The sequence below is a fragment of the Candidatus Contendobacter odensis Run_B_J11 genome, assembly GCF_000531125.1.
Lineage (GTDB): Bacteria > Pseudomonadota > Gammaproteobacteria > Competibacterales > Competibacteraceae > Contendibacter > Contendibacter odensensis.
The window spans coordinates 1-57,671 of record NZ_CBTK010000047.1 but is presented as its reverse complement, the minus strand read 5'-3'; the positions used below and the strand labels follow the sequence as shown (position 1 = coordinate 57,671).

Below are 57,671 nucleotides of genomic sequence, written 5' to 3'. Positions count from 1 at the left end.
GGCACGAAAAAGTTGAGGGTTTTAAGGCCGGCGCTGACGATTATCTGAGCAAGCCATTCCATGTCGCTGAACTGATCGCCCGGCTTCACGCCCTGTTACGGCGCGGCGTCGCTCGACCACCGGGTCCGCTGAAAATCGCCGGTCTGGAACTGGACGAAGACACTCAGACCGTGCAGATTTCCGCCACCCGCGAGATTTTTGAACTGACCGGCACCGAGTTTCGCCTGCTGCGCTATTTCATGTTGCACCCTGGCCGGGTACTGTCCAAAAGCCGGCTGGCCGAGCAAGTCTACGATTGTGAGACCGAGCGCGATAGCAACGTGCTGGAGGTCTACATCAACCGGTTGCGCCGCAAGCTGGGGCGCGATCTGATCGCCACCCGGCGCGGCCAAGGCTACATTTTCGGAGCCGATGCCGAGTGAAGTCGCTGCAAGCCCGGCTCTCGGCTGGCCTGATCATCGTATTGGCAGTGCTCACGGTGCTGGCGGTTGCGGTTGGCGGCTACTCGCTGCGGCGGCTGGCCGAGGATTTTGTGGCCGGTCGACTGGAACACGATCTGGAAACGCTGCTGGCCGCGCTGACGCTGAACGCCAACGGTCAACTTGAACTGGCTACTGACCGGATCAGCGCGACGTTCCGCCAGCCCTATTCGGGACACTATTACCAGATCACAACGGCCACCGGCGAAATCTGCTCGCGCTCGCTGTGGGATGCTGAATTGCCACTGCCACCACTCGTTCCTGACCGTTTCACCCGAAGCTTCGTGACCGGCCCGCAGCAGCAACAATTGTTGCTGGTGGGTCGCGCCTTTCGGGTGCAGAACCAACCGGTTGCTATTGGAGTCACCGAGGATTTCAGCCCGGTGGACGCTGGACTGCAACGCCTGTTGCTGCAATTTGTCCTGATCGCCCTAGCGCTGTTCGGCGTGCTGCTGCTGGTGCAGCGGCTGATCGTGCGGCGCGGACTGGCACCGCTGGAGCAGGTTCGTCGCGAACTGCCCCGCTTGGCGCGGGGGGAAATTCCGCAATTGTCGGGCGAGGCCCCCGCCGAGGTGCAGCCGCTGGTGGCTGAACTCAACCGGCTGCTGGAATTGCTGGATCAACGCCAGCGCCGTTCCCGCCATGCGCTGGGCAATCTGGCTCATGCCTTGAAAACACCGCTGACCGTGCTGACTCAGTTAGCCGAACAGTTACCGCCGGCGGGCGATAGCACGCTTTGGTGGCGGGATTTGCGCCAGCAGCTTCAGCACATCCGTGCCCTGACCGAACGTGAACTCAAACGGGCGCGCATCGTCGGCGGGGGCGCTCCGGGTCAGCGGGTGATGCTGGAACGGGAAGTCACTGATCTGGTTGAAACTCTGTATCGCATCCACCGCGACCGTAACCTCATTATCGAAACCCGGATTCCGCCGGATTGCGGATTTCCCGGTGACCGCGACGATGTGCTGGAACTGCTGGGTAATCTGTTGGACAACGCCTGCCAGTGGGCAAAAACACGGGTGCGATTGACCGCTACGGCTAACGCGGAAGGTTGGTGGCTGCGGGTAGAAGACGACGGGCCAGGCTGCTCGCCGGAACAGATGGAGGGGTTGCGCCAGCGTGGGGTGCGGATTGATGAGTCCCGTGCCGGTCACGGTCTGGGACTGGCGATTGCCGGGGACATCGTTGCGCAATACGGCGGTACCCTGCGCTTGGGTCGTTCCGGGACGCTGGGTGGGTTTCTCGCTGAAGTGAGCGTACCGGGGCTTGCCGGCGGTCTGGTCTGATCAATACGCCTCGAAGGTAAATCGCGCTGACCCAATCCCCAGCACATCGCCTGCTTCCAATGCGATTACCTCGTTAGTAGCCAACCCGTGACAACCGACCCGCACCGAACCCGGTCCGGCCAGATTCTGAATCCAGTACATGCCATCGCGGAGCAGCAGCTCGGCCTGTTGCGGCGCTACGCCTGCGGCAGTGATCCGCAAACCGGCTTGCGGATCACTGCCTAAAGACAACCACTTGGGCAGGTAATAATGCACCACCTGCCGTCCTCCGGCTTCATCCTCGCGCTCGAATCGGGCATAGAGCAGGGCACCCGGACTGCCGACCCCGTTCATGACGGCGACCCGTTCCTGCATCCGGAGCAGGTTGAGGTAGCGACTCCTGAGCGGGGCTTGGGTCTCGTCGGTATTGGTGCGCGAATCACGCTGCTGCAACTCGTCAACCAGGTCGAGCAGATAATGCCCAAACTTTTCGCGTGACTCGGCGGGATCCCAGCCCGGCGGGTCGCGCTCACCCCGCTGATCCCAGCTCAGAGTCAGGCGCAGGCGGTACAGGCCGCAAATCTCCAGAGCATCGCCGGACTCAAGGAACTCCCAGCACCCGCGCTCCAATCGCACCCCATTGCGACCCATGTAGGTGTAACCCTGATTGCTCGCCGGCATCAGCGCCAACTGATCACCCAGCGCGCAAATCACGCCATGTAGCCGGGAAATCCGGTTGTACTTGGGGACGAAACCCAGAGCGAAGTCGCCGAAACCCATTCCCGTCACGGCGTTGTAGCGCCCAAGCACCATGAAAGGACGCGAAACCAGTTCGATCCGCGCCGGCGCGTGGGCGGGGTCGGCGGACAACAGCAACGCTCGAGTGAGCGGGGTGCCACGAACGAGGGTTTGCACCGTCGTAGCACGCAGACGTTGGGTGCGCTCGGCATCGACTTCCAGCTCGAGTGGCAGGGTATCGGCCAAACCGCCCACAGTGGTTAAGGCGGCAGACTCGTTCAACAACCAGATTCCGGCAGCGGCATCGTTTTCAGCGCCTTCCGGTTCAGGCCAGAAACAATCGGGGCGGGCGTCGGTCGCCAGCACCTTATCCACCTTGCGCCCGCCTTCGCGCCTCAGCGGCAGATCCAGCCGAATCTCCCGCCGACTGACATAAGCCTGCCATTCCCCGCGATGATCGCGGAGTTCGATCTCCAGCCGCAGCCCGGCCTGGGTGGAACCCGCACTCGCGCCGTGAAATTCCAGATACACCGGATGGGCGTCGCGACCGCCCAGCAACCGCAGCGAGATAGCCTGTCCAGCGTTGGCGAAGCTGAGATCGGGACTGCGCACCTGCAAGCGAATCTCGCGATACTGCCACCAGGTCGGATTGATCAGCAGGGCGCATAACACCCCACTCGATCTCGGTGCGGCGCGGATAGCCACCGCCAGCATGACCACCACCGGCTGCTGGATTTGCGCCAGCCGCGCCAGTCGCCATTCGCACTCGGTCAGCCGCGCCCGACTCGTGCCTTGCAACAACCGCAGATAGCCGTAGTGGAAAAAGCGGAGCGCCGCCCGATCCCGGACATCATGGCGATCCTGTTTGGCAACGGTTTCCTCCAGCAACTGGGCAAATGCACGCAGGGGCGGCGACGCCGGCAACAGGGCTTCCGGGAGCGATTCCGGGATTGGCTCCGGGATGGGCTCAGGGAACTCCGCCAGTGGGGCGAATGCCGGCTCGACCGGCGGTTCCGGGGTCATCACAGTGGCCGGCTCCAGCTCAAAATCCGGGATCGCAACCGCCGGCGATTCACCCACCGATAACTCACTGACCGCCGTTTGATCCGGATCGAAATCGAAGGTGAAATCGAGATCGGGCAAACCCAGTTCAAGATCGTCAAGATCGTCATCGGTCATCGGTGTGGCAGCAGTGGAAACCGGGTGACGGGGAGCTTGAGTTTCGACTATTGGCCGTTCGGAGCGGGCACCGAGAAAACAGTCGCGAGCAACGTCGTCCACCAGCTCCGGCGTGACCCGCTGATTTGATTCCAGGCTGGCAAAGAGCAGGATCGCATCGCACAGCATGGCGATTGCGCGGGGTGCGCCCTGGCTATGGGTGGCAATCCGATCAATCACCGCCGGCGAGAGCAAATCGCCGACTTCAAGTCCGGCAACCGTGAACTGGTGCGAGATAAACAGCCCCGTTTCCAGGGTACTCAGGCGCTCCAGATGACAGCGAACCTCAATGCTGTCCTGGATCAGTTGTAAATCGTACTGGCGCAGTTTGCCTTCGATTTCCGGCAATCCTGCCAGTACGACTTGCAAGCGCTGGCTGGGCAGCGACGGCACCTCTACAAATTCCCACAGGCGACACAACGCATCGGCGCGCAGATGATGGGCATCGTCAATGAGCAAGGCGATGGTCTGGTTACGGCGTGCATACGCCACCAAAGTGTCCAGCAGCCGTTGGCCCTGCTGCTCGGTATTCAGGTGGGTGGCCGGCAATTCCAGCGCGCCGCACAGATAATTGAGCAGGTCGGGAAAGTTGAGATTGGCGTTGTTGAGCAGCACGAAGCGGATATCGTCGGCTTCTGCCATGCAGCGGCGCAGCACGAAGGTTTTTCCGATCCCGGCCTCGCCGGTCAGCAGGATGAACCCGCGCCGTTCCCGAATACCGTCCAGAATGTCGGCACAGGCGACATCGAAATTGGCATTACGGTAAAAATCCTTCGGATCTTTGGATTTGAACGGCTTGCTGTCAAAACCGAAATGGCTGGTATACATGTTTCCCTCCTTGCCACCACGGGCCATGAATCATTGTAAGGGGCTAACGACTATCGCCATAGCGGTTTCACTTCCAGAACTTTCGCTTTTCGTCATTCCCGCGTCAGCGGGAATCCAGTAAGCTGCTGAAAAGGCTGGATACCCGTTTTCACGGGTATGACGACACCCAGTTTATGAGCGAACGTCCTGACTTCTTGTCATTAACGGCAGCGCTCACCGTGCCACCCGGGTTCGATCTGCGCCAGTTCTACCCATTCCGCCAGTTCCGCCTCAAACCCGGCTACCAGTTCCCACGGATCGGCGATCACGCCGCTGTCGGTCATTACCCCCACCGTGATCGATCCGGCGTAGCTCAGAACGCTCACGCCGATACCGATGCCGGAGATCTGCGGCACCCAGGCCAGTACCCGTCCCAGCGGCGCTCCGCTCAGATAGAGCGGCTGCTCTGGCCCCGGCACGTTGGTGATCACCGCCGTCGCCTTGATGCCAAACAGCCACAATGCCCCTCGTTCCAGCCAAGCGGGCAGCCGACCCACCAGATTGATCATGACCCGGTTGGCTACTGCCTCCGGCAAGATCCTGATCCGCTCCATTTGTGCCCGCACTGCCTTCAGGCGTGTTACGGGATTGACCATTCCCAGCGGCAAGCTCGTAAAGATCACTGCGAACTGGTTTCCCAGCCGGATTTCCTCTTCGTAAGCACGCAGATTGACCGGCACCACCAGCCGCACCTTTAGCGTCGGGGTGATCTCGCCCCGCGCCCGCAGATAGCGCCCGAAGGCTCCAGCGATCACGGCCAGCATCACATCATTCACCCGTCCGCCCAGCCGTTGGCGGATCAGGGCGATGTCCTGCAACGGGATCGGCGCCGACCATGCCACCCGCTTATGCCCATTCAAGCGTCCGCGCAGCGCGGTGCGCACCTCCGGCATCATGAACAGTTGCCGTAGCAACGCCGTTCCGAACGCGGCTCCCCAGCGCATTTTCTCGGTCAGGTCACGCAGCGGTGTGAGCGGCTTGGCGGTTTTTGCTGCCAGCCGCGCCTGCTCCTGGCGCTCGGCCTGCGGATCCACGACCTGCGCCACTGCCGCTCGGTCGGTCAGCGCCAGGAACACCCGTAATAGCGCCACCCCGTCCGCGATGCAGTGATGCACCCGGAACACCAGCGCACAACCGGCAGCGTAATTCTCTACCAGAAAACAGCGCCAGAGCGGGCGGGTAAAATCCAGCGGCTCGCCGGCCCAGCGCCCGATCTGTTCCTCCAACAGGCGTTGATCAGCAGGCTCCGGTAACTGCATCGAGTGCAGATGGGCGGTCCAGTCGAGCGGCGCGTCCTCCAGCCAGCGATAGCGGCCTGCGCTCCACGCTACCCGTTGCCGGAATCGCGCCAAGGGCAGTAATCGCAATCGCAGCGTTTCGCGTAACCGTTCCGCATTCAGCGGCTGATCCAGTAGCAGCACAATCGTGACAACCATCGGCTGTCCCGGCCCATCCATTCGTGCCCAGGTCACATCGTTATCAGTCAGCGGTTCCGCCATCCGTCCAGCTTCAACGGGTATTGTTTCAACCAGCTTCCACCGTAGTTCCATAGAGTTCTCTCTTGCGTTGCTCTGCGGTTTCAACCGTCGTATTGCGCTTGAGTTTGGCCCTGCTCGTGCGAGTCAGGATGGTATTCTAAAAGTTCCGCTTTCCATCATTCCCATGCATGTAACCCACCCATCAAAGCGTAGCTTTGGTAGAACCATTGGATAAGGGTAATTTTCAATGACTGTTTATTTCATTGGCGCCGGTCCCGGCGATCCCGAACTGATCACCGTCAAGGGTCAGCGCCTGATCCGCGAATGTCCGTTGGTGCTGTACGCCGGCTCGCTGGTGCCTAAGGAAGTGGTTCTGACCGCCAACCCCACGGCGGAGATTGTCAATACCGCTGATCTGAGTCTGGACGGGATCATGGCTCGGATCCGCGCCGCGCATGAGCAGGGGTTGGATGTGGCGCGGGTGCATACCGGCGATCCAGCATTGTACGGAGCCATTGGTGAACAAATCCGCGAACTGGAAAAACTGGGAATTCCGTACCAGGTGATTCCTGGGGTGACCGCCGCCTTTGCCGGGGCCGCAATGTTACGTCGGGAACTGACTCTGCCGGGTATTAGCCAGACCCTCATTCTCACCCGCCATGCCGGCAAAACTCCGATGCCGGAAGGGGAAAGTCTGCCGGAATTGGCCCAGCACCGGGCGACCATGGCGATTTATCTTAGTGTGGACAAGTTGCAGGAGATCGTGACGGAACTGATTCCGTGCTACGGCGCGGAGTGTCCGGTAGCGGTGCTGCATCGGGTGTCATGGCCGGATCAGGATGGGGTAGTGGGCACTCTGGCCGACATCGCCGCCAAAGTTGAAGCGAAGGGTTTTACCCGTACTGCGCTGATTCTGGTTGGACAGGTGATTCAGCCGGAAGGATTTCCAGCGTCCTATCTCTACAGTGTCGAACATGCGGAGTGGTATCGGCGCCAATCGGAATAGTCTTAGGGTAAGCGTTCAGACCCCCTCCCCCCAACCCCCTCCCGCGCGGGGAGGGGGAGCCAGCAACCTATTGTTCCGCAAGACTCCCTCCCCCCTTGTGGGGGAGGGCTGGGGTGGGGGGGGTGAACGGTTTCTCAGGCAAGGCAATGGACCGCTACGCGCCCGCAATCATCACTCGGTTACGCCCGCTTTCCTTGGCCCGATACAGCGCCGCATCAGCCCGACCCAACAGGGCGGTCGCGTTGGTTTCCCATTGCCCGGCGACCGCGATTCCGATAGAGACGGTGATCGCCGGCAACTCGCTTCCCTGGTAGAGCAGCCGCAGTTGCATGATGGCTTGCCGCAGGCCATCCAGCCGGGTCCTGGCCTGGTCCGCTGTAGCACCGGGCAAGATCAGGGTCAGTTCCTCACCACCGTAGCGACAGGCGAGGTCGCCGGCGCGCAACGAACGCCACAGCAATTCGCCGACGGTTCGCAAGATGGCATCGCCCGCTTCGTGACCGTAGGTGTCGTTGAAACCCTTGAAATGATCCAGATCCAGCATCGCGACGGCCAGGGGTTCGCCGCTGCGCTGGCAGCGACGAAGTTCCCGGGGCAGGGTTTCATCCAGGTAGCGGCGATTGAACAGTCCGGTCAGCACGTCATGGATCGCCTGCTCGCGCAAGGCTTCCTGCAATTTGAGGTTGGACAGCGCCAGTTTGATCGAGCCGCTGACTTTCATCAGCAGGGGGCGCCATTCCTGGAGCGCGTCCCCGGCGAGTGCAGTAGCGGTGCTGACATGCAACAGGCCGAGATTTTCGCCCCGCACGGTCAGCGGTATACACCAGTAGGCGTACTGCGGCGGGGTGGCAAAGTGCTGACAATGCACACGGTGGGCGGGATCGGCTACTTCATACAGCTCCCCGCGCCGCAAGGCCCAACACTGGTGGGTCGGGAAGGTGGTGGGCAGGGCATCGGCATCGCCCCAGGTCGCGACCACTCGCAGCTCCGGCGCGGTGGCCTCACGCATCGCCAAACTACCGGCGCATCCGGCGAATAAGGTGCCTGCGCTGCTTGCAATCACCTCATAGGCTTCGGCGCGGGTTTCACACGAGAGCAGCAGATCGTTCATGCGGTTGAGGACGATCATCTGAGCGTCATGGCGCTTGACATCGGCCAGACTGACGCGCAGCGCTTCTTCTATCTGCTTGCGTTCAGTGATGTCTATGGTGTACCCGGCCAACAGGCTTCTACCGCCCAGAGCAAGCGGGAACTTGAGAGTGGTATAAGTGCGGCCATTCAAATGCTCATTCAATTCCAGGGTCTGACCGCTGGAAACGACGGCCCAATCGTCGGCGGTAATTTTTGCCGCAAATTCAGCAGGAAACAGGTCTTCCATGGTCTTGCCGACCAGTTCTGAACCCGGAATGCCGATCATCTCCTGAAAGTTTTCGCTGGCCTTCAGCACCCGACTTTCGGTGGCAGTTACCACCTTGATGTAGGTGAAAAGAGGCGAGTGCTGCAAAAACAAGGAGAGCAACTCATTGCTTTCCCGCAGTGCCGCTTCCGCCTGTTTGCGCTCGGTGATGTCCACCGCCAGGCTCAACAGCACCCGTTTATCCTGATGGATTCGGCCCAGCGGGGTGGTCTGGAACTCCCAAATCCGTTTCGAGCCGTCTTTGGCGGTGACGATCCACTCGCCATTGTTCATGGTGGCGTCGATCAGAAACAGCCGGTCGATATAGTCCTTCTCGGAACCAGTCCGTGCGCCATAGGCGCGCTCAGTCCAGTCGCCCAGCGTCGGCAGATCGGCGAGGGTGTAACCGGAGTAACGGGTCCAGCCTTTACTGAGTTGCAGGATCCGGTCGTCCTCGTCATGAATCATGATCGGAACCGGAATCTCCTCCATGGCCCGGCGGAACCGCGCTTCGCTGTCTTGCAGCGCGTTGAGCAAGTCATCCCGCTCGGCCACGCTCCGCGCCAGTTGCAGGTTGCTGTAGTTCACGGCTGAAAACAGGTGAGCGAACTGGGTGTAAAACGTCATCGCGGTGTTGACTTTTTCCCGGCTCCAGCGCGGTGCCCGATCCAGCGCCGCCAGGTATTCGGCTTCGTCAAAGCCGTAGTGTTGGGCCTGAGCGCGAAACTGCTCGCGGTTGGGCGGTTCATCGTCAAAGAAGAATTGCCCCAGAAACACATTGCCCAGATGCTGCCCGCCCACCATGATCGGGGTCGCAATATCGTACATCTGATTTTTGCAGCGATAGACCTTGAAGGTTCCCGGGGCCACGCCCCGCGACAGCGCGATGTCGCTTTCGACACAGTTCCGGCAGGTTTGCGGCTGAACCCGGTGAAACTGCACACAGATGTCCTGCCAGCCGGTGCCGACCAGCACCTGGCCCTTCAGATCGATGATTCCGATGCCGATGTGGGTGAGCTTGAAAAATTCATCCATGGTGGCCTGGATCGCCGGAATATCCAGCACATCGGCCAGTTCCAGCACCCCGAGGTCGCCATTGGGAGACAGGATGCTGTCCAGTTTCATCCGAACCCGGGTCTCACTCACCCGCAGTGCTTCCGCCACCTGCTGGCGCTCGCGATCCATGCGGTTCAGCTTGGCTCGCGTGGCGGATAACCACCCTAACACCGTATGTTCCAGCTCCGCTTTGATCGGAATCGCGGGTGATAAATCCCCATCGCCGATTTGGGCGATCTGGGCATAAACCGCGTCCACCGAACCGCCCAGGGTGCCGCGCAACGCGGTGTAAACCCGCCAGAGCATCAACAGCACCGCGATGCCGCATCCGATCAGCAGGAACCGGAAGGCAGTCGCACGGGTTTCAGCGGTATGGACCGCATCAAGCGTGCGCTGATCCATCAACCGATAGAACTCAGCGATGGGCTGCATGATGGTGGCTTTGGCCTGATGATAGCGGTCGCCATACAGCATCAGGCGCGCTTTGGCGCGGTCGGCCTCGGCCTCCGGGCCGGTGGACTGGGCCAGTTGCATCGCTTCGCGTTCGGTGGCCGTCAGTGCGTCGGAACTGGCTTTAGCGTCCGCCAGCTTTTGGAACTCCTGCTCGGTAAATCCGGTCTGCCGCATCAATTCCAGCAGTGCTATCGTCTGCGGGCTGGCGGGACGGGGCGGTTGACCGTCCGCCAGCACCAGATCCCAATAAATACTCTGGTACTCCTGCGGGCGAGGCTGCCTGCCCTCACGAATATCCAGAATGTCCTGATAATACTTTTGGTAGACCGGATTGCCGGTTACGACATAGCTTCGGGCCATTCGGGTCAGGTCATCTGAAGATTGGCGCAATTCATCGGCCAGCAGAAAGGACTGATGCCGTAAATCATGGGCGCGATCAATCTGCTTTTCCGAGTGGACGTAGAGGACAAAGGCGATAGCCAGCGCCACGAACAGCCCTGCCGTCAGCCAAAGATGGTGCGAAAATCGGGAAAGCCTATGCTGGGATGTCAAGGTCACGCTCTCCGTTTGCCATACCGATCCACGCACTGGGTGCGGTCCAAGCCGCGATCCAGGCCGGGAGCTGTTCGGGCGGCATCGGCCGGGCGATGCCATAGCCCTGGGCGAGATCACAGCCCAGCCGGATCAACAGGCTGCCATGGGCGTCAGTTTCCACCCCTTCGGCGATTACCTTGCGGCGGAAGGCCACCGACAGCCCGATCACGCCTTCTACAATCGCCCGTGCCTCGCTATCCACCAGCAGGTCGCGCACGAACGATTGGTCAATTTTCAGCAGATGCACCGCCAGATTTTTAAGGTAGGTCAGCGAGGAGTAACCGGTGCCGAAGTCGTCCAGAGCGAAGCGCACCCCCAGTTGCCGGCAGCTTTCGATCAAGTGGGAAATGATCGCCATATCTTCCAAAGCCACCGTTTCCAGAATTTCGAGTTCGAGTCCGTGCGCGGGCACGTCGGGATGAGCCGCCAGCGCCGCCTGCAACTCCGCGACGAAATCCGACTGCTGCAAGTGGCGGCTGGAGATGTTGATGCTCACCGGCAACCGCAACCCCTGCGCCGCCCAAATGGTCATCTGCCGCAGGGCTTCGTTCATCACCCATTGCCCGACGGCGATGGCGAGATCGCTGGCTTCCACCGCAGGCATGAATCGCGCCGGTGGCAGCAAGCCCTCGTCCGGGTGTTGCCAGCGAATCAGCGCTTCCGCGCCGATGACGGTGCCGTGGCGCATGTCTACCTGGGGTTGGTAATAAAGGCGGAGTTCGCCCGCGACCAGCCCTTGCTCAATCCGGTGCAGGCTGTCGCGGTAGTGGCGGGAGCGGCGGTCGTATTCGGCATCAAACCAGTGATAGCAGTTACCGCCGGCCTGCTTGGCGGCGTACATGGTCTGGTCGCTATGGCGTAGCAGAGTATCGGGGTCGGCGTGGTCATCGGGATACAAGCTCACCCCGAGGCTGGCGGTCAGCGGCAACAATTGGCCGGAGACGGTAAAGGGAACGCGCAGCGCCGTCACCACTCGATCCAGGGCGTGTTCGCATTCCTCCACGTCGGCTAAATCCCCCAGCAGTAGCACAAACTCATCGCCGCCCAGCCGCGCCACCGTATCGCCAGCGCGCACACTGGCTTTGAGGCGCTGGGCGACTTCCATCAGCACCTGATCACCGTGGCTATGGCCCCAGGTGTCGTTGATCGGTTTGAAATCGTCCAGATCGATGTAACACACTGCCAGCCGCTTCTGGTCGCGCTCGGTCTGAGCCATGGCTTGTTGCAAGCGGTCGGTCAGCAATACCCGGTTGGGCAACTGGGTCAGCGCATCGTGGTAGGCCAGATGTTCGATCCGATCTTCGGCCTGCTTGCGCTCAACCGCATCGATCAGCAAATCCGCCAGAACCTGCACTGCGGCTACATCGTCGCTGGTGTAGTCCTCCGGCTTGTTGCCGACGCCGATAATGGCGATTACTTGATCGTTGCGCAGAATCGGCACGGTCAGTTCCCGGATCACTGGAGCATGGCCTTCGGGCAGCCCTTTTTGATGCGGCAGGCTGGCGTAGTCGTTGTGGATGACCGGCTGGCGCTGTCGAATGCAGTCGGTCCAGACTCCGGCTTGGCTGATTGAATAGTGCAGACCCTTGCCCTCGGCCTTGCACATCGTATTCAGGGTATGGCTGGACCAGCTTTGGAGCGTCAGGGTTTCCTGATCCGGATCGACGAAATGGAAAAAGCCAATCTGGCTGCCGGTGAAGCGTTCCATAACGTCCAGCGCGGCTCGCAGAATGTCGTCCAGACTGCCGCTGCGGGCCTTTTCGGACAGGTGCATCCGCACTTTGAGCAGCGCCTCGGAGCGTTGCCGGCGGTGGATGTCGCGGATGAAGCTGAAGATGCGGTCGCCCGCAGGGTAGCGATAGTAGGCGGCATTGATCTCGGCCTGCCAGATTCGACCGCTTTTGGCCCGGTGCTGGGTTTGAAACAGGTCACTGCCTTGCTCGATAATCGTTTTGATGTGGGCGGCGACCTCCGCCGGATTCTCGCTGGCTTCCAGATCGGCCGCAGTCATCGTGCACAGTTCATCACGGCTGTAGCCTGACAGCCGCACATAAGCCTCATTCACTGCCAGCAGATGCCCTTGAGTGTCCAACATCCAGAATCCATCCGGGGAGGTTTCAATCACCGCCCGGTAGTGTTCTTCGCTGCGCCGCAGTGCTTTCTCCGTCTGTTTGCGCTCGGTGATGTCAATGTGGGAACCCAGCATCCGCAAGACTTTGCCTTGGGCGTCCTGGATCAGGGAGGCATGGGTTAGAATCCAGCGGTAGGAGCCATCCTTGTGGCGGAAACGGAGTTCCACGGTGTAGTTCGGCCACGGCTTCTCGATATAGGTCTGTACCGTCCGCAACGCACGATCCAGATCGTCGGGGTGAACCCGGCTTTGCCACTCCATAAAATTGTGGGCGATCTCATGATCCTGATAGCCGATTTGCCGTTTCCACTCTGCGGAGTAGAACACTTCATTGGTGCCCAAATCCCAATCCCATAATCCAACTTTGCCCGCTTCCGTGGCCATTTTCAGCCGTAATGTGCTGTCCTGGAGTTGTTGGTTGACTCCAAGCAATTCCCTGGTTTTTCGGGTCAGGACTTTGCGGAGGGTCTGGTTCCAGGCAAAAATGAGGATGATTAATCCGGCAATCCCATAGAGAGCCGTTTGCAACTGCCTATGGATGTTATGTTCTCGGTTGTGTTCCTGTCTAGCCGGATCAAAGATCAGTTCGTCAATAGCCATTGGTTTGGTAATAATTCCTATCGTTCGCATCAACTCATACATCCGACGCCAGCGATTCGGGTTAGTGTGACCGACATCAAGCAATGGATACAGGGTCAATGTCTTTACACCGTCAATCTGAAACCGGTTCAGCTCATGGAAAGTTCCGTGGGCTATTGTTTCAGTGCGCGGCAGGTCTTGGGAAATTTTATCCGCAATCTCAATCGGATGTTCCAGCGCATAGGCCCATCCTTTCAAGGTCGCTTGAACAAAGCGTTGAACCGCTTTAGGGTCGCGCTCAATCCAGCGGGCGTGAGTAAACAGGGAATCTCCATAAAAATCGATCCCGTAATTAATAGGACGCAGGGTGGTAACCGATATTCCCTGTTGCTGGAATGCATAGGGAGTAGAAATCCGATACCCGGGGATGACATCCACGCGATCTGTGACGAGATGATCGATACCCGGTTCGTGGGGATAGGGGGTGATTTGATTCGGATCGATGCCTTCGGCGCGCAGCATGGCCTGCAATTCGATATCAATCAGATCATTCTTGATTCGGGCCACCCGCAGCTTCAGCAAATCTACTGGAGCTTGAAGATGCGTGCCTTCCTTAGCATAAAATTCGGCGGCACTATTCTGAAAAATGGAGGCCAGTACCACTAACGGGATGCCTTGATCGCGGGCAATCAGAATATCCGCCGCGCCTACCCCGAAGTCGGCATTGCCATTAGCGACTTCCTGGGTCGCGCTGAGGATCGTCCCATCCGGTTTAATCGCCGACCGAATCTCGACCTCAAATCCCGCATCGGCGTAATAGCCCTGCCATTGCGCTGCATAGTAGCCGGCAAATTGAAATTGATGATCCCAGCGCAATTGCAGCGACACTTTTTCTGCGGCCACGGCATTGCCCATCAGGAAGATCGACATCAATAGAATGAGCATAATCCCCATAAAACCACCCGCCATTTTAATGATCACTGGCAGTAAGCAGGAGGTTTGCGTTAGACTGCTGGATGCTTTATACATAGTCAAACTTTCAACTCGGACAAGTACAAACCACTATCGGGAATCTCTGCGCATCCATGAAGAAACTACTGCTTTCCCTATTGATGATGCTGGGCGGTTGCGCGGTAGCGCCGCCCGCCGGGGTGATCCCCATTACCGGTTTTGAACTGGATCGCTATCTGGGCCAGTGGTACGAAATAGCCCGGCTGGATCATTCCTTTGAGCGCGGCTTGAGTCAGGTTAATGCTCATTATAGTCGGCGCGACGACGGCGGCGTGAAGGTATTGAACCGGGGCTACGACGACCGCGCCGGGGTCTGGAAAGAGGCCGAAGGTCGCGCTTATTTCACCGGGGAACCGACGGTGGGGTCGCTAAAAGTGTCGTTTTTCGGCCCATTTTACGGCGGTTATCACCTCATTGCGCTGGATCGGGAACAGTACTCCTACGCCATGATCAGCGGTCCCAGCCGGGATTATCTATGGATTCTGGCCCGAACCCGGCACTTGCCGCCGGCAGTGCTGGAGAACTTAGTGCAGCAGGCGAAAGCGCTGGGCTTTGCCACCGACGCGCTGATTCGGGTAAAGCAGGATGCCGCTTGACGGATAAACCGGGCGCTTTGCCCGACACGTATCTGGAACGGACAACGGGCAGGATGCCCGTTCCACCACCATCAATCCTTTAGCGTCGCCAGGAAGGCGATGACTTTGGCGCGCTCCTGAGTATTCGGCAGGCCGCTAATGGTCTTGGTGGTGCCGGGCAGGAACCGGCTGGGGGCAGTGAGATACTCGTCCAAATCGTGTTCGGTCCACACCCCGCCGGCTTTGGCCAGCGCGAGCGAGTAGCCATAACCTTTGGCCCCCCCTTTAGGTGCCCCCACAATCCCCCACAGACTGGGTGCAACCGGAGTAGAACCGCCTTTTTCCAGACTGTGGCAAACCACGCACTTCCCGGCGGGACTGTCCCAACCCGCCGGCTTGACCGCATAGCGTTCGTTGCCCGGCGTCGGTTGCGCCATCAGGGTAAACCCGTACCATGCCCCCCCTAAAACCAGTACGGTGATAACGATCATTGTCATCGGCTGAATTCTTTTCTCTCGCATGTCGCAATTCCCCACTGTTGTTTTATTCGCAGGACTTTCGCCAAGCCCCTTAAATTCGTCATACCCGCGAAAGCGGGTATCCAATTTTTTCAGTAGCTTACTGGATTCCCGCTTTCGCGGGAATGACAGAAAGCGAAAGTCCTGATTCGTTTGATCAGAATTTGAACTATATTTCAAGTCAATTGTAGTTCCGGTTTCAGAGATTGCTTTTCAAGCTCAGATCAGATCGCACTTGATCGCGATTAACCAAAAGACCGGGATGATTAGCAGCCAATATAAAACCACTAAAGGAGAGCGGACAATGGCAGAACAACGTAAAGGGACACTCGGTGCGAGTTGTTTAAGCTGCCCACTGCGCCAACGCAACGAGTGGAGTGTCTTGAACGAGGCCGAAACCCGATTGCTCGCCCGCAGTCGCAAGAGTCGGGACTATCGGGCCGGTGAATCAGTGTTCACGATGGGCGAGCCGAGTCACGGCCTCTACTGTGTGGTTTCGGGCACGGTCGCGATCCGCAAGAGCGACGCCGAAGGCAACGTGATTCCGATCCGGCTGGCGTATCCCGGCGATACTCTGGGCTATCGGGGTTTGCTGCTGGACGCCAAGCGTCGTTACAGTGCTGAAGCCCTCGGTCCCAGCCGTATCTGCTTCATTGATAAACCGGTGGTCAAGACCTTGCTCGACCGGAATCCGGCGTTGGGACAGCAATTTCTGCATCGGATCGCCAATGACCTGGACGCCGCCCACGATCACTTGATGCGGAACGCAACCCTGTCCAACCGCAGCAAATTTGTTCATCTGCTGCTGGCGCTGATGAATCGTCATGGCTGCACCGCCACCGACGGCAGCCGGTTCATGGAATTACCGCTGTCCCGGCGCGATCTCGCCTCCATGATTGGCACTCGCCACGAAACCCTGTCCCGAATCATCGGTCGGCTGGAAGAAGACGGCCTGGCCCGTTTTTCCGGGCGCACCGTCCATCTGACCCAGCCCCATTCGCTGGTTCAGGAAATCCAGCGCCCGTCGCGACTGGATTAAGCGGGCGGTACCGCCGATGAAAAAAATTCCAAAAGTTGACGATCATCAAACCGGATCGCCCGTGCCCTACTAGATTTCATGAATACTCAGTCCTTCAAGGGGGCGCGTTTATGGAACAGGTCGAAGATCACGCTATCGAGGTAGGCACGGTTCAGGACCTCGACGGTTATCAGGGGGCGCTGGGCGGACTCACCCGCCGCGAATTCCTGAGCTACTGCACCGGCGTTGCCGCCACTTTGGGCCTGTCCTCGATGATGGGCCTGCGCATTGCGGCTGCGGCTACCGCGCCCGCCCGACCGCCAGTCATCTGGTTGTCGGCGCAGGAATGCACTGGCTGCACCGAGTCGCTGCTGCGCGCCTACCATCCGACGCTGGAAACCCTGATCCTCGACATGATTTCCCTCGATTACCACGAGGCGTTGTGCGCGGGAGCCGGTCATCAGGCCGAGGCGTACCGCGCCCAATCGATGAAGGCCAACTGGGGCAAGTACATCCTGGTGGTAGACGGCTCGATTCCGACCAAAGACGGCGGGATCTACTGCATGGTGGCCGGTAGGCCAATTCTGGAAACCGTCCGCGAGGCGGCAGAAGGAGCCGCAGTGATTATCGGTATTGGCTCCTGCGCTTCCTGGGGCGGCATTCCCTCCAGCGATCCCAATCCGACCGGTGCCCAATCAGTTCATGCGGTATTACCCGGCAAGACGGTGGTCAACATTCCCGGTTGCCCGCCCAATCCCTACAACTTCCTGTCCACCGTTCTCTACCTGCTGACCTTCGGCAAGCCCCCGGAGCTGGACTCGAAGAACCGGCCGAGATTCGCCTATGGCCGACTGATCCACGAAAACTGCGAGCGGCGCCCACACTTCGACGCCGGCCGCTTCGCCCTGGAATTCGGCGATTTCGGCCACCGCCAGGGTTTCTGTCTCTACAAAATCGGCTGCAAGGGGCCGGAAACCTACGCCAACTGTCCCGCGATTGGCTTCGGTGATGTCGGTGAGGGTAACTGGCCGGTGGGTATCGGTCATCCCTGCTTTGGCTGCACCGAGGAAGGGGTCGGCTTTACCAAACCACTCCATGCCCTCTCCAGAGTGAAAACCTACGCGCCGCCGACCGCGTTCCCGGCGGTAGACGCAACCAAGGGCGAGGGCGTCACTCCAGCGGCGGTAGCAATTATCGCCGGCGCGGCCGGATTGGCGGTAGGCGCGGGGGCAATGGCTTTGCGCGGCATGGACGGCAAGGATGAGTCGGCGGCGGGTTCCAGCCACGATAGCGAGCGGTAAGAGGCGAATGCCATGAGCATAGATTTGAGCCGCAGAAACTTTTTGCGTGGCGCTGCCGCTGGTGCAGTCACTGCCGTCGCCGCGCCGGTTGCGGAAGCGACCCCGTTTGGTCCGCGTGAACCCAAGCAGTTGCCGCCCAAAGCGGTGGGGATGCTGTACGACTCAACCCTGTGCGTCGGTTGCAAAGCCTGCGTCAGCGCCTGCAAGCAGGCCAACGGGATGCCGGTCGAACAGCCGGCACATCTGGCCGCTTGGGGCGAGGGCACCTGGGACATGGCGGAGGACATTTCCGGTCATACCTTGAACGTGATCCGGGTCTACCAGAACGGCACCATGGAGCAAAAGGATCGCGAAAAGGACGGTTACGCTTTCGTCAAGCGCCATTGTCTGCACTGCGTCGATCCCTCCTGCATCTCGGTCTGTCCGGTGAGTGCAATGCGCAAGGACCCGGAAACCGGCATCGTCAGCCATAACCCGGACGCTTGCATCGGCTGTCGCTACTGCGTTTACGGCTGCCCGTTCAACGTGCCGCAATACCAGTTCGACGAGACCTTCGGCCAGATTGCCAAGTGCCAGTTCTGTAACCACTTGCAAAAGCAAGGCAAGCTGCCGGCCTGTTGCGACGTGTGCCCGACCGGAGCCTCGCTGTTTGGACTGGTGACCGATTTGCAAGCTGAAGCGGAACGGCGGCTGGCGGCCAAGCCGGGGGAGATGTACACCTTTGCCCGTGGCAAGCTGGGCGGCGACCGCCCCAGCCACGAAGCGCCACTGGGCGAATATCAGCCGCACCTCTACGGTGAAAAGGAATCCGGCGGTACTCAGGTGCGCTATTTGACCGGCGTACCGCACGAAAAGCTGGGTTTGCCCGCCTTGCCCGACCACTCGTTCGCCGCAGTGTCGGAGGGGATGCAGCACACCTTATATAAGGGAATGATCGCGCCGCTGGCACTGCTCGGTGGACTGGTGTTTCTGGCCCGACGCGGCGTCAAATCCCACCACGACGAGGATCCATCCTCATGAGCGCCCTTGCCCATCGGCCGCTTGGCGGTCGGATTCTGACCAAACCAGTTTTTATTCTCGGATTCTTCGTATTGCTCGGAGCGTACTTTATTGCGCGCCGGTTCATTTTTGGTCTCGGCGATGTCAGCCACATGAGCAACGGCTATCCGCTGGGGGTTTGGGTAGCGATAGATGTCGTGGTCGGCACCGCGTTCGGCTGTGGTGGTTATGCCATGGCGCTGCTGATCTATATTTTCAACCGCAATACTTATCACCCGCTGATGCGGCCAGCCCTGCTCGGTGGGGTGTTCGGCTACACCCTGGCCGGCCTGGCGGTGATGATTGACCTGGGGCGCTACTGGAACGCCTTCAACCTGCTGATGCCGTGGTATGCCCAGTTGAATTCGGTGATTTTCGAGGTGGCGCTGTGCGTGATGGCCTACACCACCGTGCTGTGGATCGAGTTCTGGCCGGTGTTTCTGGAGCGGATGCCACCCGCCTTCAAACAGCGGTTCAACCTGGAAAAATTTCAGGCTTTTTTGAAGCGCTACATGTTCGTCTTTATCGGTCTCGGCGTGCTACTGCCGACCATGCACCAATCATCGCTGGGTTCGGTGCTGCTGGTGATGGGTTCCAAGCTATCGCCACTGTGGTACACCGCTTGGCTGCCGCTGCTGTTCCTGATCTCGGCGCTGACCATGGGTTACAGCGTGGTGCTGCTGGAGTCTACCTTGGTCAGCCGGGCGTTCCGGTTGCCTTCCGAATCGGCATTGCTGACGCCACTCTCACGAATCGTCGCCGGGCTACTGGCGCTGTTCCTGCTAATCCGGTTCGGCGCGTTGTTGGCGGGCGGACACCTGAATCTGGTTTTCGCCGGGGATCGGTTGAGTAGTCTGTTCCTGATTGAAACCGCGCTGTTCCTCGCACCGCTGTTCATTCTCGCGTCACCTGGCGGCCGTGGCAGCCAGCGCTGGCGCTTTTTAGCCGCAGTTAGCTTGCTGGCGGGCGGTTCGCTGTACCGAATTAACGCTTACCTGATGGCAGTTGATCCCGGTAACGGTTGGGTCTATTTCCCCTCCGCCCCGGAGTTGATGATCACGGTCGGGGTGGTCTGCCTGGAAATCATGTTGTATCTGTTCTTTATCAAAACTCTGCCGATATTGCACGGCAGCGCCAATCAATCCCATGGGAGGCTGTTGTGACCCGAATCACTATTGACCCGATCACTCGCATCGAAGGCCATCTGCGGATTGATTGCGAAGTGGATAATGGCAAGGTGACTAAAGCATGGTCATCGGGGCAGATGTGGCGCGGCATCGAGACCATTCTCAAAGGCCGTGATCCGCGTGATGCCTGGCTGTTCGCCCAGCGCATCTGCGGAGTCTGCACTACGGTTCACGCCATTGTCTCGGTGCGCACGGTCGAAAATGCGCTGGGGTTGGAAGTGCCGCTGAACGCCCAGTACATCCGCAACATGATGATCACGGCGCACGGCATTCACGATCATATCGTGCATTTTTATCAACTGACCGCACTGGACTGGGTGGATATTGTCTCGGCGTTATCGGCCAGTCCCGAAGCCGCCGCCAAGCTGGGGGCCACGCTTTCGCCGGACTATCCGCATAACAGCTTGCCGGAAATCCGCAAGATTCAGGAAAAACTTAAAGCTTTTGTAGGGACCGGGCAATTGGGCGTATTCGCCAGCGGCTACTGGGGTCACCCGGCGATGAAGCTGCCGCCGGAAGTCAATCTGCTGGCCGCGACCCATTATTTACAGGCGTTGGAATATCAGCGCACCGCCAACCGGATTGTCGCCATTCTCGGCGGCAAGACCCCGCATATTCAGAATCTCGCAGTCGGCGGCGTCGCTAATCCGATTAACCCGGACAGCCAGTCCACCCTGACCCTGGAGCGGCTTTACGCGATTAAGACCGAGATCGATAAGCTCGGCGAATTCGTCAATGGCGCGCTGCTGCCTGATGTCGCGGCGGTCGGCGCGTTGTATGCAGACTGGACCGGGCACGGCGCCGGCATCACCGACTATCTGTCGGTGCCGGATTTGCCGCTGGATAGCAAGGGAACCCAATTTGCGCTGCCCGGCGGTTATATCGCCAAGGGCGATCTCTCCAGTTTCAAGCCGATCACCAGTTATCAGGACGGCTATTTCCGTGATGGGGTTAAGGAAAGCGTCAAACACGCCTGGTATGAATATCAGGGCGGCGACGGGGCGCGTCATCCCTACGACGGCCAGACCAACCCGCATCACACCGCGTTTCAGGACGACGGCAAATACTCCTGGGTCAAAGCGCCGACCTTTTACAACCAGCGGGTGCAGGTCGGGCCGCTGGCCAATGTGCTGGCGATGGTCGCCGCCGGTCACGAGCCGACTCAACGCCATTTGAAGCGGGTGTTGGACATTGCCAGCACCGTGGCTGGAACTCCCATTCCAGTCGCGGCGCTGCATTCAACCATCGGGCGGATTGCGGCGCGGGCGGTGCGCTGTGCAGTGCTGCTGGAATCGCTGCAAAATCAGTGGCAATTGTTGGTCAATAACATCGCCAAGGGCGATTTCGACACCTTCAACCGACCGGTTTTTCCCAAGGGCGAGAATCGCGGCTTCGGCTATCACGAAGCGCCACGCGGGGTGCTATCGCACTGGATCGTGATCGAAAACGGCAAGATCAAGAATTATCAGGCGGTGGTGCCGAGTACCTGGAATGCTGGGCCACGCGACGACGCCGATAGCATGGGGCCGTATGAAGCCTCGCTGGTGGATAATCCGGTCGCTAATCCCGAATTGCCGCTGGAGGTGCTGCGCACTGTGCATTCCTTTGATCCCTGTCTGGCTTGCGCGGTTCATCTGGTGGATGCTGACAATCAGCCCATCGTTCGGGTCAAGGCCTTTTGATGCGGGTCTTGGTGCTGGGTCTCGGCAATATTCTGCTCCGCGATGAGGGCGTTGGTGTTCGGGTGATTGAGGCATTGGCCGAGCGTTATGTCATTCCGGCAGAGGTCGAGATCGTGGACGGTGGGACTTCGGGGATGGATTTGCTGGATACCATCGCCGGCTGCGATCATTTGTTGATTTGCGATGCGGTGCGGGCGGATGCGCCACCAGGATCGGTGATCAAACTCTGTGATGCTCAAGTCCCGGCCCTGTTCCGTAACCGCTTCTCGCCCCACCAGCTCGGCGTAGCGGATGTGCTGGCAACGCTCATTCTTACCGACGAAACTCCGGTCTCGATCACCCTGATTGGCGTGGTGCCCAGTGATCTGGAATTGGGTCTTGATCTGTCGCCCGAAGTGGCGATTGCCGCCGAGCGTGCAGTGGAATGTCTGGCAGTAGAATTGCGCCGGCTGGGGTTCATCCTTGAGCCGCGTTCTGCCGTTTTAGCCGCAATGGTTTAGATCATGTGCATCGCGATTCCGGCCCAAGTGATCGAATTGCGCGAGACCAGCGCGGTGGTGGAACGCTACGGCGAGCGCTTGGAGGTCAGCCTGCTGCTGCTGGAGGAAGCGGTGGCACTGGGCGATTACCTGATCATTCAGGCACAGCGCTACGCAGTACGGAAAATTGACCCCGAAGAGGCGCTCGAAAGTTATCGTTTGTTTGATGAAATCATCGGCGCGACCGTGGCTGATGGAACCGCATGACTGAGATCGAATCCCGCATCGCGGAACTGGTAGCCCATTTTCGCCAGATCGGCGTGATACAGATGCAGGATTTACCGATCTACAACGCCGGCCTGGAGGTTGAAGCGGTTGGATTTCAAGCGGTTGGCAACCGTTGGATCGGGGTCTTAATCACGCCGTGGTTTATGAACGCGATCCTGCTGCCATCCGAAAAGACCGCACTGGATGCCAAGCTCATCGGCCAAAAAAGTCAGGAGGCGTTGCCTGCGGCGACTTGTGCCTTTATCAGCGGCGGGGATGAAACGGTCGGCGGTTATAAAAGCCTGTCGCTGTATTCACCGATGGCAGCTTTCACCTCCCAGGATCGCGCTCGCCACGAAGCGCAAGCCCGCCTGACCGCCTTGTTGACCCCGCCTGCTGAACTGCCGAAACCCGTGGCGCAAGAATCTCCACCACAAGAACCCGCGAATCTCAGCCGTCGCGCCTTCTTGCGCGGTCGCAGGAACGCTTGATTGCCGACCATCAACGGTGGTGAAGGCCGGTTACAGATTCGGGTTACGGTAGAAAATGGCGTGATCGTGAATGTCACGCTGACTTCAACCCGTCCGCTGAATGCCTGTTCCGTCCTGGTCGGTCGCCGCCTCGGCGACGCCATTACGCTGTTGCCCCGGCTGTTTAGCTTGTGCAGTACCGCTCAGGCGGTGGCTGGACTCATCGCTGCCGAAACCGCACTCGGTTTCACCCCGGCACCCGCTCAAGTAGCCGCTCGTCGCCTGCTGGTTGCCGCCGAAGCTCTTGATCAGACGGTTTGGCGCATTCTGCTGGATTGGCCGCGCTGCGTTGGCGCTGTCTCCGTCCTGGACCCTTTGAAACAGTTGCGACGGGTTTTGGCATCGCTGCGACCGCTACTGTTTCCCGATCCGGCCTGGAATCGCATCGGCGGCGCAGAGTTGACGCCAAACCACGCTGAACTCGCTGCGGCGCTGGACGCCATCGAAAGTGGTGTTAACGAGGCGGTACTTGGCGACGGGCAGTGGGTGGATCGACGGAGTTTCGATCATTGGCTGCGTACCGCTACGACTCCCGCTGCGGTGACACTGCGCTTCGTGGATGACATCAAACTGTCCAATTTTGGCCGCTGTGCCGTGATGCCGTTGTCTGAATTCGACGCAAACACTATCGGCGAAACCGGTGCTTTAGCCCGACGGTGGCGACATCCGCTGATTACCGCGCTGCGAGCCGATTACGGTAACGGATTGCTTACCCGGTTGACTGCACGGGTGATCGAAAGCAGCGCTCTGATTGCAGAATTGCGCAATCAGGCACTTGCGCTGAGTGCCGATTCTGGAATACCGCTCGCAGAGACGGCCAGCAGGATGGGTATGGGTTTGGGCATAGTGGAATGTGCGCGGGGGAGGCTGATTCATCGGCTGGTGGTAGCGGAGGGCCGAGTGTGTGATTACCACGTCCTGGCGCCCACCGAATGGAATTTTCATCCGCAAGGTTCGTTGGTGTGTGGTTTGACCGGCGCACCGGTTCCAGTGGGAACAACGCTCCATCAAGCTATTGAACTCCTCATCACCGCACTGGATCCCTGCGTCGGCTTTGAACTCGCCATCGAGGCGCGTTGACACCGTATCAGACCAACCGCCTATCTTTCCCCCTGCTCCAAGTTTCAATGCTGCGCCTGTTGGTCCGAGTCAATACCTTCTCCATGCGCTTGTTCCTGTGATCGTTAGCTATCGGGTAAACCCTGATGACAGCACGGCGAACCTTAACAGGACTTTCGCTAAACTCGTAAATTCGTCATACCCGCGAAAGCGGGTATCCAAGTTTTTCAGCGGTTGACTGGATTCCCGCCTACGCGGGAATGACGGAAAGCGAAAGTCCTGCTTAATAAAAAACGCAATAAATTTTGCAGTGCAGCATTTTTTAGGTATACTGAAATAAGCAGGTTATGCAAGAGCGGAAGCGCAGAAAATCAGAGGGTTACAAAAGGAGTCATGGCTTCCGTGAGCAGGGATGAAAAGGATCGTCAAGGGACTATCCAAAGCGCACGTCGCGCCATCAATGACGCATCAAAGGCTGGATCGACCTTGGTTTGGTGTTTCGATCCCGGATGGAAACTGCTCCTCGTCGATCGGTAAGCCCTCCGCAACCGGGTTGTTGCTGACATTTAATGATCCTTGGAGGACGCAAGCACTGTTCGCCCAATAAATGGAGGATGGGTGCTGCGGAAACTGCTATGAAAGAATTTTTCAAGATAGTTGCATGTGCACTGCTGGTGGTGGCGCTATCGCCGGTGATAGGTTTTTGGGTGGTGGCGCTGGTGGGTGCGGCAGTGTTCCTATTGCCGGTGGGCATCGCATTTTCGACGACGTTTCCCAACACATGGAAACATATCGAAGACAACCTGTTCGCAAGAACATCATCCCTGTCGGTGTCTTAGTGCCTTCCTTAACGATTGGTTTTCCAATAAAAAAAGCCCGGAGAACCGGGCTTTTTTATTCGTGGCCGGCCTAACAGCTTCAGCCGTCACGGCTGATGGCAAACGGCGCGAACGCCTGACCCACCGGCATTACTTCGATGCGATTGATGTTGATATGAGCCGGACAGGTCGCCGCCCAATACACAATGTCGGCGATATCTTCTGGCCGCAATGGCTGGGTTCCCTGGTAGGTTTGGTCGGCTTTGTCACGGTCACCCTTGAAGCGCACCAGTGAAAATTCGCTTTCCGCCAGCCCTGGCTCGACATTGGTAACCCGCACCCGCGTTCCCAGCAAATCGGCGCGCAGATTGAGCGAGAATTGCTTCACGAAGGCCTTGGTCGCGCCGTAGACGTTGCCACCGGGATAGGGGTAGCTGCCGGCCACCGAGCCAATGTTGATAATGTGTCCCCGCTGACGAGCGACCATGCCGGGCAGGATCGCCCGAGTGCAGTACAGCAGGCCCTTGATATTGGTATCAATCATCCGCTGCCAATCTTCCATGTCGCAACGCTGGGCCGGTTCCAGACCCAGCGCCAGTCCGGCATTGTTGACCAGCAAATCCACTTCGGCAAACTCAATCGGCAAAGCGGCAATGGCCGCGTTGACCGCAGTCTCGTCGCGCACGTCGAGCGGGAAGGCATGAACCGGCACCGTCGCCGCCAGTTCAGTGCGCAGGGCGTCCAACCGATCCTGACGCCGCCCGCAGAGGATCAGGGTCCAGCCGTGGGCGGCGAAGCGGCGGGCGCAAGCCGCGCCAAATCCAGAGGTAGCACCGGTGATCAAGGCAATTTGGGACATGGTGATTCTCATGGGTTGATGGCGGTGAGGGCGCTTAACCGGCAGTGTCCGCCAGCACGGTGCAGACCACCCGGCGATCCCGGCGCGGGCCGTCGAACTCGCAGAAAAAGATATTCTGCCAGCGGGACAAGCCCAGTTCTCCATCCACAATAGGGATGGTCTCCGATGGTCCCACCAGACCAGCCTTGAGGTGAGCGTCACCATTGCCATCCTGCTGGTCGTGCAACCAGACCCCACGCGGAATCAGCTTGCGCAACAGGTCAATCACATCGGTTTGCACGCTCTCATCCCAGTTTTCCTGAATCATGATCGCTGCGGTCGCGCCTTGGGCGTAGATCGTTGCCAGTCCCTGTTGCACTGCGCTGGTCTTGACGACAGCGGCTACCTGCGCAGTAATGTCGAGCAGTTCTTCCCGGTGCTGGCTGGTCAAATGAAGTATCTCGCGCATCAGTCGTCTCCCTCCTTGACAGCCCTTTCAACCGCGCCTTTCAGCATCACCCCGTCTACCCCGACGATTCGCAGCCGGGTTCCCGCCGGACAATCCTGCTCTACCACCACTTTCCAGGTGCTGTCATCGACCCGGATTTTGCCGTGACCATTGACCGCTGGTGTGTCCAGGGTGAACACCCGCCCGACGTACTGATGGCCGCGCCGGTTGAGCAGTGGATCAGCACTCTGAGTCGGGTGTCGCCGCAACCGCCGCCGCCAGGCGACGATGGAACCCACCGACAGCAGCGCGAACAGCATGATCTGATAGCTCCAGTCCATATTCGGCAATACGGTGAGTACTAACCCGATCAGGAGCGCGGCGACCCCCATCCACAGAAAGAAGAAGCCGGGAGAGATGGCCTCGATAGCCATGAGGACTACTCCCGCCAGCATCCAGTTCCAAGAGGTTGGCTCCAGTAACCATGCGCTCACGAGCGCGCACCGGCTTTGCTTATCGCTTCCTGCGTCAATTCAGCCACCCCGGCCAGGGTGCCTATCAGCCCCGAAGTATCCAGCGGCATCAGCAATACCCGCTGGTTTGGCGCTGCCGCCAGCTTGGTAATCGCCTCAACGTATTTCAGCGCTACAAAATAGTTGACCGCCTGCACACTGCCCTTGCCAATGGCCTCCGACAGCATCAAGGTGGCGCGAGCTTCGGCCTGAGCCAACCGCTCACGGGCTTCGGCATCGCGGGACGCCGATTCTTTACGGCCTTCCGCTTCCAGAATCGCCGCCTGCTTCTGACCTTCAGCGGCCAGAATCGCCGCCTGCCGCTCACCCTCGGCAACCAGAATTGCCGCCCGTTTGTCGCGTTCCGCCTTCATCTGTCGCCCCATGGAATCCACCAAATCCTTGGGCGGGGTGATGTCCTTAATCTCAATCCGGATCACTTTCACCCCCCACGGCGTCGTCGCTTCATCCACGACCATCAGCAGCCGGGTGTTGATCTCGTCGCGCTTGGACAGCAGTTCATCCAGGTCCATCGATCCCATCACGGTGCGCAGATTGGTCATGGTCAGTTGGAGAATGGCCAATTCCAGTTGATTGACCTCGTAGGCCGCCTTAGCCGAGTCCAGCACTTGGTAAAACACTACGCCATCGACCCGAACGATGGCATTGTCCTTGGTGATGATTTCCTGTGAGGGTACGTCCAGCACCGTTTCCATCATATTGATCTTGCGCCCGATGCGATCAATCACCGGGACGATGAAGTTCAGTCCCGGCGTCAGGGTCTGGGTGTAGCGGCCAAAGCGCTCGACCGTGTATTCCATGCCCTGCGACACCGATTTAACTCCCAGAAAAATCAGGATCACGGCGAAAATCGCCAGAGTGACTACGAAAGCGGGAAAACCTTCCAACATGACTCGACTCCTTTATAGGGTTATCCATCCAGAACGACGCCCGATCGGGCGTCCAGCGTGACGGTCAACGGCTGATCGGTCTCGGTCCAGGCCACCACCTGCCAACGCGGCGCGCCGTCTTCATCGCAATACAGCGAAGCAGATTCTAGCGCATGGCGCCCAGCCCCCGCGTGTTGATCCAGTGCGGTCAAGGCAGTGGGTAATACGCGATCCAGATCGTGCAGCCAAGGGCCGAGTCGTAACGGCGCCAGCGGCGAATCTACGGTCAGTTCAGCCCACACGGCTTCATCGCTCGCCTGCTCGAACTGCCGCTCCATGGCGGTCACTGCCAGCGTAGCGGCTTCCAAGTCGAGCATAATATCGAAACCACGCACTCGGCGAATCCGGCGCCGGCTGTGGTCAGCATAGCCAAGAAAGGTATAGCGGAACTCCAGCATCTGCGCCATTCCAGCGGCGTCGCGGTCCAGTTCGACCACCACCGATTCCAGCGCGGCCTGCGGATCGATGTGCTGGGCCAGCAGTCGGACGTGTTCATAGCCAGCGCGTACTGTCCCGATGAGGGTTTGCGCCGGGAGTGACTGGCGGGCGACCAGAATGTCGGGAGCAGCGCCCGTAAAGGCTTCAACATCGAGGTCATGCTCGGCCAGCAGGCGGCGGGCGTAGCGGTCGGCAGCCCGCAAGTGCAGGCTGGCCAGCGGCCAGGCTTGACGCCAAACGCCCGCTATCGCGCCCTCAACACTCAACCGGGCCGCGCCCGTATTCGGGTCTAGCCGCAGCCAACCCTGCACGATCAGCGCCTCAATTTCCCGGGCGTAACTATCAGCCAGCAAAACGGCAGGATCGCAAGCAGCCCGCTCGACCTTAGCCAAGCTTACGGGCCGCGCCAAGGCCGCGATCAGATCACGGTGCAGGACGTACAGCGCGCGGGGTTCCCAGACATCCTTAAGTTGCAAGCGGGCCAGATAATCCGGCGCCGGCAAGCTATAGGGCAGGTTCAGATTGTTGGTGGACAGCACCCGACCGTCACTGAATTCGGTAGCGAATTCGACGTAGTTCTGCGCCGGGCGAGCGTTGGCGACGTACTCGATATGTGCGGCTACGGCGCCGATCCCCTGCTCCGGCTGACCCAACAATCGCAACCATAGCACTGCATTCTGGATCAGGCCGTCGCAACGAAAATCACCGTAGTGAACAAAGCCGTCGGCGGCCAAGGCTTCAGCCGTGCTGGTGAGTTCAATCCAGGCCGCGTCGGGTAGATCGGTTTCCTGAATGGGGACAAAGCGCGGTCGTAGCGGCTGGCGAATTCGCAGCAGAACCAGCGGAACGCCAATCAGCAATTGCAACAGCAAAGCGAGCGGGGCGATCAACCATTTCAGCAGGCGAACCACTAAAACCAGTGTATAGGACGGTAGCAGCACGATCACGCGCAGCAGAGACAGCAATGAGCGGCGCACCGGCGGCCCTCGCGGTATCAGTCGTCCAGCCGACCGAGGCTGAAAAACTGGCCTTGACTCCACACCCCGTAGTCGCGGCCCTGATCGGAAGGACGTTCCTCGCCGAGTTCAGCCAGTTCCAGAAATACTGCCCGGGTGAGCAGGGCGCGCAGCCGACCGCGCACCTGAAGATAGGGAGCCGGTTCGCCGCCGGGGGTCTGGTATTCCACGCTCAGCGGATGATCGGAGCCGGCAGCAATCATGTCGCCGACGTTGGTGGTGAAGCTCAGAATTTGTTCGCGCCCGGTGCCGGTCACGTCGAGCCGTACTGCTCGAAAGGGCGCGTCATCCACGCGGATGCGCCATTTCTCCACTGGGGTGATCAGATAATGATGGCTGTCTTCATCACAGCGCAGAATGGAAGCGAACAGCCGGATCAGTGCCTCGCGCTGGATCAGCGTGCCCTCATGGTACCAGGCACCGTCGCGGGTGATACGCAGATCCATGTCACCGCTGAGCGATGGATTCCAGCGCTCAACCGGTGGCAATGCCGGTGTGGCAGGGAGTGTGGCGGCTAAGGTGGCCGGATCAGGTCGGGAAGGAGGCATGGTTTGGCATCGGGTAGTCGAAGGCATCCATATTATAGGAATGCGGAACGACTGCGATAAAGAACCTGCCTTGGGGTGCCAATGTCGAGAGGGTCACTGCGTCGATGGGAAAAAGTGCCGCCCGGACGGGTTGGCGCGGGCGGTGTTGCGCGTCAACCTTCGGTCGTGGTGCGCCGCAGATCCTGATAGATTCGGATGACTCGATCAGGGAAAGATGAGCGCGATCCCAGACTGCCGTTATAGCTGAGAAGTGCCCGCCGCAGGTTGCCGGAATGGGTATCCAGGTACTTCACCAGAATCAGGGAGCCGGTGTGGATATTCTTGGCCGGATCAAACAGGGCATGAGCGCCGCCGATGTTCTGCATTTTTTTGGGGTGGGCACCGGGCATCACCTGCATCAGACCGCGAGCGCCTTCCCGGCTGACGGCGCGCTCCTTGAAGGTAGATTCGACGGCGATAATGGCGAGGATCAGCTCCGGGTCAACTTGGTAAGTCCTGCCGTTGAGGATGGCTTCAGCGACAATCCGCCGCGCCTTGGCGTCAGATATCTGATATTTGCGTTGGATGTGCCTGGAAAGACGGGTGATTTGCCGCTGGTCGGTGGATTGCGCCGCAGCGGAATGAGTGGTGGAGTCGGCCGTTATGGCCAAGGTGGCCTGAACTGCTTCTTCGTCGCCAGCGGCCTTCAGCGATTGCGCCAGCACCGACGCCGGCATCAACATGACCGCACACAGCAGACTCGACTTCAGGGTCAGAGCAAGCCTTCCTTTGACACATTCGGTAAATTCCATGAGACCTCCATCTTTGATCAGTACGCACTGATAGTGCTTGATGGACTCATCCTGAATCGGCGAGGGACTTTTCCTGGTCCGGATCGGATCACTCCAATCCCCTACGAGTCCGACCTAAGCAACTCCGGATACAGGCCTGCCAGCCTGGCTACCGGTGCCGCCTGACGTTCCCAGGGCAGTGTTTACAACATGACTGGCCTATGGCAGGAACTTATTGCAATACAGCATTGCGGCGCTATGAAAGCACGGAGGAAATTTGTTTTGCAAGTCTTTATTTGTGAAATAAATATTTTTTCATTTTGGATAAAATGGTTTTTAATCAGTGATTATTTATAAATTTTATGTTTATAAACATATAGTTAAGTTAAATTTTGTTTTTTGGATAAAAAATAAAATTGTTGTTTATTAACAATAGGTTAAAAAATTTTTCACGATGAGGCAAATCAGGGCGATTTTCGACGAGTCAAGGGTCTGCAAGAAAATACGGGGGATTTTTGCAAACCAAGGAGAGAAATTTTAATAAATATGATATTTTTCAATAAGTTAAATTGGTATTTTTCTTGCTTGTCTTGTATAATTAATTTATTTAATAACTCGTTGAAAATATTTGCTTTTTTATAAAAGCATCGGCATGACCAATCCGAGGTCAGCAATAACCCAGCACCCGAACCGGTAGCGGGGTGGCACCGGGGGTGAATTTCCGGTGGCTGCGATAGAAAATCCGAGCGGATTCGGGGCTAGGGTTTCCGGCATGAGGCGGGACTTGGTATGGTGAACAACCGACCACGATGAGGAATGAAACGATGGGCAACCGACTTTCCAAAATTTACACCCGCACCGGTGACGAAGGTACGACTGGGCTGGGCAACGGCGAACGGGTTAGCAAGGATTGTTTGCGGATTGAAGCGATTGGTGCGGTGGATGAGTTGAACTGTACGATTGGCCGGGTGCTGGTGCATGACTTGCGTATGGAAATTCGTGACTGTTTACAAGAAGTGCAGCACAAGCTGTTTGATCTGGGTGGAGAACTGAGCATCCCTGGTTACCAGGCAGTCAAGGAGCAGGATGTGACCCGACTGGAAGCCTTGCTGAATGAGTTCAACGTGCAATTACCGCCGCTCAAGGAGTTTATTCTGCCGGGCGGCGGGCGGGCGGCGGCTGATTGCCACATGGCGCGGGCGACTTGCCGCCGCGCCGAGCGACGAGTGGTGTCACTGGCGCGGGAGGAAGAGGTCGGTGAATCGGTGCGGGTTTATCTGAACCGGCTGTCAGACCTGCTCTTCGTACTGTGCCGGATTCTGGCCCGCGATGATGGCGGGGTCGAGGTGCTATGGCGTAATCCAAACCGCACCGAACAGCCGACGGGTTGAGCTTAGGGCTGAGTAACACTTACTCACTGCCGCCGCTTACTTTTCCAGTACATACCGTCCTGGCGCCGTATCCAGCGGTGGATATTGGCTGTTTCCGAGCGGCGGCGGCGGTCCCAGCGGGCCGCAGCGTTCGTTCAGCCAGCGAACCCAATCCTCCCACCACGATCCCTGCGCTTTAGCAGTGGCTTCCTGCCACGCGGCGGCGTCCTGTGATCCGCTGGCATCACCCACCCAGTAGCGCCGTTTGGGGGGCGTGACCGGTGGATTGATGATGCCGAGGATGTGCCCGGAGGTGGCCAGCACATAACGCGCTGGCCCACCGATCAGCCCACACAGCCGGAAGGTCTGTTTCCAGGGCGCGATGTGATCCTGTTCCGCCCCGACGGCGTATAGCGGTTGCTGAATGGCCCCCAAATCCAGCCGGCGCCCGCCAATCTCCAGGCTACCCTGCACCAACCGGTTATTCAGATACAGTTCTCGCAGATAAAACTCGTGCATCGCTGCCGGCATCCGCGTGGTGTCGCAATTCCAGAACAGCACGTCGCTGGGCGGCAATTCTTCGCCGTACAGGTAGCTATGCATCACGTAATGCCAAATCAGGTTATTGGGTCGCAGCATCCGAAACGCGCTGGCCATGTCGGCGCCATCCAGATAGCCCACTTTGTTCATCCGCTTGCGCAGGAACTCGAAGCTGTTTTCGCTCAGGAACACGCCAATTTCGCCGGGATCGCTGAAATCCACCAAGGTGGTAAAAGTAGTCCAGTGGGCAATCGGGTGAGCGGCGCGGTCGGTGGGATCGGCGTTGAACCAGGCCAGTAGCAGCGCCAGCGAGGTACCCCCCAGGCAGTAGCCGGTGGCGTGTACCTGGGGAACGCCGCAGATGGCGCGTGCCGCTTCCAGCGCCGGTCGTACTCCCTTGAGCAGGTAATCGTCGAGCGTCGCTGCACGGGCTTCAGGACCCGGATTTTTCCAACTGGTGATGAACACGGTGAAGCCTTGATCGCGCAGGAAGCGCACCAGACTGTTATCCGGGCCGAGATCCATGATGTAGTACTTGTTGATCCACGGTGCCACCAGCACCACCGGTATCGCCCGAACCTGGTCAGTAGTGGGTGTGTACTGGATCAGTTCCAGCAGCTCGTTACGCAGCACCACTTGACCGGGGGTGGCGGCCAGATCGCGACCAATCTGAAACGCATCCGGTTCCACCATCCGCACATTGCCAGCAGCAAGATCGCGTAGCCAGTTTTGCAAACCCGACAGGACGCTGAAGCCGTGACTGGCGAAGCCGCGTCGTAACGCTTCCGGGTTGGTCCAGAAGAAATTGGTGGGAGCGATAGCGTCCAGCCATTGCCGAACCCAGAATGCCGCCCGCTGCCGTTGAGTGGGATCGATGTCCTCGGTGGCGTAAATGGTGTCTTCCAGATAACGGCTGTAGAGCAGGTACATTTCTTTCAGGTAGGCAAATCCGGGCTGTTCGATCCATGCCGAATTCTGAAAGCGCTGGTCATGGATGACTGCGGCCACCGCCGGTTCACTGGGAATGCCGAGGCTGGTTCGGGCGAAGCGGTCATGCACCCGGTGGGCATCCAGAGCCAAATTTTGCAGAACGGTGGCCAACCGCTCCGGCTGGCGCAACCAGAATTGCTGCACCGCCAAGCTCGATCCGACGATATCAAACGGGTCGAGCTGCGATCCAGGGGGTGGGGAAGCGGATGGGTTGCTGATCGTCTGCGTGTTCATGTTGATCCTCCTATGCCGCGCGAACCAAAATGTCGTGGGCGACTGGTGCGTTTCACAGAGTACCCGTATGAATTATATGCCGATTACCGGCCTTTAACTTTGCGTAATGCGCCAGCAGCGGTGAATTTTTGGATCGCGGGCGAAATCAGGCGGCAGGGTGCGTCGGCTCCAGTCTTCGAGATGGATATCGGCCAGCGCCGCTACCTCCAGCCGAAATTTGCGGTGATTGGTGGAAAAAATCAGCACCCCGCCAGGTGCCAGTAGTCGCAGGGTTTGCCGCAGCAGTTCAACCTGATCGCGCTGAATATCGAAGCTCTCGGTCAACTGCCGGGAATTGGAGAAGGTAGGCGGGTCGAGAAAGATCAGGTCGTAGCGATCCAGCGTCCGCGTCAGCCATTGCCGACAGTCGGCCCGGATCAACTGGTGCTGGGAACCGTGAATCCCGTTCAGTTCCAGATTGCGCCGTGCCCAGTCCAGATAAGTCGCTGATAAATCGACCGTCGTGGTGCTGGTTGCACCGCCCAGTGCGGCGTGAACCGTGGCGGTGCCGGTGTAGCCGAACAGATTGAGGAAGCGTCGCCCGGTCGCCTGTTCCCGCAGCAGTTGCCGGGTGAGGCGATGGTCGAGAAACAGGCCGGTGTCCAGGTAGTCGGTGAAGTTGACCAGCAACCGCGCCGGTCCCTCATGGACTTCATGGAAGCGGCCCTGTTCCGCCTGTTTCTGGTACTGGCTGGCGCCCTTCTGCCGTTGCCGAACTTTGAGAACAACCTGATCCGGCGGCAGTTCCAGCACTGCGGGCAATACCGCTATCACCTGTTCCAGCCGCTGTTGAGCGCGGGCGGGATCGATGCTGGAGGGCGGAGCGTATTCCTGCACATGCAGCCATTGTTCATAGCGGTCTATTGCGACCGCGTATTCCGGCAGGTCCGCATCATAAATACGGTAGCAACTCACTCCTTCCCGTTCCGCCCAACGGCCCAGATGGCGCAGATTTTTACGCAGCCGGTTGATGAAGCCATCAGCTCCATCGCTGATCGCTCGATTCAGTGCGGCAGCGCGAGCATGGCGGTCGGCGGCGTCCCGATCCACGAAAAATTCCGGCTCAACTCGAAATTGCAGCAGTCGGCATTCCAGCGGGCCGTTGTAGAAGACATTGGTTTTGTGGGCGCGCAGTCCCATCCGCTTGCCGAGTTCAGGCGCACCGGTGAACAACGCCGCCCGCCAGCCGCCGAAGTGGCTTTTCAGCCGCTCGCCCAACTGAATGTATAAGGCGCTCACATCATCGGTTTCGCCCATTCGTTCGCCGTAAGGCGGATTGGCGATCAGCAATCCCGGCGGACCCGGTGGCGGTTTGACCGTAGCCCATTCCCGCCGCTCGACCCGCACCCGATCCGCGACGCCGGCGCGCCCGGTATTGATCAGCGTTGCCCGCACCGCTTTTGAATCGTGATCGCTGGCGAACAACGGTGGAATCCGGCTCTGACCCACGGCACAGCGTTCATCCGCCTCAGCCAGCAGCCGGTTCCACAGCGCAGGAACATGGCCCAACCAACCACTGAATCCCCAATGACTCCGCAGCAGGCCCGGTGCGTGGTCGCCCGCCATCCAGGCAGCTTCAATTATCAGGGTGCCGGAACCACATAACGGATCGATCAGGGGTCCACCCGCCGCAGCGATAGCCGGCCAGCCGGCTTTTAACAGCAGTGCAGCAGCCAGCGTTTCTTTCAACGGCGCAGTCACAGTGGCCTCGCGGTAGCCCCGCCGATGCAGACTGTCCCCCGACAGATCGAGGCTGACCGTCACCTGTCCATTCCGCCAATGGGCGTGAATCCGCAGATCCGGCTGCCGTGAATCTATGCTCGGTCGTTCGCCGCAACGTGCCCGGAATCGATCCACAATGGCATCCTTGACCCGCTGTGCGCCGTAGTGGCTATGGTCAATGCCGGGACCGCTGCCATTAAATTCAATACTCAGGGTCCCGTCCGGCGCCAGATGGTTTTCCCAAGGCAGATCGTGGATACCGGCGTAGAGCGCTTCGGCGTCAGCAGCAGGAAATTCCGCCAGCGGTAACAACACCCGGCTGGCGGTGCGCGACCACAGGCAAGCGCGATACCCCAATTCCAGCGGCCCTCGGAATAAAATCCCGCCGCGAGCGGCTTGGGCCGTCGCCGCACCCAGTTCAACCAGTTCCGCTGCCAGCAACAGTTCAACGCCTGCTGGCGCGGTGGCAAAAAAAGTTTGTTCACTCATTCGTTAACCCTCAATAGCCACCTCAACCAGCGTTGGTTGCAGCACGCGCTGAACCTCAGTCGGCGTCATTCCGATCAAAAAACCGCGTTTGCCACCGTTGATATAAATCTGTGGCAAATCCAGGATGCTGCTTTCCATATACACCGGCATGATTTTGCGGGTGCCAAAGGGCGAGGTGCCGCCGACTTGATAGCCACTGTGCTTGTTGGCGACGGCGGGATCGCAGGAGGTGATGGTCTTGACCTCCTGCCGCCGCGCCAATTCTTTAGTGGAAACCTTGCGGTCGCCGTGCATCAGCACGATCAGCGGTTGCCGGCGCTCATCCTCCATGATCAAGGTCTTGATCACGCAATGCTCATCCACGTTCAGACAATGCGCACTGTGCGCAGTACCGCCGCGTTCTTGGTAGGGGTAGAGGTGGCTGGTAAAGGTAATGTTGTGTTTTAGCAACAACCGGATCGCGGGTGTCATTGGAAATTTTTCCTTGCTCATAAATACCTTGCAAAGCGCTCGTAGTTAATTTGCCATTTTAATAATAAGTTGTAATAAAGATAATTTTTTGTTTATTTTTGATAATAAATAATTGTGACAGTGGAATGATTTTACATAACTTACTTTTTAATCTAATTTTTTTTCTGCACTCGCGTTTCTTTTTCCGACTTCTTTTAGTGCTGATATTTTGTTCTATTAAAATCTTTTGAAAAGTTGGACAAAAAAATGCAATAGCCTTTTTGTTGCTTAATGACACAAGCGTATTGGCACAACTGATTCTTGCTTTAAGAAAGCTAATTTGGTTAGAGTAAAGAAAAATTCAATTGCTGGGAGGATGTAAAAGAAATGCGAGCAAATATGACGCTCCAACCGAGCAGCGGGATGGGGAAAGAGCAGCCGGAAGCAAGTCGGCGTGGGTTCCTGAAATGGATGGCAGGCGGTATCGGCGCCCTGGCGCTGGCCCCTGATCTGCTCAAAGCGGCGGTTTTACGTGAACGTTATCTCTTGTTCCATAACCCCAACACCGGCGAGACCATCCGCCAAGTCTACTGGACGCCGCGCGAAGGCTATATCCGTGAGTCTCTCAAGGAGATCAGTTGGGCGTTACGCGATTATCATAATGATCAGGTCAAGCAATTTGACCCCAATGTGCTGGACCAGCTTTACGCCATGCAGTTGCAATTGGGTTTAGGCCGCCCGGTGCATATCATCAGCGGCTATCGCTCGCCGTCCACGAATTGGATGTTATGCGAGCGCAGCCGGGGCGTAGCGCGCAACAGCTACCACATTCAGGCCATGGCGCTCGATATCCGGGTTCCCGGCAACCGGGTCTGGGATGTGTGTCAGGCGGCCCGTTCCCTGGGCGCGGGCGGGGTCGGGTATTACCCCGGCGCCAACTTCGTCCACATCGACAGCGGACCGGTGCGCTACTGGGGTTAAACTGACGGTGGGCAAATTAATGAGAAAGGGGGCGGACTGATAAGATCGCCCCCTTTTTTCAACCCGATACCCGGCTAAAACAGGAGCTGGGGCAGGAACAGGCTGACCTGCGGGATGTAGGTAATGATCATCAAGAAAGTCAGCATCACCATCAGCCACGGCATGGCGGCCTTCACCACATCCCACAGCGGCATCCCGGTGATCCCCGAGGTCACGAACAGGTTCAGGCCCACCGGCGGCGTGATCATGCCGATTTCCATATTCACCACCATGATGATACCGAGATGGATCGGATCAATACCCAGTCGCGTAGCGATGGGAAACAGGATCGGCGCCAGGATCAGCAGGATTGACGACGGTTCCATGAAGTTGCCGGCGATCAGCAGGATGATGTTGACCACGATCAGAAACTGCCAGGGCGCCAGGCCCCAGCCGATAATCGTCTCCGCCATCACCTGCGGGATGCGCTCGGTGGTCAGCACATGGGCGAACAGCATGGCGTTGGCGATGATGAATAACAGCATCACCGTCACTTTGCCGGCATCGGCAAACACATGGGGGATTTGCGGCCAGCCCATGTCCTTGTGGACGAACAGGGCAACGATGAAAGCGTAGACCGCCGCCACGGCGGCGGCTTCGGTCGCGGTGAAGATGCCGCCATAGATGCCACCCATCACTACGAAAATCAGTCCCAGTCCCCAGATGGCATCGCGGGTGGCAACCATCAATTCCGGAAATGACGCCCGCTTCTGCACCGGAATCTTGAATTTGCGGGCACTGAAGTAGATCGCCGCCATTAACATCAGGCCCAGCAGAATGCCGGGAATGACGCCCGCCATGAACAACTGGCCGACCGACTGCTCGGTCGCGGCGGCGTACACCACCATCACGATGGACGGCGGAATCAGGATACCGAGGGTGCCGGCGTTGCAGATCATCCCGGCAGCGTAGGGCAGCGGATAGCCGGATTTGACCATCGCGCCGATCACGATGGAACCAATGGCCGCCACCGTGGCTGGCGATGAACCCGACACTGCTGCGAACAGCATACAGGCCAGCACCGAAGCGATGCCCAGCCCGCCGGTGACATGACCGACCACCGCAATCGCAAAGCGGATCAGCCGACGAGCAACGCCACCGGTGGTCAGAAAAGCCGAAGCCAGGATAAAGAACGGAATCGCCAGCAGGGTGTAATGCTCCATGGTGTCGAACAGCTTGAGCGACATTGAGGCCAGCGAATCGTTGGTGAAAAACAGGATGGTCAGGATGCTGGACAGTCCCAGCGAGAACGCAATCGGCACCCCCATCACCAGGAACAGAAACAGCATTGTGAACAGGAACAGGGAGGTCATGGCGCGTTCTCCTTGCGGGCGGCGGTGGGGTGCAGGGTCTCAAAGCTTTCAACCGCCTCGACCGTCTCGACGCCCTCGACGGCTTCGATGGCTTCACGAGCTTCGTCAGCCAGCCGTAAGCCTTCTTGCTGGCCAATCAGGGTATACCAGGCGACTTGCAACAATCGCAGCAGAGCCAGCGCCAGACCCAGCGGTAACATGATGAAGGCCGTCCAACGGGGAATCGGCAGATCCTGGGCTTCGATGCCGATGACATACAGTTTGTGGACATAGCCGAACGCGCCGACCAGCAAAATGATGCAGTAGGCGCAGCAGCACAGCACCGCCAACAGCCCGACGGTGCGGCGCAGGGTGTGCGGGAATTGACGGACCACCACATCGATGCCGATGTGAGCGCCCACCTTAATGCCGTAGGAAACGCCGAACAGAACCAGCCAGGCGAACAGATAGGTGGTCAGTTCCAGCGCCCAGCCGAAGCCCGCTCCAAACAGATAGCGGGCGATAACCTGGCTGAAGGTGATCAGGGTCATCAACGCCAGCAGCAGCGCGATGAAACCCTCCTCCAGATGATGAGCGATACGAATCAGCATGCGGGATTCTCCGAACGTAAGCGCAAACAACCCCCCCATGCGGAGATGGAGGGGTTGAGAACGAGAGCTACGGCTTGTTGGCAGCCAGGGCGGCGTCCACAATCTCTTTGCCAATCTTGGGCGTGAACTGTTCGATCACCGGCTTCATCGCTGTCTGCCAGGCAGTGCGTTGTTCCGGCGTCAGTTGGAGAATTTCGGTCTTGCCGGATTCCTTAATCTTCTTGCGGTCGCCGTCACTGAACGCCGTCGCCTGGGTGTTGACCTGCGCCGTGACCTCGGCGAGGGTCTTTTCCAGCACCGAGCGCACATCGGCGGGCAAGTCTTCCCAGAATTTAGCATTCGCCACTACCATGTAGCCTAGATAGCCATGATTGGACTCGGTGAAATACGGCTGCACTTCAAAAAATTTCTGCGAATAGGCGTTCGACCACGGATTCTCCGCACCGTCCACTACACCCGTTTCCAATGCCGAATACACCTCAGAGAACGCCAGTTTCTGTGGAACAGCGCCCACGGCCTTGAATTGCGCTTCAAGAATGTCTGACGCCTGAATGCGGAATTTCAGACCCTTGGCGTCTTCCGGCATCCGCAGCGGCTTTTTGGCCGAAAACTGCTTCATTCCATTGTCCCAGTAGCCCAGCCCGATCAGACCCTTTTTGGTCATGGATTTGAGGATGCTCTGGCCAGTGGCGCTTTGCTGGAAGCGGTGAATCGCCGTGATATCTTTGAACAGAAACGGCAGATCAAAGACCTGAATCTGATTGGTGTAGCGGTCGAATTTCGACAGCGAAGGGGCGATGAGCTGTACGTCACCCAGCAACAGCGCCTCCATTTCCTTGCCATCGCCAAACAACTGTGAGTTGGAATAAACCTCTACTTTCACTTTGCCAGGCAACCGCTCCTCAGCCAGTTTTTTGAACAGCAGAGCGCCCTGGCCCTTGGGCGTATTCTCAGCGACTACATGTGAGAATTTGATTACAGTTTCGGCGTGAGCCATTCCGCTCAGTAGAGCCAGCGTAGCGCCGGCCAGCAGAGTTTTGATGATGGGTTTACGCATCGGGGATTGCCTCCTTCGGTATCATTATTGGCGGACTGAATGCAATGTCAGTCCTTGGATCGAGGTCAGCGTGAACGCGGGACCTTGACCGTTAAGGATAGGTGAAATAATTAAGAAAGCGCGCAAAGCGCATCACATCGGATTGTTGCAGCTTGCCAGGAGTGAGCCGGCGTCAGGTGCGAATACGACAGGTTGACGCTGAACACCACATTCATGATCAGGCTCAACGCGCTATCCTATAATTCATCGACCCACACCCAGTTCCCGACTACCATGAATCCTTTCGCCATCACCCTGATCGTCGCTGGCACGTTGCTGGTGCTGTACTTGGTCGTTATCTATAACCGCCTGGTCAACCTCAAACACAATGTCGGCATGGCCTGGTCCAACATCGACGTACTGTTGAAGCAGCGCCATGATGAATTGCCCAAACTGGTTGAGACCTGCAAGCAGTACATGAGCTACGAACGTGCGACCCTGGAGGCGGTGATGCGCGCCCGTCAAGGGGTAGCCGATGCCCAGAAACGGGGCGACCTGCCGGCACTGGGAGCTGCTGAAAGCCAGTTGCGGCTCGGGTTGGGTCAGTTATTCGCTGTGGCGGAAGCCTATCCCGAGTTGCGCGCCAGCGACAATTTCCGCCATTTAGAAACCCGCATCACCGGTCTGGAAAACGCTATCGCCGACCGCCGCGAGTTTTACAACGACAGCGTGAACATGAACAACGTCCGCATCGAGCAGTTTCCAGATGTGCTGGCCGCCCAGATGTTTCACTTTGGGCCGTTCCGCCTGTTGGAATTCACCGATCCGGAAAAACGGGACGTGGATCTCGCCCGGTTATTCCGCTGATCCTGGTCGAATGCGCCGATGCGCGATCTTGGTCTCAAGGGACTGCTGCTGTTTGGCGCCCTCTGGTTCGGCAGTTTTCTTCTGCTGCGGCAAGGGGGGAATTGTGTGGACCGGCAACTCCCGTTTGCCGCCTTCGCTCTGGCAGCCGCAGTCGCCGGGGCCTACGGCGCTTTGTATTTTGGGCGGAGAGCCTGGCGGTTGGCTGATACGCCCATCGCTCGTATTCGCTCCGCGCCGCAGGGTTATGTGGAGCTTTATGGCCGTGCCCGACTGATGGACGGACCGCCCATTCTTGCCCCGCTCAGTCATCTACCCTGTGCCTGGTACTCCTACCGGATTGAGGAGCGATCCGCGAACGGCCGCTGGTGGCCGGTGGATTCGGGCGAAAGCGACAGTCTGTTCCTACTCGACGACGGCACCGGTCGCTGCGTGATCGATCCCGACCGCGCCCACTTCGTCAAAACCCGGCGCGATGTCTGGTATGCCAGCGAGAGCGGGATGCGTTCCCATGCACTGTGGGGCATTGGCGCCGCCTATCGCCATGTCGAGCAGCGCATTATGCCCGGCGAAGAATTGCACGCCATCGGAGGGTTCCGCACCGTTGGTGGCCTGCGCGAGGCGCCGGACACCCGGCGGGAAGTAGCAGAATTGCTGGAACGCTGGAAACGCGATCCAAAACGCATGGCGCTGTTTGACCGTCGTCGCAATGGCCGCGTCGATCCCGATGAGTGGGAGGCGGCGCGGCGGGCAGCGGAGAAGCAGGTTCGGCGGCAACAGCGGCAACAGGCGACAGAGCCGGATGTCCATTTGTTGGCCGATACCGGCGATCCGACCCGTCCGTTCATTATTGCCGCCTTCCGTGAGGAGGATCGGCTGATCCGCTATTTTCAATGGCGTGCTGCCGGTTGCCTGCTGGCGACCACGCTGTCCAGCGTTTTTCTGCTGAACTGGCTGTTTTGAAACGATATTCATCGCATGGAGTGAGCCGGCGTCAGGTGCGGATGCCAGTCCCCCGGTCCAGCAACCACAAGCTGTAGCCAAACAGCGCTGCAATCAGCAGCAAAATAATGGTGAAGGCGAGGCGGATATCAATATCGGATACGCCAAGGATGCCGTAGCGAAAGGCGTTGACCATGTACAGGATGGGATTGAACCGCGACGCATCCTGCCAGAACGGCGGCAGCATATTAATTGAGTAGAAAATACCGCCGAAGTAGGTCAGCGGGGTCAACACAAAGGTTGGAACCAGCGAAACATCATCGAAACTCTTGGCAAAGATGCCGTTGATCAGTCCCGCCAAAGCGAACAGCAACGAAGTCAGGATCATCACGGCAAGGGTCAGCAACGGATGTTGCCAGTGCAGGTCGGTGAAGAACAACGAAACCGCCGTCACCACCATTCCCACCGCCAGCCCTCGCGCCACCCCGCCACCGACGAAGCCCAGCACAATAATGGTATTGGGCAGGGGCGAAACCAGCATTTCCTCAATATGGCGCTGAAATTTGGCACTGAAAAACGAGGACACCACGTTGGAATAGGCATTGGTGATCACCGCCATCATGATCAGCCCCGGCGCGATGTACTGGCTATAGCTCAGGCCGTCCACCGGCCCCAGTTGCGCGCCGATCAGCTTGCCGAAAATAATGAAGTACAGCAGCACCGTCACTGCTGGCGGAATGAGCGTCTGAATCCATATCCGTAAAAACCGCAGGGTTTCCTTGAGCAGAATGGTTTGCAAGGCAATGAGTTGAGTACGGACGGTCCGGGCATAGGGTGGATGGGCAATCACGGTGACACGCTCAAGGTGGCATTGAAAGTAGACATTGTATTTTTATCAGCCGCCCTTGACACACTCGACTTCAACAACCAGCCTTTTTAGTGAGATCCACTCATCGCAGCGCGGTGCTGAAACCACGCCGATGATGAAACTGGAACGTCCAGTGAACCCCGTGAAACGACCATAAATCAGAGGCGAACCCGGCATGTCCGACGAGAATGCTCAAGCCGAGGCTCTTGCTGCCGACAGTCCCGAACCCGCTCAGAATCAGCCAGCGGAAGCGGTAAAATTGCCCATGAACGGCATCCGCGTCATCGATCTGGGAACCTTCCTGGCCGGTCCCTATGCGGCATCGATCCTGGGCGAGTTTGGTGCCGAAGTGTTCAAAGTCGAACACCCTATCGCCGGTGATCCGATGCGACGCTTCGGCACCGCCACCAAACGTCACGATGCGACCCTGGCCTGGCTCAGCGAGGCGCGCAATAAAAAATCAGTCACCATTGATCTGCGCCAGCAGGAAGGGGTTCAGCTTTTCCTCAAGCTGATCGCCAAATCGGATGTGCTGATCGAGAACTTCCGACCGGGCACCATGGAAGAATGGGGGCTGGATTGGCAGACGCTCAGTCAAGCCAATCCAGGTCTGGTGTATTTGCGGGTATCGGGGTATGGACAAACCGGACCCTATCGCCATCGCTCCGGCTTCGCCCATATTGCTCACGCCTTTGGCGGCTTGTCCTATCTGGCCGGTTTTCCCGGCGAAACCCCGGTGGTGCCCGGCACTGCGCCGCTGGGGGATTATCTATCGAGCATCTACGGTGCGATTGGCATTCTGTTGGCACTGCGGCATCGGGAGAAAACCGGCGAAGGTCAGATTGTAGATATCGGTATTTACGAAGCGGTCTTCCGCCAATTGGACGAGATTGCCGCTTCCTATGGCCTGTTTGGGAAAGTTCGGGAGCGGGAAGGGTCGGGTAGCTTTGTCGCGGTGCCGCACGGCCATTTTCGCACCCAGGATGACAAATGGATCGCCATCGCCTGCACCACCGACAAGATGTTCGAGCGTCTTGCCGAAGCCATGGAACGCCCTGAACTGGCCTCTTCCGGTCTGTATGGCGATCAGCGCAAACGGCTGGCCGCCCGCGATGAAGTCAATCGGCTGGTGATTGAATGGGTGGGTTCGCTCAGCCGCGATGAGGTGATGACACGCTGTCTTGACTGCGAAGTCCCGGTCGGCAAGGTCAATAGCATTGCCGATATTTTTGCAGATGAGCATTTTCAGGCGCGGGGCAATTTAGCCAAAATCACCGAAGAAGGTTTAGGTGAAGTGGTGGTGCCTGGGGTCATACCCACGCTGTCGGAAACGCCCGGAAGAATTACCCATCTGGGGCCAGTCATGGGTAATGCGACCTACGAGGTCATGCGTGAGCTGCTGGGGATTTCGGCTGACGATATCAAACGGTTGCGGCAACGCAAGATTATCTAGTGGTAGCAGAATACGGTGCGAGGCAACCCAGAATGGATCAGGATAAAGTAGAACTGCCCCTTGCGGGAATTCGCGTCATTGATGTCGCGACGGTGATCGCAGGCCCTTATTGCGCCGGCATTCTCGGCGAGTTTGGTGCTGAGGTACTGAAAGTAGAGCATCCGGTCGGCGGCGATCCACTGCGGCGGTTTGGCACTCCGACCCGGCGCGGCGATACCCTCACCTGGATGAGTGAAGCCCGTAATAAGAAATCGGTGACGATTGATTTGCACCGCCCCGATGGTGTTGAACTTTTCAAGCAACTGGTCGAGAAAACCGATGTGGTGTGCGAGAACTTTCGGCCCGGAACCCTGGAGAAATGGGGATTAGGCTGGGAGGTGTTGCGCAGGATTAACCCCAGCCTGATTCTATTGCGCGTCACCGGATATGGACAAACCGGCCCCTATAAGGATCGCCCCGGCTTTGCCCGGGTCGCCCATGCCGTAGGCGGTATCGCCTATCTGTCTGGAATGCCTAAAGGAACGCCGGTGACTCCGGGTTCCACTACCTTGGGCGATTACCTCACTGGTCTTTATGGCTGTCTCGGTGTGCTGATGGCCTTGCGTTTTCGTGAACTCACCGGGCGCGGTCAATATGTAGACGCGGCATTGTATGAGTCCGTTTTCCGCTGCACTGATGAATTGGCACCGGCTTATGCCATGCACAACGTGGTTCGGGAACGGCATGGGCCTACTCATAATGACTTTGCCTGTCCTTATGGGCACTTTCCGACCAAGGACGGTAAATGGATTGCTATCGCCTGCGCGACCGACAAGCTATTTGGACGACTGGCTGAAGCAATGGGACGGACAGAACTTGCTTCTTCTGGTCTTTACGGCGAACAGAAAACCCGGCTGGAAAATCGGCATGACGTGAATGAGATCGTCCGGGATTGGTGCGGTTCCCTGACCCGCGAGGAGATACTTCAGCGTTGTTTTACAACGGGAGCGCCAGCGGGTCCGCTGAATAATATTGCCGATATCTTCGGCGACCGCCAATTCCACGCCCGGCGCAATGTTGTTGCGATTGACGACGAGGATTTGGGCGAGACGATTATCGTGCCTGCAGTGATTCCACGCCTGTCGAAAACACCGGGGCAAATTCGGCACTTGGGACCCAAACTGGGGCAACACACCGAAGAAGTGCTCAAAGATCTGCTAGGTATGGACAGTGCTGAAATCAGCGAATTGCGCAAGAAGCGGGTGATTTGATCGGGCAATCAGTGGAGACAATCCGGTGGGTGATCTGAATTTGCAGGATTGGGTCGGAAAGACCGAACAGGTTGTTGATCACAGTTATCCGACGCCAGTCAAGGCGCTTGCGCAAACTCTGGATTACAACACATTTGCAGCCGACGTAGGCGATGTTTTGCCTGAGCTTTGGCACTGGCTTTATTTTTTGCCACTGGTCGCTATTTCGGAAATCGCCGGGGATGGACACCCCAAACGGGGCAGCTTCCTGCCGCCGGTTTCTTTGGGAAGACGGATGTGGGCCAGCAGCAGATTGGAGTTTCATCAAGATTTATACATCGGGCAAGCAATCACAAAAATATCTGAAATTATCAAAGTAAGTGAAAAAGAAGGTAAATCCGGCAAGATGGTCTTTGTAACCGTCAGACATCTGGTCAAGTCTGATCAAGGCATTGCAATTGAAGAAGAGCAGGATATTGTTTACCTGTCAATGCCCAAGTCCTTTATTCAGCCTGCACCCAATCCTGCACCCGCTGACTTGCACTGGACAGAGGAATATCCCATCAGTCCCGTCGTATTGTTCAGATTCTCCGCACTGACGTTCAATAGCCATAAAATTCATTATGATTGGAAATATGCCACTGAAGTTGAAAAATATCCGGGGCTAGTGGTTCATGGACCGTTACAGGCGCTTTTGCTTTTGGAGTCTGCTAAGAAACACAATCCCGGAAAAAAAGTTTCCCGGTATGAGTTCAAAGCGGTTCGTCCGATTTTTGATTTTGATAAAGTCAGTCTTTGTGGTTGCTTGCTTCCAGATGGAAGCAGCGATCTGTTTACTGCCAGCACCGATAATAACATCGGGATGCAAGCACATGTAACCTGGAGATAATACGGTGATTGATAGACTGGAACGCTCAGTTTTACTGGTGCCTGCTTCTAATTGGAATATGATTCAAAAAACTGCTGCATCTCAAGCGGATGCGGTCTGTATTGATTTGGAGGATGCCGTAGCAGCCAGTGAAAAGGAAGTCGGTAGGGTCAATATAATACGAGCTTATAAGGAACTGGACTTCGGTAGAAAATCGAAGATGTTTAGAATGAATGGACTGGATACCCATTTTGCCTATCGGGATCTGATCGAAATTGTAGAAGAGGTTGGCGATAAAATAGATATTATTGTTGTTCCAAAAGTTAACCGGGCTGAGGATATTTATGTAGTAGAAACACTGCTCAGTCAGATTGAAAGTTATAAAAAAATAAAGCATCCGATTGGAATCGAGGCACTGATTGAGACTGCTTTGGGCTGCGTCAATATCAAGGAAATAGTCGCTTGCTCAGTCCGCCTGGAGGGAGTTGTGTATGGACCGGGTGATTATGCAGCCTCGGTACAAATGCCGATGGAATCCATTGGCGAGATGGACGCTAATGATGCTCTTTATCCGGGGCATCGATGGCATTATGTGATGCATGCGCTGGTCAGTACAGCAAGAGCTTATCAAAAACGAGTGGTTGATGGACCTTTTGCCGGCATCAAGAATGCTGATGGTCTGCTCCAAGCCTGTAGGATTGGACGAGCCATGGGATTTGATGGTAAGTGGTGTATCCATCCCAATCAGGTTGAGACTGTGAATCAAACCTTTGTCCCTTCTGAAAAAGATATTCAGTGGGCGAAACAGGTCCTCCATGAATATGAAGCGGCGCTGGAGCAAGGTAAGGGGGCCATTAGTGTAAAAGGCAAGATGATTGATGTTGCTTCATTGAGAATGTGTCGTGCAACCGTGGAAAAAGCTCGGATTGCTGGATTATTGAATGACTAGCCGCTATTAAAATTCACTTAACAATAAAAGGAATCAACAATGGTGAAAATACTGCAAGGACTGCGAGTCATAGAAGGCTCTGCATTTGTAGCTGCACCGCTGGCAGGAATGACACTCGCCCAAATGGGTGCGGATGTTATTCGTTTTGATAGAATCAGAGGGGGGCTGGATTATCATCGCTGGCCGGTTACCCAGGAAAATAAAAGTCTGTTTTGGGCGGGTTTGAATAAGGGGAAACGCTCTATTGCGATAGATATGACAACACCGCGTGGACAGGAAATCATCACTCAACTCATTTGTGCGCCGGGGCCGGATGCGGGTATTTTTCTGACGAACCTTAGGGTTCGCGGTTGGATGGACTACGAGAACCTGAAAAAACACCGGGAAGACTTGATTGCCGTGACCGTGCTGGGTACTAGAGAGGGTGGCCCGGCAGTGGATTACACTATCAATCCTGCGGTTGGCTTTCCTTATGCGACCGGTCCAGAGGGTTCCGCAGACCCGGTTTGCCATGTATTACCCGCCTGGGATTGTATTACCGGACAAATGGTCGCCTTGGGTGTGCTGGCGGCAGAGCGGCATAGAAGAATAACTGGACAGGGACAAGCGGTTGAGATTGCGCTGAAAGATGTGGCCTTGGCAATGTTGGGTAATTTGGGGATCATTGGTGAGGTTACTGTCAATCAATTTGATCGCCCCAAGTACGGTAATGCGCTGTATGGCGCTTATGGACAGGATTTTTTAACGGCTGATGGTAGAAGAGTCATGGTAGTGGGTCTAACGCAAAGGCAGTGGGATGGCTTGTGTAAATCAACGGGTCTGCAAACGGAGTTCAATGCACTGGGCGATAGACTCGGCTTAAATCTGCGTCAGGAAGGGAATCGATTTATAGCACGAAAAGAAATTACGGCGGTTTTTGAATCCTGGTTTCGCGTAAGAACCATTGAAGATTTCGCCACGTCTTTTGATGATAACGGAGTCACCTGGTCGGTGTTTCGCACCTTCAAGCAAGCTGTAGAGGAAGACCCTGATTTTTCAGTAGAGCATCCGATGTTCAGCACGGTGGAACAACCGGGAATCGGCCATTATCCAGTACCTGGCAGTCCTTTTGAATTCAGTGAATTTGAGCGTCTTGCTCCTAAACCGGCTCCGATCTTGGGGGAACAAACCGACGAGATTTTATCGGAAATTCTGGGCATTAGTGACTCCGAAATTTCCAGATTGCATGAGGATAAAATAGTCGCTGGACCCTGCCGTTAATGTCCACATCTTGTCCTGCTCTGTTACTCAGTGCCCCGGCCTCCGGTCAAGGTAAAACGACCGTTACCGCCGGCCTCGCCCGTTATCACCGCAATCAAGGCCGTAAAGTCCGCATCTTCAAGACCGGCCCGGATTTCCTTGATCCGATGATTTTAGAGCGAGCTTCTGGCCTGCCAGTCTATCAACTGGATTTGTGGATGGTGGGCGAACGTGATTGCAAGACGCTGCTTTATCAGGCCGCGCAGGAAGCAGATTTAATCCTGATTGAAGGGGTGATGGGTTTATTCGACGGCACCCCGTCCAGCGCCGATCTGGCCTACCTGTTCGGAGTCCCGGTGCTGGCGCTGATTAATGCTCACGCCATGGCTCAAACCTTCGGCGCACTCGCTTATGGCCTGGCGCACTACCGGCCCGGCTTGCCCTTCGCCGGGGTGTTGGCCAATCGAGTGGCGGGGCCAGGCCATGCCGAACTGCTGGCCGAAAGCCTGCCGCTGGACTTGCGTTATTACGGCTGGTTGCCGCGTGACGGTGAAATTGCCCTGCCCGACCGCCATCTCGGTTTGGTGCAGGCCGCCGAAATTGCCGATCTGGAAACGCGGCTGGAAAGTACCGCCGCGCTGATTGCTGCGACTGGACTGGCTGAATTGCCGCCATCGGTGATTTTTCCAGAAGTCAACGCGGAACCATTGCCGCCCTTGCTCAAGGGTGTGCGCATCGGCATCGCCCGCGACACCGCATTCGCGTTTCTGTATCCGGCTAATCTGGATCTGCTACGGGCATTAGGCGCGGAGCTGGCATTTTTCTCGCCGCTGCGGGATCGCGAATTGCCGGCGGTAGATAGCGTTTATCTGCCCGGTGGCTATCCCGAATTGCATTTGAGCGCATTGGCCGCTAACTCATCCATGCGTGCGGCGCTGCATCGGCATCATCAAGCCAACAAGCCGATTTATGCCGAATGTGGCGGCTTGCTCTATACCCTGGAATCGCTCGCCGATAAGGAGGGCAACTGCGCACCCATGCTGGGTTTATTGCCGGGTCATGCGGCGTTGCAAACCAAACTGGTGGGATTGGGCATGCAGGCGGTGGAATTGCCGGAAGGTGAATTACGCGGCCATACGTTTCACCATTCCAAGCTGGACATGCCGCTGCAACCGCTGATCAACGGTCGCCGCCAGCGTGATGGCAAACCGGGCGAAGCGGTTTATCGAGTCGGACGGCTGACCGCCTCGTATCTCCATCTGTATTTTGCCAGTAATCCTGCGGCAACGGCACGGCTGTTTCTGCCATAATCAGGCCACATCAAACCGATCAAAAGTCATGGTGAACTGACCGCGCCCACGGGTCATCCCGCGCAGATCGGTGATATAACCCAACAACCGATTCAGCGCGCAATCGCAGTGAATAATCGTCATTTCGCCCAAAGTGGTCGTATCGCGAATCACCGCCCGGCGCGACTGCAAATCGCCGATCACCATCCCGACATCGCTTTCGGGGATCACCACCTCGGTCGTCATCATCGGCCGTAACACCAGACCACCCGCCTGAACCAGTGCCTTGCGGGTCGCCTCCGCTACCGCTACCCGCAGCGCCTGCGGGCTGGACAAGGCGCCGAACAATTCCACTTCCAGCACCCGCACCGCTAAATCCTGCAACGGCATCCCGGTTGCGGGACCGCTGACCAGCGCATCCTCCGCTCCACCCGCCGCTGCGTCTCGTTGTGCGGGATGCAGTTCGACCCCTTCCGGGCACACTCGCGGCTCAACGGTCACGGTCACGCCTGCGCCACGCGCCAGCGGTTCCACTGCCACTCGCGCTCCAGCTTTTAGTTCCAGCTTCCTGCCGTCCGGCTGATCGATCAGCCGGTAAAACACGCTGGTAAACTCGGCAGGTCCGGTAATGGACTCACGGGTGACCACATCGGGATGGCCGGCCCGAATCTTGACCCCGAACTCGCGCTGCAACCGCTCCTGGGCAATCTGCAAGTGCAGTTCACCCATGCCACGCAGCACCCGTTGGCCGGTCTCCTGATTTTCCTCAACCCGCAGCGTCGGATCTTCCTGCTGCAACTTGTCCAGCGCCTCCAGCAACTTCTGCTCGTCGGCGCTGGATTGCGGTTCAATCGCCAACCCCAGCACCGGTGCCCGGGTTTCGATCCGCACCAGCCACAGCGGATGCGTCGGCGCGCACAGGGTATCGCCCGTCGTTGCCCAGCGCAGCCCGGCCAGCAGCACGATCTGACCGGCGCTGGCCTCATCCAGCCGATTCTTGTGGTTGGCGTCGACCTCGAACAACCGTGCTACCCGCTCCTGCCGCAGCGTCCCGTTCAAGCCGGGGATCGCAATTTCATCACCGGGCTTGAGCGTTCCTCGGTAAAGTCGGGCGAAAACGTGGCGGCGGCCTTCCCACATCTGTACTTTGAACACCAGCGCCGCCAAGGGACCCCTGGCATCCATCGCTACCCATTCCTCACCACCTTCAGGCCGGTGCGCCAGACTTGGCGGACGTTCGGTAGGGGTCGGTAACAACCGCACCACTGCATCCAGCAACGGCTGTACACCCTGATTGCGCAGAGCGCTACCGGCAAAAACCGGGCAAGCCTTGCCGGCCAGCACCGCCAGCCGCAACGCCGCCCATACCGTTTCAGCCTCCGGTTCCTGCTCCGCCAACACCTGTTCCGCCAGCGCATCGTCCATCTCCGCCGCCGCCAACAGCAGGCTTTCCCGATACGGTCGCGCCCACTCCCAAGTCGCCTCATCACAGGGCGCAATCCGCACTTGTTCGCCCTTGTCGCCACCGAAGCACAACCGGGTTTTTTCGATCAGGTGAATGATTGAACCGTCGTAATCAGGCAGCGGCAACGTTACTGCTATCGGTTCAACCTGCAAACGTCTACGCACGGTTTCCAGCACCCGTCCAAAATCAGCGCCGGGCCGGTCCAGCTTGTTGACGAAAAACAACGCTGGTAACTGAAATCGAGTGCGTTGCCGCCACACGGTTTCAGTCTGCGGCTCTACCCCACGCACGCCATCCAACACGATTACGCAACCGTCCAGCACTCGCATCGAGCGTTCGACTTCAATCGTGAAATCGACATGGCCGGGGGTATCGATCAACTGAATCCGATGGTCGCGCCAAGGCAATTGAGTCACGGCGGCGGTAATGGTAATGCCATGCTCCTGTTCTTCGGCCATGTAATCCATGTGAGCCGCACCTTCGTGGACTTCGCCGATCTTGTGGGAAACGCCTGCGTAATACAGCATCCGCTCAGTCAGCGTGGTCTTGCCGGCGTCTACATGGGCAGCAATGCCGATGTTGCGTACCTGCGAAAGGTCCGGAGCCTTTAACATAACGTTTTCTGCAAGCAGGGATTGGGGATTAGGGCGCGATCCGCCGGCATTCCAGATAGAACCGTTTCTCATCGGCTTCACCCATTGAGAAAGTCTTGCGAGGCAAAGCGCCGTCGCGGATCACGGTGCGGAAGAAATCATCCTTGGCTAATGCCGGTAGATAGAACCCCATATTGCCCGGTTGCACGCCAAGTTGTTCCAACGTGTCCTCGCCGTGAATGTAATCAAGCCGTGCATCGGGCAGATCTGGCAGATAGTGATCCAGGAACGCTTGCAGGCTGGCGACCGGCAGGCTCAGACGTGGCTGCTCGATGAGTAACACTCCGCAACTCTGCTGGTTTACGAAAGCGATGGCATGGCAGTTAGGCGACCATTGCATCTCCTGCCACGCCTGTCGCGTGACTGACCATGAGGGGTAATCCTGCACCGTTAATCGCGAACCCTGCGCTGCGCAAAAATCCGCCAGCGCCGTCAGCAAGCGGTAGGGTTCAACATGGAACACGACCCGGTGAATTGCCGCAAATTCCAGCCCTTGATCATGGAGATTGACCAGTTCCACCAGCGCGTGACGAGCGGGATGGTTCATGATCGCCACGGGATCAGGGGCAGCGCGCTTGAGATTTTCCCAGATGATCTTGGCGGTGGCGAAAGAATGGTTGCCATCACCCATGGCGTACAGCAGCACTGGCTCGTCGGCGACTTCATAACGGGTAGCGAACACCATCGGATCAGCCAACCGCGTCAACTGCTCGACCACCCATTGAATCAGCCAGGGATGTTCCACCTGCCAGCCACGAACCCGACCGCTGTCCAGCATCAGCGGCACGTCGTACAGTGGCTCCAGTGGCTCGGCAAACAGCGGTTCGATGACCGTATGCTCCGGGTCGTCAATCAATACCATCACATGCGGCAGTTCCAGCGACGCGCCCTCGCGCACCCGGATTCGCGGTGGCAACCGCTCCAGAATGGTGCCCTCGGTCGGTCGAATCAGAGTCTTGGCGCCGGCATTGAAATCGTAGTGTTCCAAGTCCAGCGCCACCACCAACCCCTTGCGCGACCGTCCTGACGCTGTCTCCCGCTCTATCAGCATCCAGCCAGGCTTTTGCGGAACCAGCACCGCCTCATCCAGATAACAGCGCATGGTGTCCTGAATCGCCTGAATCCGTTGCGTTTCATCCGTCGCCCCTAAATAAACCTCGGGCAAAATCAGCCGCAGGGTGGACGGTGCATCACCTACCTGCGCCTCCACCCGCGCCCAGTACTCCGGCTGTGAGGTGTATTGATCGCAGGCGACCACCGCCCACTGACTAAGGTTCACGTTCGCTTGGGGTAAGAGTAGCGACGGAAGCTGTAGACCAATCCCAGCGAAATTCATGAACAACCTCTCCTTGATAAAAACAGTCACCGATGATCGAAGCTAATCATACTGACACAATCCGCACACAGGTTATCCAAACGCTGCACCGGTATAGTAAAAGATTCCGCTGATGTCCATTGTACAGTGGTCGCTTTTTTCTCAGGATCGTCCACGATAGCCGCCAAACCACGGGTTTTGAAACTACTCTTGATCGTGGTCTGCAAATTATCGGCTTTGGAATTATCCTTAGCCAGCCGGGCTTTTAACAACTCTTCGTATTGCTGTTCTAACGCCTGATTGGGTTGTCGGAAGGCCAGAAAAAGAATGCTTTCCAAGCCGACGATATTATCAAGCTGAAACGATTTATCCTTGGCCGGCAGATGATAAGTGACACCGGCCCGAACCGGATTAAGATTGTCAACCTTGATCCCTCCAAAACTGGTCATCGGGAAAAGCCGGTAAATCGCCTTGCTGCTATCCACCTGAAAAATGTACACATAACTATTTTCTTCAGGGGTGAATTGAATTTTGTAGTGGTCACCGGAATTCAGGACACTGCCATCAACCAATGGCTTGAGAACTCCCTGACCACCAGGGCGATAGACATAATTAACCTTGAAGTTCAGCGATTTTAGCGCCGTTTGTGGGGTGAGTGACGCCGGTTTTGGGGTTGCTCCACCCGGCTCGGGAGCAATTTTGACGGTCCCCGCCGGACCACGGGTTTTCAGATCGGTGTCGGATGAAGGATTGTCAGCACCTCCTGCGGTTCCGCTCAATACGCCACCGAGCAAGATGAGCAATGAATAATTCCACCAATACGTTTTACAGATCATGGCTTCCCCTCTCATTGTGTTTGAAATTAATCACCGGCATGGCGCCTAATTGAACCTTCTGCAAGCTATGGGTCAACTGACCTTGCAGATCCGCAATTCGTGAATGGTTCTGCACCCGGCGCGCTTCAACCAGCGCGGTATACTGGCCTTCAAGGGCGACATTGCGATTCCTGAAAGCCAAAAAGTGGATTTGCTCCTGGCCTACCTGATCATCCAGTTGAAAAGCCTCGTCTTCGGCGGGCACAAAGTAGGTCATGCCCGCCCGCACCGGATTAACATTAGCGGTTTGTGAGGTGTCGCTGCCTTCCACCGGGAACAGGCGGTAAATTTTCCCACTGCTATCAATTTGAAAAATATACGCATAGCCGTCTTGTTCTGGTATAAAGCGAATTTGGTAACGATCCCCGGAGTGTAGGACCCCATCGTTGGTCAGTGATCGAAAATTAAGCTGATCAGTGGGTCGGTAGGAATAGGACACCTGAACGGAAAGAGCAGAATTTAATGGGCGATCCCAAAAAAAATAACCGGATCCCACCAGAAAAGCGGTGACCAGAAGAAGCGCGATCCCGATAGAGTATGGGTTGAATAGACGCAGGCGTTTAGCTTGTTGACTACTGTCCACTGTTGAAGGCAGGACAATAGTTTTGTCATCTTCCTTATCGCTGATTTTATCGAGGGCGTTAATGAGCTGTTCGGCGGTATTAAAGCGCTCATTCGGGTTGCGGGCCAGCAGTCGGTCCAGAATGCCCTGGTATCGACCAAATCCCGCTGGCAAGCGTTCGATAAACCCCTCCAAGGTGCGATCGGGTCGAAACCCGACCAGCATTTCGTAAAACAACAATCCAAGCGAATACAGGTCACTTCGGCCATCCAGTGTTCTACCTTGAGCCTGTTCCGGACTCATATAAAGGACTGTGCCAATCGCCAAGCCGGTCGCGGTAAGCTGGACGCTATCTTCACAGGATTTTGCAATGCCGAAATCGGAGAGTACTGCGTTATGATCGTCGCGAAATAAAATGTTAGCGGGTTTGACATCCCGATGAATAAAACCCTGACGATGCGCATAGCCCAAGGCGCTGGCCAGTTGGCGCATGATATTGACAGCCTGTTCCGGGGACAAACCTTTTTTAATCCGATCCTTTAATGTGCCACCTTCTATATATTCCATGATCATGTAGTACTGATTCAGGCATTCGCCGATATCGTGAATCGTCACAATATGCGGATGGCGCAGTTGAGCCACGATCTTCCCTTCCTTGAGAAAGCGCAGGCGGAAGGTGGCGTCAATGCTCAGAGCAGGGGTAATGACTTTGATTGCGACTGGCCGTTCCAATGCTTCCTGAGTCGCTAAGTACACCTGGCCCATAGCGCCGCCATTAATCAGCTTTTCAACCTTGTAGCCGGGAATTACGGGAGTCGCATCACTGATCTTGAGATCACTGATATCAATATTTGCCTGGGCATCAGGTTTAACCTTGTCAGGATAGGACATCAATGCTACCACCCACTGTATTAAAGGTAACCGCTGCCGACCGCTTACCGTGTCGGCAGACCCAAACTACTCTCTCGTATCGGCTTAAAGAGGGCTGAATGATAACGCAGTAATCCACGGCTAAAACTCCCAGCGCAATTCGGTAGTAACAGCATGCTCCTCCAGGCTGGTGTAATCGAACAGGGTGCGGTACTGAATCAGAACGGACGGGCCTCGGTTAAACCGCGCCGATAAGCCCAAGCCCAGTCTGAAGTAATTTTTATCCACTGGATCGGTAGCCAATTGGAACAGATTATCGGGAACGACGGCACCCTCTACGAAGCGACCCCTGACCAAGCGGTTATCATCGTTGAATTCGTGCAGCCAACTCAATTCCAGTTGCGGTTGCAACACCCCCCACGGCTGATCAATCAGGTAGCTGACTCGTCCGCCTACCGTTGAAACCAGCGATTGCAAATCCTGCGGGTCAATCGCTACCGCCCAGGCTGAGCCGGGATTGCTATTACCCGCCCGTTCCTGGAACGAATCCACCTTTACATCCAGATAACTCAGGCGGACCTCGGGGCCGAAGGTCAGATTACCGTGCGTGAATTGGTAACCGACGCCCAGGTCAACAAAAAACTGCTGGCCACCATAGCTACTATCAAAGCGCTGCTTCACGTCAGTATTTTGGAGCCGGTAAGCCACGTTGCGCTGTTGGTCGTAGTTATTCCAGCCGTAGTTGACCATGCCGTCGAAATAGAGTTGGTCGGAGGGGTAATAGGTACCGTACAGCGTCAGGCCGTAGCCCCGGGTATCCAGAGAGCCGCCGCTGCTATCCACATCAGTATTGATGGCGGTATATGAAAAGGCGGTCCCGAGTACGAACTGATCGCTGAGCCGATAATCGGCGCCTACCGTCAATGCGAGAGTCTTAAAATCAAACCCGGTCTGATTCACGGTGCTATCCCGGTTGCCGAGATTGAAGGTGCCGCTGGCGAAAATGCCGAACCCGCCCAGATTCGTGTCCACATCCGCACTGGGGCCGCCGCCGCCCACGCTGGCCAGCAGGTAGCGCAAGTCCCGCCCAGAGAGTGTCCAGCCGCCGCGCTGGATATTCAACTGGTCGAGGTTGATGCCCATAACCCCGCTGCGCAACGAGGCCATGCGGGAGCGGATGCTCAACATCTGGTTTTGTACGCTGGTTTGTGAGGTATCGGCCGCAATACCTAAAGCCTCGGGGGTAATTTGCTCCAGCGCCAGACCCACCCCGGGTTCGTTGTTACTGGCCGCGTTAATGAGCGTATCGCAGTCACGCAGGAAGGTCGCACTGGCGGTCTGATCAAAGCAGAGACCGCCGATGGTTCGGCCGACCTCTTTGGCATTGGGATTGTCGGTCGTGTTCTCCAACAGCTTTTGGGTGCCTTCCTTGCTGCGCTTGACGGTGACGGTCACCGTGGCGGTATCGGTGTTGATGCCGTCGGTCATGGTGTAGGTGAAGGTATCGGCGCCAGTGAAGTTCGGGGCTGAGGTATAGGTGATCGCACCATCCGCACCGGTCATCGCAGCGCCATGAGCCGGGGTGCTTACCTGGGTGATGGTCAGCCCCGTGCCTACGTCGTTGGCCAGCACTGGAATTGCGACTGGTGTTCTGGTCTGGGCGGTAGCTGTATCATCTACAGCGTCCAAAGTCGGAGCAATGACTGTCACCCGCACCGTAGCCGAGTCGGTGCTGATGCCATCAGTAATGGTGTAGGTGAAAGTATCCGTGCCGGCGAAGTTCTGGGCTGGCGTGTAGGTGATCGTGCCGTCTGCACTGGCCACTGCGCTGCCATGGGCTGGAGCGCCGACCTGAATAATAGCCAACCCCGTGCCCACATCATTAACCAGTACGAGAATCTTGACCGGGGTTCTGGCCTGGGTAATCGCCGTGTCGTTCACTGCGTCCAAGGCTGGCGGTCTCACCGTCACTGTCACGGTGGCACTGGCGATCTGGCCGAAGCTGTCGCGAATCGTGTAGATGAAACTGTCGGTGCCGGCAAAGCCCGGCGCTGGAGTGTAGACCACGGCACCGCCGCTGATCACGGCGCTGCCGTGCGATGGGTTGCTGACCTGGCTGATGATCAGCCCGGTGCCGGTGTCGTTGGCGAGGACGCTGATGGAAACCGGCGTTC

Annotated in this window: 48 protein-coding genes (1 of these 48 running past the window's edge); 24 read left to right on the top strand and 24 right to left on the bottom strand. The window is 57.6% G+C overall.

Features of this window, described 5'->3' with window-relative positions:
* Positions 1-422 carry the 3' portion of a response regulator transcription factor gene (locus BN874_RS04395; protein ID WP_034431082.1) on the top strand. Its footprint begins 250 nt before the window's first position, so the window shows 422 of its 672 coding nt (coding positions 251-672); the start codon falls outside the window, past its left edge; it ends in the stop codon at positions 420-422.
* Positions 419-1,765, top strand: coding sequence for an ATP-binding protein (locus BN874_RS04390; RefSeq protein ID WP_034431081.1), 1,347 nt, complete (start codon positions 419-421; stop codon positions 1,763-1,765). Before BN874_RS04395 ends, BN874_RS04390 begins: the two co-directional genes overlap by 4 nt.
* Here BN874_RS04390 and BN874_RS04385 read toward each other — a convergent pair whose 3' ends face one another.
* Complete coding sequence (locus BN874_RS04385; RefSeq protein WP_034431080.1) at positions 1,766-4,528, bottom strand: AAA family ATPase; 2,763 nt, start codon at positions 4,526-4,528, stop codon at positions 1,766-1,768.
* Between the two features lie 200 nt (positions 4,529-4,728).
* On the bottom strand, positions 4,729-6,117 hold the full coding sequence (locus tag BN874_RS22165) for a wax ester/triacylglycerol synthase family O-acyltransferase (RefSeq protein ID WP_081756133.1): 1,389 nt from the start codon (positions 6,115-6,117) through the stop codon (positions 4,729-4,731).
* A gap of 175 nt (positions 6,118-6,292) precedes the next feature.
* On the opposite strand from BN874_RS22165, the gene cobM reads away from it, so the two are divergent.
* Positions 6,293-7,051, top strand: coding sequence for a precorrin-4 C(11)-methyltransferase (gene cobM / locus BN874_RS04375; RefSeq protein ID WP_034431079.1), 759 nt, complete (start codon positions 6,293-6,295; stop codon positions 7,049-7,051).
* Between the two features lie 154 nt (positions 7,052-7,205).
* Here the strand turns inward: cobM and BN874_RS22160 are convergent, their stop codons facing one another.
* Both BN874_RS22160 and BN874_RS22155 read right to left on the bottom strand, forming a co-directional pair.
* Complete coding sequence (locus BN874_RS22160) at positions 7,206-10,508, bottom strand: PocR ligand-binding domain-containing protein (protein WP_230314324.1); 3,303 nt, start codon at positions 10,506-10,508, stop codon at positions 7,206-7,208.
* Positions 10,492-14,205, bottom strand: a complete 3,714-nt coding sequence (locus BN874_RS22155) for an EAL domain-containing protein (protein ID WP_230314323.1) — start codon at positions 14,203-14,205, stop codon at positions 10,492-10,494. Before BN874_RS22155 ends, BN874_RS22160 begins: the two co-directional genes overlap by 17 nt.
* A gap of 140 nt (positions 14,206-14,345) precedes the next feature.
* Here BN874_RS22155 and BN874_RS04360 point away from each other — a divergent pair, with 140 nt between their 5' ends.
* Positions 14,346-14,867, top strand: a complete 522-nt coding sequence (locus BN874_RS04360; RefSeq protein WP_034431077.1) for a lipocalin family protein — start codon at positions 14,346-14,348, stop codon at positions 14,865-14,867.
* A gap of 71 nt (positions 14,868-14,938) precedes the next feature.
* Here the strand turns inward: BN874_RS04360 and BN874_RS04355 are convergent, their stop codons facing one another.
* Positions 14,939-15,343: a c-type cytochrome gene (locus BN874_RS04355; RefSeq protein ID WP_195912096.1), complete on the bottom strand. Its 405-nt coding sequence runs from the start codon at positions 15,341-15,343 to the stop codon at positions 14,939-14,941.
* Between the two features lie 325 nt (positions 15,344-15,668).
* Between BN874_RS04355 and BN874_RS04350 the strand changes: the two genes are divergently transcribed.
* From BN874_RS04350 to BN874_RS04305, 10 genes are all read left to right on the top strand, one after another.
* Positions 15,669-16,403 carry a Crp/Fnr family transcriptional regulator gene (locus BN874_RS04350; RefSeq protein ID WP_195912095.1) on the top strand — a complete coding sequence of 245 codons (735 nt, stop codon included), beginning with the start codon at positions 15,669-15,671 and terminating at the stop codon, positions 16,401-16,403.
* A gap of 110 nt (positions 16,404-16,513) precedes the next feature.
* A complete protein-coding gene (locus tag BN874_RS04345; protein WP_081756129.1) occupies positions 16,514-17,683 on the top strand; it encodes a hydrogenase small subunit in 1,170 nt (389 codons plus the stop codon).
* 12 nt (positions 17,684-17,695) lie between these two features.
* Positions 17,696-18,703 carry a hydrogenase 2 operon protein HybA gene (hybA, locus tag BN874_RS04340; protein WP_320411448.1) on the top strand — a complete coding sequence of 336 codons (1,008 nt, stop codon included), beginning with the start codon at positions 17,696-17,698 and terminating at the stop codon, positions 18,701-18,703.
* The gene (gene hybB / locus BN874_RS04335) at positions 18,700-19,884 is read left to right on the top strand and encodes a Ni/Fe-hydrogenase cytochrome b subunit (RefSeq protein WP_034431076.1); all 1,185 of its coding nucleotides are present in this window, start codon (positions 18,700-18,702) and stop codon (positions 19,882-19,884) included. The genes hybA and hybB overlap by 4 nt, the downstream gene beginning before the upstream one ends.
* The gene (locus BN874_RS04330; protein ID WP_034431075.1) at positions 19,881-21,590 is read left to right on the top strand and encodes a nickel-dependent hydrogenase large subunit; all 1,710 of its coding nucleotides are present in this window, start codon (positions 19,881-19,883) and stop codon (positions 21,588-21,590) included. Before hybB ends, BN874_RS04330 begins: the two co-directional genes overlap by 4 nt.
* On the top strand, positions 21,590-22,090 hold the full coding sequence (locus BN874_RS04325; protein WP_034431074.1) for a hydrogenase maturation protease: 501 nt from the start codon (positions 21,590-21,592) through the stop codon (positions 22,088-22,090). Before BN874_RS04330 ends, BN874_RS04325 begins: the two co-directional genes overlap by 1 nt.
* Positions 22,091-22,093: 3 nt before the next feature.
* Positions 22,094-22,336 (top strand): HypC/HybG/HupF family hydrogenase formation chaperone, encoded by a 243-nt coding sequence (gene hypC, locus BN874_RS04320; RefSeq protein ID WP_034431073.1) that lies wholly within the window; start codon positions 22,094-22,096, stop codon positions 22,334-22,336.
* On the top strand, positions 22,333-22,827 hold the full coding sequence (gene hybE, locus BN874_RS04315) for a [NiFe]-hydrogenase assembly chaperone HybE (protein WP_051497402.1): 495 nt from the start codon (positions 22,333-22,335) through the stop codon (positions 22,825-22,827). The genes hypC and hybE overlap by 4 nt, the downstream gene beginning before the upstream one ends.
* On the top strand, positions 22,828-23,946 hold the full coding sequence (locus BN874_RS04310) for a nickel-dependent hydrogenase large subunit (RefSeq protein ID WP_034431071.1): 1,119 nt from the start codon (positions 22,828-22,830) through the stop codon (positions 23,944-23,946).
* A gap of 614 nt (positions 23,947-24,560) precedes the next feature.
* Positions 24,561-24,764 (top strand): hypothetical protein, encoded by a 204-nt coding sequence (locus BN874_RS04305; RefSeq protein WP_154724737.1) that lies wholly within the window; start codon positions 24,561-24,563, stop codon positions 24,762-24,764.
* Positions 24,765-24,843: 79 nt separating this feature from the next.
* Here the strand turns inward: BN874_RS04305 and BN874_RS04300 are convergent, their stop codons facing one another.
* From BN874_RS04300 to BN874_RS04270, 7 genes are all read right to left on the bottom strand, one after another.
* Positions 24,844-25,602, bottom strand: coding sequence for an SDR family oxidoreductase (locus BN874_RS04300; protein ID WP_034431069.1), 759 nt, complete (start codon positions 25,600-25,602; stop codon positions 24,844-24,846).
* Positions 25,603-25,636: 34 nt separating this feature from the next.
* Positions 25,637-26,050: a secondary thiamine-phosphate synthase enzyme YjbQ gene (locus BN874_RS04295; protein ID WP_034431068.1), complete on the bottom strand. Its 414-nt coding sequence runs from the start codon at positions 26,048-26,050 to the stop codon at positions 25,637-25,639.
* On the bottom strand, positions 26,050-26,523 hold the full coding sequence (locus tag BN874_RS04290; RefSeq protein WP_034431067.1) for an NfeD family protein: 474 nt from the start codon (positions 26,521-26,523) through the stop codon (positions 26,050-26,052). Before BN874_RS04290 ends, BN874_RS04295 begins: the two co-directional genes overlap by 1 nt.
* Positions 26,520-27,449 (bottom strand): SPFH domain-containing protein, encoded by a 930-nt coding sequence (locus BN874_RS04285; RefSeq protein WP_034431116.1) that lies wholly within the window; start codon positions 27,447-27,449, stop codon positions 26,520-26,522. The genes BN874_RS04290 and BN874_RS04285 overlap by 4 nt, the downstream gene beginning before the upstream one ends.
* Positions 27,450-27,472: 23 nt before the next feature.
* Positions 27,473-28,906 (bottom strand): hypothetical protein, encoded by a 1,434-nt coding sequence (locus BN874_RS04280; RefSeq protein ID WP_034431066.1) that lies wholly within the window; start codon positions 28,904-28,906, stop codon positions 27,473-27,475.
* Positions 28,907-28,923: 17 nt separating this feature from the next.
* Entirely contained in the window at positions 28,924-29,493 is a 570-nt protein-coding gene (locus BN874_RS04275) for a DUF1285 domain-containing protein (protein WP_034431065.1), read from the bottom strand.
* A gap of 152 nt (positions 29,494-29,645) precedes the next feature.
* The gene (locus tag BN874_RS04270) at positions 29,646-30,284 is read right to left on the bottom strand and encodes a lytic transglycosylase domain-containing protein (protein WP_051497400.1); all 639 of its coding nucleotides are present in this window, start codon (positions 30,282-30,284) and stop codon (positions 29,646-29,648) included.
* 803 nt (positions 30,285-31,087) lie between these two features.
* Between BN874_RS04270 and BN874_RS04265 the strand changes: the two genes are divergently transcribed.
* Positions 31,088-31,654, top strand: a complete 567-nt coding sequence (locus BN874_RS04265; protein WP_034431063.1) for a cob(I)yrinic acid a,c-diamide adenosyltransferase — start codon at positions 31,088-31,090, stop codon at positions 31,652-31,654.
* A 36-nt stretch (positions 31,655-31,690) separates the two neighbouring features.
* Here the strand turns inward: BN874_RS04265 and BN874_RS04260 are convergent, their stop codons facing one another.
* From BN874_RS04260 to BN874_RS04250, 3 genes are all read right to left on the bottom strand, one after another.
* The gene (locus BN874_RS04260) at positions 31,691-33,397 is read right to left on the bottom strand and encodes a PHA/PHB synthase family protein (RefSeq protein WP_051497399.1); all 1,707 of its coding nucleotides are present in this window, start codon (positions 33,395-33,397) and stop codon (positions 31,691-31,693) included.
* A gap of 93 nt (positions 33,398-33,490) precedes the next feature.
* Positions 33,491-35,647 (bottom strand): bifunctional 23S rRNA (guanine(2069)-N(7))-methyltransferase RlmK/23S rRNA (guanine(2445)-N(2))-methyltransferase RlmL, encoded by a 2,157-nt coding sequence (rlmKL, locus tag BN874_RS04255; protein ID WP_034431062.1) that lies wholly within the window; start codon positions 35,645-35,647, stop codon positions 33,491-33,493.
* 3 nt (positions 35,648-35,650) lie between these two features.
* Positions 35,651-36,139, bottom strand: coding sequence for an aminoacyl-tRNA deacylase (locus BN874_RS04250; RefSeq protein WP_034431061.1), 489 nt, complete (start codon positions 36,137-36,139; stop codon positions 35,651-35,653).
* 345 nt (positions 36,140-36,484) lie between these two features.
* On the opposite strand from BN874_RS04250, the gene mepK reads away from it, so the two are divergent.
* A complete protein-coding gene (gene mepK / locus BN874_RS04245) occupies positions 36,485-37,078 on the top strand; it encodes a peptidoglycan L,D-endopeptidase MepK (protein WP_154724735.1) in 594 nt (197 codons plus the stop codon).
* A gap of 74 nt (positions 37,079-37,152) precedes the next feature.
* Here the strand turns inward: mepK and BN874_RS04240 are convergent, their stop codons facing one another.
* From BN874_RS04240 to BN874_RS04230, 3 genes are all read right to left on the bottom strand, one after another.
* Positions 37,153-38,430: a TRAP transporter large permease gene (locus BN874_RS04240; protein WP_034431058.1), complete on the bottom strand. Its 1,278-nt coding sequence runs from the start codon at positions 38,428-38,430 to the stop codon at positions 37,153-37,155.
* Positions 38,427-39,020, bottom strand: a complete 594-nt coding sequence (locus BN874_RS04235; RefSeq protein ID WP_051497398.1) for a TRAP transporter small permease — start codon at positions 39,018-39,020, stop codon at positions 38,427-38,429. The genes BN874_RS04240 and BN874_RS04235 overlap by 4 nt, the downstream gene beginning before the upstream one ends.
* Positions 39,021-39,087: 67 nt before the next feature.
* The gene (locus tag BN874_RS04230; protein ID WP_034431057.1) at positions 39,088-40,077 is read right to left on the bottom strand and encodes a TRAP transporter substrate-binding protein; all 990 of its coding nucleotides are present in this window, start codon (positions 40,075-40,077) and stop codon (positions 39,088-39,090) included.
* Between the two features lie 273 nt (positions 40,078-40,350).
* Here BN874_RS04230 and BN874_RS04225 point away from each other — a divergent pair, with 273 nt between their 5' ends.
* Together BN874_RS04225 and BN874_RS04220 are read left to right on the top strand one after the other, a co-directional pair.
* Positions 40,351-40,923: a LemA family protein gene (locus BN874_RS04225; RefSeq protein WP_034431112.1), complete on the top strand. Its 573-nt coding sequence runs from the start codon at positions 40,351-40,353 to the stop codon at positions 40,921-40,923.
* Between the two features lie 18 nt (positions 40,924-40,941).
* Positions 40,942-41,883, top strand: a complete 942-nt coding sequence (locus BN874_RS04220; protein WP_051497397.1) for a hypothetical protein — start codon at positions 40,942-40,944, stop codon at positions 41,881-41,883.
* Between the two features lie 31 nt (positions 41,884-41,914).
* Here BN874_RS04220 and BN874_RS04215 read toward each other — a convergent pair whose 3' ends face one another.
* A complete protein-coding gene (locus tag BN874_RS04215) occupies positions 41,915-42,712 on the bottom strand; it encodes an ABC transporter permease (protein WP_230314322.1) in 798 nt (265 codons plus the stop codon).
* A 283-nt stretch (positions 42,713-42,995) separates the two neighbouring features.
* Here BN874_RS04215 and BN874_RS04210 point away from each other — a divergent pair, with 283 nt between their 5' ends.
* From BN874_RS04210 to BN874_RS04185, 6 genes are read left to right on the top strand one after another with little or no spacing between them, the layout of a single operon-like run.
* Entirely contained in the window at positions 42,996-44,183 is a 1,188-nt protein-coding gene (locus BN874_RS04210; RefSeq protein ID WP_051497412.1) for a CaiB/BaiF CoA transferase family protein, read from the top strand.
* A 32-nt stretch (positions 44,184-44,215) separates the two neighbouring features.
* Positions 44,216-45,433 (top strand): CaiB/BaiF CoA transferase family protein, encoded by a 1,218-nt coding sequence (locus BN874_RS04205; protein WP_034431052.1) that lies wholly within the window; start codon positions 44,216-44,218, stop codon positions 45,431-45,433.
* Positions 45,434-45,458: 25 nt separating this feature from the next.
* Entirely contained in the window at positions 45,459-46,301 is an 843-nt protein-coding gene (locus BN874_RS04200; protein ID WP_081756128.1) for an HTD2 family dehydratase, read from the top strand.
* 4 nt (positions 46,302-46,305) lie between these two features.
* Positions 46,306-47,229, top strand: coding sequence for an HpcH/HpaI aldolase/citrate lyase family protein (locus BN874_RS04195; protein WP_034431049.1), 924 nt, complete (start codon positions 46,306-46,308; stop codon positions 47,227-47,229).
* Positions 47,230-47,268: 39 nt separating this feature from the next.
* Positions 47,269-48,489 carry a CoA transferase gene (locus BN874_RS04190; RefSeq protein ID WP_034431047.1) on the top strand — a complete coding sequence of 407 codons (1,221 nt, stop codon included), beginning with the start codon at positions 47,269-47,271 and terminating at the stop codon, positions 48,487-48,489.
* Complete coding sequence (locus tag BN874_RS04185; protein ID WP_034431045.1) at positions 48,489-49,778, top strand: cobyrinic acid a,c-diamide synthase CobB; 1,290 nt, start codon at positions 48,489-48,491, stop codon at positions 49,776-49,778. The genes BN874_RS04190 and BN874_RS04185 overlap by 1 nt, the downstream gene beginning before the upstream one ends.
* Here BN874_RS04185 and BN874_RS04180 read toward each other — a convergent pair whose 3' ends face one another.
* From BN874_RS04180 to BN874_RS04160, 5 genes are all read right to left on the bottom strand, one after another.
* Positions 49,779-51,836 carry an elongation factor G gene (locus BN874_RS04180; RefSeq protein ID WP_034431043.1) on the bottom strand — a complete coding sequence of 686 codons (2,058 nt, stop codon included), beginning with the start codon at positions 51,834-51,836 and terminating at the stop codon, positions 49,779-49,781. It abuts the gene before it with no gap.
* Between the two features lie 28 nt (positions 51,837-51,864).
* Positions 51,865-53,211, bottom strand: coding sequence for a DUF1015 domain-containing protein (locus tag BN874_RS04175; protein WP_034431042.1), 1,347 nt, complete (start codon positions 53,209-53,211; stop codon positions 51,865-51,867).
* 26 nt (positions 53,212-53,237) lie between these two features.
* Positions 53,238-54,026 carry a DUF4384 domain-containing protein gene (locus tag BN874_RS04170; protein WP_034431041.1) on the bottom strand — a complete coding sequence of 263 codons (789 nt, stop codon included), beginning with the start codon at positions 54,024-54,026 and terminating at the stop codon, positions 53,238-53,240.
* On the bottom strand, positions 54,016-55,530 hold the full coding sequence (locus tag BN874_RS04165; RefSeq protein ID WP_195912094.1) for a serine/threonine-protein kinase: 1,515 nt from the start codon (positions 55,528-55,530) through the stop codon (positions 54,016-54,018). Before BN874_RS04165 ends, BN874_RS04170 begins: the two co-directional genes overlap by 11 nt.
* 108 nt (positions 55,531-55,638) lie before the next feature.
* Positions 55,639-57,671, bottom strand: a 2,033-nt coding sequence (locus BN874_RS04160; RefSeq protein WP_034431038.1) for an autotransporter domain-containing protein, incomplete at its 5' end; no start/stop codon positions are given.

Coding starts and splice junctions, on each gene's coding strand:
- BN874_RS04270 (WP_051497400.1), bottom strand. CDS start 30,284: ATGGAATTTACCGAATGTGTCAAAGGAAGGCTTGCTCTGACCCTGAAG.
- BN874_RS04360 (WP_034431077.1), top strand. CDS start 14,346: ATGAAGAAACTACTGCTTTCCCTATTGATGATGCTGGGCGGTTGCGCG.
- hypC (WP_034431073.1), top strand. CDS start 22,094: ATGTGCATCGCGATTCCGGCCCAAGTGATCGAATTGCGCGAGACCAGC.
- BN874_RS04180 (WP_034431043.1), bottom strand. CDS start 51,836: ATGTTAAAGGCTCCGGACCTTTCGCAGGTACGCAACATCGGCATTGCT.
- BN874_RS04175 (WP_034431042.1), bottom strand. CDS start 53,211: ATGAATTTCGCTGGGATTGGTCTACAGCTTCCGTCGCTACTCTTACCC.
- BN874_RS04260 (WP_051497399.1), bottom strand. CDS start 33,397: ATGAACACGCAGACGATCAGCAACCCATCCGCTTCCCCACCCCCTGGA.
- BN874_RS04385 (WP_034431080.1), bottom strand. CDS start 4,528: ATGTATACCAGCCATTTCGGTTTTGACAGCAAGCCGTTCAAATCCAAA.
- cobM (WP_034431079.1), top strand. CDS start 6,293: ATGACTGTTTATTTCATTGGCGCCGGTCCCGGCGATCCCGAACTGATC.
- BN874_RS04225 (WP_034431112.1), top strand. CDS start 40,351: ATGAATCCTTTCGCCATCACCCTGATCGTCGCTGGCACGTTGCTGGTG.
- BN874_RS22165 (WP_081756133.1), bottom strand. CDS start 6,117: ATGGAACTACGGTGGAAGCTGGTTGAAACAATACCCGTTGAAGCTGGA.
- BN874_RS04205 (WP_034431052.1), top strand. CDS start 44,216: ATGGATCAGGATAAAGTAGAACTGCCCCTTGCGGGAATTCGCGTCATT.
- BN874_RS04190 (WP_034431047.1), top strand. CDS start 47,269: ATGGTGAAAATACTGCAAGGACTGCGAGTCATAGAAGGCTCTGCATTT.
- hybB (WP_034431076.1), top strand. CDS start 18,700: ATGAGCGCCCTTGCCCATCGGCCGCTTGGCGGTCGGATTCTGACCAAA.
- BN874_RS04250 (WP_034431061.1), bottom strand. CDS start 36,139: ATGAGCAAGGAAAAATTTCCAATGACACCCGCGATCCGGTTGTTGCTA.
- BN874_RS04300 (WP_034431069.1), bottom strand. CDS start 25,602: ATGTCCCAAATTGCCTTGATCACCGGTGCTACCTCTGGATTTGGCGCG.
- BN874_RS04235 (WP_051497398.1), bottom strand. CDS start 39,020: ATGCTGATTCGTATCGCTCATCATCTGGAGGAGGGTTTCATCGCGCTG.
- BN874_RS04325 (WP_034431074.1), top strand. CDS start 21,590: ATGCGGGTCTTGGTGCTGGGTCTCGGCAATATTCTGCTCCGCGATGAG.
- BN874_RS04275 (WP_034431065.1), bottom strand. CDS start 29,493: ATGCCTCCTTCCCGACCTGATCCGGCCACCTTAGCCGCCACACTCCCT.
- mepK (WP_154724735.1), top strand. CDS start 36,485: ATGCGAGCAAATATGACGCTCCAACCGAGCAGCGGGATGGGGAAAGAG.
- BN874_RS22155 (WP_230314323.1), bottom strand. CDS start 14,205: ATGCTCATTCTATTGATGTCGATCTTCCTGATGGGCAATGCCGTGGCC.
- BN874_RS04345 (WP_081756129.1), top strand. CDS start 16,514: ATGGAACAGGTCGAAGATCACGCTATCGAGGTAGGCACGGTTCAGGAC.
- hybE (WP_051497402.1), top strand. CDS start 22,333: ATGACTGAGATCGAATCCCGCATCGCGGAACTGGTAGCCCATTTTCGC.
- BN874_RS04295 (WP_034431068.1), bottom strand. CDS start 26,050: ATGCGCGAGATACTTCATTTGACCAGCCAGCACCGGGAAGAACTGCTC.
- rlmKL (WP_034431062.1), bottom strand. CDS start 35,647: ATGAGTGAACAAACTTTTTTTGCCACCGCGCCAGCAGGCGTTGAACTG.
- BN874_RS04170 (WP_034431041.1), bottom strand. CDS start 54,026: ATGATCTGTAAAACGTATTGGTGGAATTATTCATTGCTCATCTTGCTC.
- BN874_RS04220 (WP_051497397.1), top strand. CDS start 40,942: ATGCGCGATCTTGGTCTCAAGGGACTGCTGCTGTTTGGCGCCCTCTGG.
- BN874_RS04230 (WP_034431057.1), bottom strand. CDS start 40,077: ATGCGTAAACCCATCATCAAAACTCTGCTGGCCGGCGCTACGCTGGCT.
- BN874_RS04210 (WP_051497412.1), top strand. CDS start 42,996: ATGAACGGCATCCGCGTCATCGATCTGGGAACCTTCCTGGCCGGTCCC.
- BN874_RS04350 (WP_195912095.1), top strand. CDS start 15,669: ATGGCAGAACAACGTAAAGGGACACTCGGTGCGAGTTGTTTAAGCTGC.
- BN874_RS04265 (WP_034431063.1), top strand. CDS start 31,088: ATGGGCAACCGACTTTCCAAAATTTACACCCGCACCGGTGACGAAGGT.
- BN874_RS04305 (WP_154724737.1), top strand. CDS start 24,561: ATGAAAGAATTTTTCAAGATAGTTGCATGTGCACTGCTGGTGGTGGCG.
- BN874_RS04240 (WP_034431058.1), bottom strand. CDS start 38,430: ATGACCTCCCTGTTCCTGTTCACAATGCTGTTTCTGTTCCTGGTGATG.
- BN874_RS04355 (WP_195912096.1), bottom strand. CDS start 15,343: ATGACAATGATCGTTATCACCGTACTGGTTTTAGGGGGGGCATGGTAC.
- hybA (WP_320411448.1), top strand. CDS start 17,696: ATGAGCATAGATTTGAGCCGCAGAAACTTTTTGCGTGGCGCTGCCGCT.
- BN874_RS04185 (WP_034431045.1), top strand. CDS start 48,489: ATGTCCACATCTTGTCCTGCTCTGTTACTCAGTGCCCCGGCCTCCGGT.